Source organism: Paraburkholderia phenoliruptrix, assembly GCF_902859825.1.
Classification (GTDB): domain Bacteria; phylum Pseudomonadota; class Gammaproteobacteria; order Burkholderiales; family Burkholderiaceae; genus Paraburkholderia; species Paraburkholderia phenoliruptrix.
In genome coordinates this window covers 1-57,671 of the sequence record NZ_CADIKB010000023.1, presented here as the reverse complement: position 1 = coordinate 57,671, position 57,671 = coordinate 1, and the positions used below count along the sequence as shown (strand labels likewise).

General features: G+C 65.1%; 50 protein-coding genes and 1 pseudogene (1 of these 51 running past the window's edge). 34 read left to right on the top strand and 17 right to left on the bottom strand.

What is annotated here, in order from left to right:
- From HV711_RS21175 to HV711_RS21160, 4 genes are all read right to left on the bottom strand, one after another.
- A protein-coding gene (locus HV711_RS21175) for a C45 family autoproteolytic acyltransferase/hydrolase (RefSeq protein ID WP_035479755.1) crosses the window boundary here: on the bottom strand, positions 1–464 show its start. Its footprint begins 874 nt before the window's first position; 464 of the gene's 1,338 nt are visible here — the first part of the coding sequence; the start codon lies at positions 462–464; its stop codon lies beyond the left edge, outside the window.
- 167 nt (positions 465–631) lie between these two features.
- Positions 632–2,365 (bottom strand): ClcB-like voltage-gated chloride channel protein, encoded by a 1,734-nt coding sequence (locus HV711_RS21170; RefSeq protein ID WP_013588167.1) that lies wholly within the window; start codon positions 2,363–2,365, stop codon positions 632–634.
- Positions 2,366–2,489: 124 nt separating this feature from the next.
- The gene (locus HV711_RS21165; protein ID WP_013588168.1) at positions 2,490–3,227 is read right to left on the bottom strand and encodes a glutathione S-transferase; all 738 of its coding nucleotides are present in this window, start codon (positions 3,225–3,227) and stop codon (positions 2,490–2,492) included.
- Between the two features lie 218 nt (positions 3,228–3,445).
- The gene (locus HV711_RS21160) at positions 3,446–4,543 is read right to left on the bottom strand and encodes a YeiH family protein (protein ID WP_035479756.1); all 1,098 of its coding nucleotides are present in this window, start codon (positions 4,541–4,543) and stop codon (positions 3,446–3,448) included.
- 116 nt (positions 4,544–4,659) lie between these two features.
- On the opposite strand from HV711_RS21160, the gene HV711_RS21155 reads away from it, so the two are divergent.
- The 8 genes from HV711_RS21155 to HV711_RS21120 all read left to right on the top strand — a co-directional run bounded on the left by HV711_RS21155 (position 4,660) and on the right by HV711_RS21120 (position 12,826).
- Complete coding sequence (locus tag HV711_RS21155) at positions 4,660–5,655, top strand: LysR family transcriptional regulator (protein ID WP_035479757.1); 996 nt, start codon at positions 4,660–4,662, stop codon at positions 5,653–5,655.
- 186 nt (positions 5,656–5,841) lie between these two features.
- Positions 5,842–6,615 (top strand): sugar phosphate isomerase/epimerase family protein, encoded by a 774-nt coding sequence (locus tag HV711_RS21150; protein WP_013588171.1) that lies wholly within the window; start codon positions 5,842–5,844, stop codon positions 6,613–6,615.
- A 103-nt stretch (positions 6,616–6,718) separates the two neighbouring features.
- A complete protein-coding gene (locus tag HV711_RS21145; protein ID WP_035479759.1) occupies positions 6,719–7,705 on the top strand; it encodes a sugar kinase in 987 nt (328 codons plus the stop codon).
- 161 nt (positions 7,706–7,866) lie between these two features.
- Positions 7,867–9,156, top strand: a complete 1,290-nt coding sequence (locus tag HV711_RS21140) for an MFS transporter (protein ID WP_035479760.1) — start codon at positions 7,867–7,869, stop codon at positions 9,154–9,156.
- A gap of 4 nt (positions 9,157–9,160) precedes the next feature.
- The gene (locus HV711_RS21135; protein WP_035479762.1) at positions 9,161–10,126 is read left to right on the top strand and encodes a 2-hydroxyacid dehydrogenase; all 966 of its coding nucleotides are present in this window, start codon (positions 9,161–9,163) and stop codon (positions 10,124–10,126) included.
- Positions 10,127–10,199: 73 nt separating this feature from the next.
- Positions 10,200–11,345 (top strand): LacI family DNA-binding transcriptional regulator, encoded by a 1,146-nt coding sequence (locus tag HV711_RS21130; protein WP_035479763.1) that lies wholly within the window; start codon positions 10,200–10,202, stop codon positions 11,343–11,345.
- A gap of 164 nt (positions 11,346–11,509) precedes the next feature.
- The gene (locus tag HV711_RS21125) at positions 11,510–12,358 is read left to right on the top strand and encodes a YhfC family intramembrane metalloprotease (RefSeq protein ID WP_035479765.1); all 849 of its coding nucleotides are present in this window, start codon (positions 11,510–11,512) and stop codon (positions 12,356–12,358) included.
- A gap of 102 nt (positions 12,359–12,460) precedes the next feature.
- Positions 12,461–12,826 (top strand): DUF3022 domain-containing protein, encoded by a 366-nt coding sequence (locus HV711_RS21120; protein ID WP_025598674.1) that lies wholly within the window; start codon positions 12,461–12,463, stop codon positions 12,824–12,826.
- Between the two features lie 7 nt (positions 12,827–12,833).
- On the opposite strand, the gene HV711_RS21115 is transcribed toward HV711_RS21120, so the two are convergent.
- Both HV711_RS21115 and HV711_RS21110 read right to left on the bottom strand, forming a co-directional pair.
- Entirely contained in the window at positions 12,834–13,271 is a 438-nt protein-coding gene (locus HV711_RS21115) for a PGDYG domain-containing protein (RefSeq protein WP_035479766.1), read from the bottom strand.
- 247 nt (positions 13,272–13,518) lie between these two features.
- Positions 13,519–14,046 (bottom strand): Spy/CpxP family protein refolding chaperone, encoded by a 528-nt coding sequence (locus HV711_RS21110; protein WP_035479770.1) that lies wholly within the window; start codon positions 14,044–14,046, stop codon positions 13,519–13,521.
- A gap of 220 nt (positions 14,047–14,266) precedes the next feature.
- On the opposite strand from HV711_RS21110, the gene HV711_RS21105 reads away from it, so the two are divergent.
- The 3 genes from HV711_RS21105 (at position 14,267) to HV711_RS21095 (ending at position 17,040) form a co-directional block, all read left to right on the top strand.
- Positions 14,267–15,151, top strand: a complete 885-nt coding sequence (locus HV711_RS21105) for a LysR family transcriptional regulator (RefSeq protein ID WP_035479772.1) — start codon at positions 14,267–14,269, stop codon at positions 15,149–15,151.
- 67 nt (positions 15,152–15,218) lie between these two features.
- Entirely contained in the window at positions 15,219–15,677 is a 459-nt protein-coding gene (locus tag HV711_RS21100; RefSeq protein WP_013588181.1) for an Lrp/AsnC family transcriptional regulator, read from the top strand.
- Positions 15,678–15,933: 256 nt separating this feature from the next.
- Positions 15,934–17,040, top strand: coding sequence for a saccharopine dehydrogenase family protein (locus HV711_RS21095; RefSeq protein ID WP_028362397.1), 1,107 nt, complete (start codon positions 15,934–15,936; stop codon positions 17,038–17,040).
- Positions 17,041–17,113: 73 nt separating this feature from the next.
- Here the strand turns inward: HV711_RS21095 and HV711_RS21090 are convergent, their stop codons facing one another.
- Together HV711_RS21090 and HV711_RS21085 are read right to left on the bottom strand one after the other, a co-directional pair.
- The gene (locus HV711_RS21090; RefSeq protein ID WP_013588183.1) at positions 17,114–17,734 is read right to left on the bottom strand and encodes a P-loop nucleotide/nucleoside kinase family protein; all 621 of its coding nucleotides are present in this window, start codon (positions 17,732–17,734) and stop codon (positions 17,114–17,116) included.
- Positions 17,731–17,898 (bottom strand): hypothetical protein, encoded by a 168-nt coding sequence (locus HV711_RS21085; RefSeq protein WP_157097345.1) that lies wholly within the window; start codon positions 17,896–17,898, stop codon positions 17,731–17,733. The genes HV711_RS21090 and HV711_RS21085 overlap by 4 nt, the downstream gene beginning before the upstream one ends.
- A 176-nt stretch (positions 17,899–18,074) precedes the next feature.
- Between HV711_RS21085 and corA the strand changes: the two genes are divergently transcribed.
- The 13 genes from corA (at position 18,075) to HV711_RS21020 (ending at position 37,578) form a co-directional block, all read left to right on the top strand.
- A complete protein-coding gene (gene corA / locus HV711_RS21080) occupies positions 18,075–19,052 on the top strand; it encodes a magnesium/cobalt transporter CorA (protein WP_013588184.1) in 978 nt (325 codons plus the stop codon).
- Between the two features lie 309 nt (positions 19,053–19,361).
- Positions 19,362–20,324: a sugar ABC transporter substrate-binding protein gene (locus tag HV711_RS21075; protein WP_013588185.1), complete on the top strand. Its 963-nt coding sequence runs from the start codon at positions 19,362–19,364 to the stop codon at positions 20,322–20,324.
- A 341-nt stretch (positions 20,325–20,665) separates the two neighbouring features.
- Positions 20,666–22,261, top strand: a complete 1,596-nt coding sequence (locus HV711_RS21070) for a sugar ABC transporter ATP-binding protein (protein WP_015002472.1) — start codon at positions 20,666–20,668, stop codon at positions 22,259–22,261.
- Positions 22,258–23,325 (top strand): ABC transporter permease, encoded by a 1,068-nt coding sequence (locus HV711_RS21065; protein ID WP_035479775.1) that lies wholly within the window; start codon positions 22,258–22,260, stop codon positions 23,323–23,325. Before HV711_RS21070 ends, HV711_RS21065 begins: the two co-directional genes overlap by 4 nt.
- 150 nt (positions 23,326–23,475) lie before the next feature.
- On the top strand, positions 23,476–24,516 hold the full coding sequence (locus HV711_RS21060) for a LacI family DNA-binding transcriptional regulator (protein ID WP_013588188.1): 1,041 nt from the start codon (positions 23,476–23,478) through the stop codon (positions 24,514–24,516).
- A 114-nt stretch (positions 24,517–24,630) separates the two neighbouring features.
- Positions 24,631–25,554, top strand: coding sequence for a ribokinase (gene rbsK, locus HV711_RS21055; protein WP_035479778.1), 924 nt, complete (start codon positions 24,631–24,633; stop codon positions 25,552–25,554).
- Positions 25,555–25,870: 316 nt separating this feature from the next.
- Entirely contained in the window at positions 25,871–27,721 is a 1,851-nt protein-coding gene (locus tag HV711_RS21050) for a methyl-accepting chemotaxis protein (protein WP_035479779.1), read from the top strand.
- Positions 27,722–28,199: 478 nt separating this feature from the next.
- Positions 28,200–28,961: a 2-keto-4-pentenoate hydratase gene (locus tag HV711_RS21045; protein WP_035479782.1), complete on the top strand. Its 762-nt coding sequence runs from the start codon at positions 28,200–28,202 to the stop codon at positions 28,959–28,961.
- A 771-nt stretch (positions 28,962–29,732) separates the two neighbouring features.
- The gene (locus tag HV711_RS21040; RefSeq protein ID WP_013339422.1) at positions 29,733–31,655 is read left to right on the top strand and encodes a PrkA family serine protein kinase; all 1,923 of its coding nucleotides are present in this window, start codon (positions 29,733–29,735) and stop codon (positions 31,653–31,655) included.
- A gap of 222 nt (positions 31,656–31,877) precedes the next feature.
- Positions 31,878–33,149: a YeaH/YhbH family protein gene (locus tag HV711_RS21035; RefSeq protein WP_013588192.1), complete on the top strand. Its 1,272-nt coding sequence runs from the start codon at positions 31,878–31,880 to the stop codon at positions 33,147–33,149.
- Entirely contained in the window at positions 33,146–34,861 is a 1,716-nt protein-coding gene (locus tag HV711_RS21030) for a SpoVR family protein (RefSeq protein WP_013588193.1), read from the top strand. The genes HV711_RS21035 and HV711_RS21030 overlap by 4 nt, the downstream gene beginning before the upstream one ends.
- Before the next feature lie 208 nt (positions 34,862–35,069).
- The gene (locus tag HV711_RS21025; RefSeq protein WP_028362391.1) at positions 35,070–36,122 is read left to right on the top strand and encodes a GSU2403 family nucleotidyltransferase fold protein; all 1,053 of its coding nucleotides are present in this window, start codon (positions 35,070–35,072) and stop codon (positions 36,120–36,122) included.
- Between the two features lie 151 nt (positions 36,123–36,273).
- Positions 36,274–37,578: an MFS family transporter gene (locus HV711_RS21020; RefSeq protein WP_015002480.1), complete on the top strand. Its 1,305-nt coding sequence runs from the start codon at positions 36,274–36,276 to the stop codon at positions 37,576–37,578.
- Between the two features lie 106 nt (positions 37,579–37,684).
- Here the strand turns inward: HV711_RS21020 and HV711_RS21015 are convergent, their stop codons facing one another.
- From HV711_RS21015 to HV711_RS20990, 6 genes are all read right to left on the bottom strand, one after another.
- Positions 37,685–37,906, bottom strand: a complete 222-nt coding sequence (locus HV711_RS21015; RefSeq protein ID WP_035479785.1) for a hypothetical protein — start codon at positions 37,904–37,906, stop codon at positions 37,685–37,687.
- Positions 37,907–38,055: 149 nt separating this feature from the next.
- On the bottom strand, positions 38,056–39,213 hold the full coding sequence (locus HV711_RS21010) for a glycosyltransferase family 2 protein (protein WP_035479786.1): 1,158 nt from the start codon (positions 39,211–39,213) through the stop codon (positions 38,056–38,058).
- A 212-nt stretch (positions 39,214–39,425) separates the two neighbouring features.
- Positions 39,426–39,605 (bottom strand): hypothetical protein, encoded by a 180-nt coding sequence (locus HV711_RS21005; protein WP_013588198.1) that lies wholly within the window; start codon positions 39,603–39,605, stop codon positions 39,426–39,428.
- A gap of 115 nt (positions 39,606–39,720) precedes the next feature.
- Positions 39,721–40,641, bottom strand: a complete 921-nt coding sequence (locus HV711_RS21000; protein WP_015002482.1) for a LysR family transcriptional regulator — start codon at positions 40,639–40,641, stop codon at positions 39,721–39,723.
- A 164-nt stretch (positions 40,642–40,805) separates the two neighbouring features.
- Entirely contained in the window at positions 40,806–42,197 is a 1,392-nt protein-coding gene (locus tag HV711_RS20995) for a DHA2 family efflux MFS transporter permease subunit (RefSeq protein ID WP_035479789.1), read from the bottom strand.
- A 244-nt stretch (positions 42,198–42,441) separates the two neighbouring features.
- Entirely contained in the window at positions 42,442–42,879 is a 438-nt protein-coding gene (locus HV711_RS20990; protein ID WP_013588201.1) for a carboxymuconolactone decarboxylase family protein, read from the bottom strand.
- A gap of 230 nt (positions 42,880–43,109) precedes the next feature.
- On the opposite strand from HV711_RS20990, the gene HV711_RS20985 reads away from it, so the two are divergent.
- Positions 43,110–44,183, top strand: coding sequence for an NAD(P)/FAD-dependent oxidoreductase (locus HV711_RS20985; RefSeq protein ID WP_035479792.1), 1,074 nt, complete (start codon positions 43,110–43,112; stop codon positions 44,181–44,183).
- Between the two features lie 76 nt (positions 44,184–44,259).
- On the opposite strand, the gene HV711_RS20980 is transcribed toward HV711_RS20985, so the two are convergent.
- Positions 44,260–44,496, bottom strand: a complete 237-nt coding sequence (locus tag HV711_RS20980; protein WP_013588203.1) for a hypothetical protein — start codon at positions 44,494–44,496, stop codon at positions 44,260–44,262.
- Between the two features lie 268 nt (positions 44,497–44,764).
- On the opposite strand from HV711_RS20980, the pseudogene HV711_RS34090 reads away from it, so the two are divergent.
- A pseudogene (locus tag HV711_RS34090) lies at positions 44,765–45,608 on the top strand (hypothetical protein).
- A 237-nt stretch (positions 45,609–45,845) separates the two neighbouring features.
- Positions 45,846–46,340: a DUF421 domain-containing protein gene (locus tag HV711_RS20965; protein ID WP_028362384.1), complete on the top strand. Its 495-nt coding sequence runs from the start codon at positions 45,846–45,848 to the stop codon at positions 46,338–46,340.
- A 43-nt stretch (positions 46,341–46,383) separates the two neighbouring features.
- Here the strand turns inward: HV711_RS20965 and HV711_RS20960 are convergent, their stop codons facing one another.
- Positions 46,384–47,781: an MFS transporter gene (locus HV711_RS20960; protein WP_035479796.1), complete on the bottom strand. Its 1,398-nt coding sequence runs from the start codon at positions 47,779–47,781 to the stop codon at positions 46,384–46,386.
- A 265-nt stretch (positions 47,782–48,046) separates the two neighbouring features.
- Here HV711_RS20960 and HV711_RS20955 point away from each other — a divergent pair, with 265 nt between their 5' ends.
- Positions 48,047–48,199: a hypothetical protein gene (locus HV711_RS20955; protein WP_013588207.1), complete on the top strand. Its 153-nt coding sequence runs from the start codon at positions 48,047–48,049 to the stop codon at positions 48,197–48,199.
- Positions 48,200–48,413: 214 nt separating this feature from the next.
- Here the strand turns inward: HV711_RS20955 and HV711_RS20950 are convergent, their stop codons facing one another.
- Positions 48,414–48,557 (bottom strand): hypothetical protein, encoded by a 144-nt coding sequence (locus tag HV711_RS20950; protein WP_013588208.1) that lies wholly within the window; start codon positions 48,555–48,557, stop codon positions 48,414–48,416.
- 468 nt (positions 48,558–49,025) lie between these two features.
- On the opposite strand from HV711_RS20950, the gene mprF reads away from it, so the two are divergent.
- The 6 genes from mprF to HV711_RS20920 form a co-directional block, all read left to right on the top strand.
- On the top strand, positions 49,026–51,578 hold the full coding sequence (gene mprF, locus HV711_RS20945) for a bifunctional lysylphosphatidylglycerol flippase/synthetase MprF (RefSeq protein ID WP_244142714.1): 2,553 nt from the start codon (positions 49,026–49,028) through the stop codon (positions 51,576–51,578).
- Positions 51,575–52,876 carry a virulence factor family protein gene (locus tag HV711_RS20940; RefSeq protein WP_035479802.1) on the top strand — a complete coding sequence of 434 codons (1,302 nt, stop codon included), beginning with the start codon at positions 51,575–51,577 and terminating at the stop codon, positions 52,874–52,876. Before mprF ends, HV711_RS20940 begins: the two co-directional genes overlap by 4 nt.
- 480 nt (positions 52,877–53,356) lie before the next feature.
- Positions 53,357–54,958, top strand: coding sequence for an amino acid adenylation domain-containing protein (locus tag HV711_RS20935; RefSeq protein WP_035479805.1), 1,602 nt, complete (start codon positions 53,357–53,359; stop codon positions 54,956–54,958).
- 70 nt (positions 54,959–55,028) lie between these two features.
- On the top strand, positions 55,029–55,289 hold the full coding sequence (locus HV711_RS20930; RefSeq protein WP_013588212.1) for an acyl carrier protein: 261 nt from the start codon (positions 55,029–55,031) through the stop codon (positions 55,287–55,289).
- Positions 55,290–55,320: 31 nt separating this feature from the next.
- A complete protein-coding gene (locus HV711_RS20925; RefSeq protein ID WP_051224036.1) occupies positions 55,321–57,225 on the top strand; it encodes an alpha/beta hydrolase family protein in 1,905 nt (634 codons plus the stop codon).
- Positions 57,226–57,446: 221 nt separating this feature from the next.
- The coding region (locus HV711_RS20920) for a pyridoxal-phosphate dependent enzyme (RefSeq protein WP_254604840.1) at positions 57,447–57,671 on the top strand (225 nt) is incomplete at its 3' end.

The following is a 57,671-nucleotide window of genomic DNA, read 5'->3' as shown; positions in this document are numbered from 1 at the left end:
GAGTTGTGCGCCATCACGATGCGGCCGTCGCGCGTCGCGTTGCCGGTCGCAATGAACGCGCTGCAATGGTGGCCGCGCCGGCCCCGCCAGGGTTTCAGCCCGAGGGCGGGCTTTTGCTGCGCCGCGTGCGCCGGCCACCAGCTTTGCAGCAGATCCATGTAGCCGTTCCACGCCAGCACTTCCGCGAATGGCAGCTTGGCGCCGTCGGCGATGCCCTGGATTTCGTCGGCGAATTCGGTGTCGAGCTTGTTGCCGAACTGCGAGACGGCCGCCTCGACGAACGTGTCGAAATCCTCGCCGGTGTCCCATCTGGCCAGGTAGCGGGCGGTGCGGATCGCGTTGCGGATTTCCGCCGCGAGCAGTTGGCCGTGCTGTTCGCCGCGGTCGTACGGCTCGCCTTCGATATGCACGAAGATCCAGCCCGCCTGGTCGCGGCGCACGGCATCGAGGGACGGTTCGCTCATTTTCGCTCCGATGGGATAGCGGGCGAGCGGCACTCCGGCGCACCCGTCCTGGCGTAACCTCGCGCTGCCGATGCCGATACACGGCCGCGGCGCTTTTCCCATTGTAGAAAGTTTGCGCTGCTTTGCCCGGGCGCGACGCCGATGCAGCGTGCGCCGCGGCGGCGCCCTCAGCGCGTCGGGTTCATGCGGAAATACGCATCGAGCAGCGACGTTTTATAGACGACGCCCGCGAGCCGCGGATGCGCGGCGCTTTCCACGACCGGCAGGCGCTCGCCCTGGAACGCCATGAAGTGTTGCAGCGCGACGCCGAGCGGCATGTCCGGCGTGAGCACGTCGAAATGCGGCTGCAGGTAGTCGGCGGCGGTTCGCGTCGAGGTGTCGCGCTTGTCGAGCAGATCGGAGGTGATGTCCTTCAGTGCGACCACGCCAAGAAACGCGCCCGATTCGTTGGCCACATAGAGATACTTCACCGGATATTCGAGGAACACACGCGTCATGTCGTGCACGGTCGCGTTGGGCGGCACCACCGTTTGCGCCGGGCGGATCAGCTCGCGCATCTGCGTCGCGCGCAGGCGCGTGCGTTCCTGCTCTTCCTGATTGCGCCGTAGCGTGATTTCATACATCGACGTCTTGCCGATCGCGCGCGACACGAAGTACGCGACCACGCACGACAGCATCAGCGGCAGCACCACCTGGTAGCTGAGCGTCATTTCGAAGATCATCAGAATCGCCATGAGCGGCGCCTGCGTGGCGCCCGCGAGAAACGCGCCCATGCCGACCATCGCATAGGCAAAGGGCGCCGAGGTGCCGTGCGGCCACAGCGCGTGCATGCCCTGGCCGAACAGCGAACCGACCACCGCGCCGACAAACAGCGTGGGCGTGAAGACGCCGCCCACCGCGCCCGAACCCGCGGTGGCCGCGGTGGCCACGAGCTTGAACACCAGCACGACGACGAGCGCGGTCCACGTCCACGGCGAATGCAGGATCGAATTGACGACGCTGTAGCCGTTACCCCAGACCTCGGGCGTCCACACGGACAGAATGCCGACCACGAGCCCGCCCAGCGCGAGCCGTGCGGGCAGCGGCAACGACAACTGGCGAAAGAGAGCCTTGGAGCCGTCGAGCAGCCGCAGAAACTGCGGCGCAGCCGCGCCGCACAGCAGACCGAGCGCGACGAAGAGCAGCACCTCGATGCCTGCCACCGGCGGAAACACCGGCATCTCGTACGGCGGCTTGTAGCCGGCGAACTCACGCATCGTGATGTTGGCGACCACGGCCGCGACCACCACCGGCCCGAAACTTTCCATGGCGATGGAGCCGAGCACGATCTCCGTGACGAAGAACGCGCCCGCGATCGGCGCGTTGTACGCCGAGGTAATGCCGGCCGCCGCGCCGCACGCGACAAGCAGGCGCAGGCGCGGCGGATCGAAGTGCACCCAGCGTCCGATCAGCGAGGCCGCCAGCGCAGCAAGCTGCACCATCGGACCTTCGCGGCCGATCGAGCCGCCGCTCGCAATCGTGAAGAGCGACGAGACGCTGCGCCACAGGCTCAGCCTGACGGGTACCACGCCGTCGCCGATCGCTACCGCCTCCATATAGTCGACATGATTGCATTTGTCCGCGTGACGCCGCGCGACCAGCAGCAGAAAGCCGGCGATCAGGCCGCCGGCCGCCGGCAGCCAGATGCGTACCGTCCACGGCAGGCTGCGCGCCATTTCCACGAAGCTGCCCGACTTGCCCGCCACGGCCAGTTGCAGCACCTCGATGCCCATGCGAAAGGCGATGGTCGCAAAGGCGCCGCCGACGCCGACCACCACCGACCAGACGAGCATCGTATGGGCGTCGGAAAGACGGAAAAGATCTTGAGCGCGGGTGCGCAGCTTCAGCAGGAATGAAAGCACGTCGGCGGTACTGGGCAGAAAAAGGGTTGCAAAGCGGGTTGCAAAGCGGGCACGACAACAGCAGCGCGCCCGCTGAACCAGGCGGGCGCGCGGCGGGGCGGGAACGGGGAATGACGGCGCCGGGTCAAGCCGCCGCCTTGTCGAGTTCGGGATAGTGCCGGAAGATGCACGCCTCGTTATGTTCTATGCGGCGCTCCGACTGCAGATAAGCGGCGATCTTCGGCCGCTTCATCACCGCGGCATGCAGGGCGGCGAGCCGCGGATAGTGGTCGGCGAAGCGCGCGAGCGCACGCGGAAAGGCGTAAAGCAGTCCGTCGATCAGCTGGAACATCGAGAGGTCCACGTAGGTGAGCGAGTCGCCGACCATGAAGCCGTCGCCGGCCGGATTCTGTTTCAGCACGCGCTCGAAATAGTTCATGAACTTTGGAATCCGGTTGTCGATGAAGTCATGGGCGCGCGCTCTCGCGGCGTCTTTCTGATCCTCGTAGTAGAGGCTGGATGCCAGCGGGTGATGCGTGTCGTGCGCCTCGGTCACCATGTCGGCAATGGTGAGCTGCAGCCCATTTGCCACGTAGCGCAGGCTTTCCACAGAGGGCGCAAGGTTCAGACGCGGGCCGAGATAAAACAGGATGTTCGCCGTTTGCGAGATCACCAGGTCGCCGTCTTTCAGAAACGGCGGCGCAAACGGCGGGTAGGGTTCGTCGCGGCTTTTCATGACCGCCATCATCGCGCCGGTGCCGAGACCTTCGGACGGCTCGCCGCGCGCCACTTCGACATAGTCCGCGCCGGCTTCTTCGAGTGCCAGCCTCACAAATTCGCCACGGCCTTGCAGACCGTCCCAATAGTAAAGTTCCAGGCTCATCGATCTGTCCTCATTCGGGTTGCAGGAACGTCGTGCCGAACGCATTGCTGTGCCCACCGCCGCTGTGTACCGCATGTCGATGCACGGCGTGTTTCTCGCGCCTCGTAGGGCGTGCTGCGTGCTTCGCACGCCAGCCAGTATGCCGCGCGGCGGCGCCGGATGCTTTCCAAACGTACGAAACCCCGCACGCGGCGGGGTGGGTTCGAGCGCAAAACGGTTTAGCCGAAGAGGCGCTGGACTGCCCATGTGATGCCCAGTCCGCCCGCGATCAGCCATGCATACAGGATCAAGCCGGTGGTCAATGCGCGCGGACCGGCCTGGCGAATCTGCGAGACCCGCGTTTCGATGCCGAGCGCGGTCATGGCCATGGTCAACGCAAAGGTGTCGAGCGTATTGAGCGTCGTGGTGGCGGCCTGCGGCAGCACGTGCAGCGAGTTGATCACGACGAAGGCGAGAAAGCCGAGCGCGAACCAGGGAATCGCGAGCTTGCCGGCATGTTGCGGATGGCCCGACGCGCCTGCTTGCAAGCCGGCGGTCGAAGCGTCGCGGCGCGCCGCGCGGTTGACCCACAAGCCGACCACGAGCAGCACCGGCACGAGCAGCATGACGCGAGTCATCTTGACGATGGTGGCGATATGCGTCGCCTCCGGGCTCACATTGCTCGCGGCGCCGACCACCTGCGCCACCTCGTGGATCGTGCCGCCGAAGAAGAGCCCAGCGCCGACCGTATCGAGATGCAGCCAGCCCGCGTTGAAGAGCACCGGGTACAGGAACATGGAAAGCGTGCCGAACAGCACGACGCTGCCCACCGCCATCGCGCTTTTGTGCGGTTTGGATTGCAGCGTGGACTCGAACGCCAGCACGGCCGCGGCGCCGCAGATGGCGCTGCCCGCCGCAGTGAGAAGTGCCGTGTCGCGGTCGAGCTTCATGATTTTCATGCCCGCCCACGTGCCGATCACGAGCGTGCTCACGACGATCAGCACCGACTCCGCAAGCCCGGGCAAGCCGACCTGGGCGATTTCCTGGAGGCTTACGCGCAAGCCGAAGAACGCGACCGCGATGCGCAGCAACTTGCGCGCGGAAAAATTGACGCCGGCCGCCCAGCTTGCCGGCATGCCGTCGCGCAGGGCGTTGCCATAAATCGCACCGGCCACGATACCGACGATCAACGGGCTCAAGCCGAGGCCGGCAATGGCCGGCATTTCAGCGATTCGCGTGACGGCGGCGGCGAAGAGGGCGACGAACAGAATGCCGTTGAGCTGGCCGCGGGCGGACGATGCTTCGGCAGTGGTCGTAGTAAGGCGGGCGGTGGTCATGGTGGCAGCCTTCGCGACGGACGGGATTCGATGGGTCTAATCCTAAATTAGATATATGAATATGAAAAATCGTGATTTAGAATGGAAACTATCCGTTTTACCGATAGTTAGAAGAGATGACCCCGGATCAACTTATAACATTTGCAGCCGTCGCCGAGCATCTGAACATCAGTCGCGCCGCGCTGGCGCTGCATCTGTCGCAGCCCGCGGTGTCCGGACAGCTGCGCCAGTTGCAGGACGAGTTCGGGGAGCCGCTTTACCAGCGCGACGGCCGCGGCGTGCGGCTGACGCCGGCGGGGGAGCAGTTGGTGCAGTACGCGGCGCGGCTGCGCGACACGTGGCGGCAGGCGCACGCGTACCGGGACGCGCTGCGCGGCCTCGAACACGGCACGCTGCGGATCGGCGCGACCACCACGCCCGCCAGCTACCTGCTGCCGTATCTGCTCGCGGATTTCCACAGGCGGTATCCTGAAGTCGCGCTGCATACCGTCGACGGAAATACCACCGACATCGTCGGTGCGCTCGGTTCCGTGGACATCGCGCTGATCGAGGGGCCGGTGGGCACGGACCTGCCGCCCGATACGGCCGTGCACGCCTGGCGGGAGGATGAAATCGTGGCGATCATGCCGCGCTCGCATCGGCTCGCGGGCGCCGGGGAAGTGGGCGCTGCGGGAGGCGGGGAAGGAGGCGAAGGACGTGAGGGAGGCGGACGAGGCGAGGGAGGCGGACCAGGCGAGGGACGCCACGGCGGCCAAGGCGGCCAAGCCTCCAGCCTCGACCTTGCCGCGCTCGGCGCCGAGCCGCTGATCGTGCGTGAGGCCGGTTCGGGCGTGCGGCAGATCGTCGAGCGCGCATTCGCCCGCGCGGGCGTGCCGATGCGGGTGGCGCTGGAAATTGCCGGCGTCGAGGGCGTGAAGGAAGCCGTGCGGGCAGGCATGGGCATCGGCTTCGTCTCGGCGATGTCGATGCGCCATGAGAACGGTGCGTTGCGCGTGTTTTCTCTGGCTCCGCAGCCGCTGACGCGTCGGCTCTCGATCGTCGTCCCGCACGGAGGCACGCCGTCGCGCGCGGTGCAGCAGTTTCTGACGATGTGTCTCGCAGAGCGGGCCTAAAGCTTGGACGCCCCGGCGCCAGCCCACGTGCAACTTCACCGCCCTCCGCCTGGGGATTTCCACTATGGCGTCCCGCCCGGACGCAGGCGCACTATTCGGACATCGCAAGCGCTTCGGCGCTTTTTTGAAATCCGTTTTTGGAACCGGTTCCAAACAGCGAATAGACGAAGAAACGGTAGTCCAGACATGACAAATGCAGTGGAAGTCGCCATCGTCGCGAGCGCCTTCGGCGCGGACGCCGTGCGCACGGCCGGTCATCGAAAGTGGGCAGAGGCTAGCCGGCGCGCCGGGGCTGCCGGTTTCGAAGTGCGTCGCGAATTGTTCGGCTACGAGGCGGACGCCGCGCCGACGCGCCTCGCCGGCCTCGGTAAGGACATTGCGCAGCTCGGCTTATGGTCGGTGTACTCGACCCCGGCGTCGCTCTATACGGCAGACGGGCAGCTCGACGCCGCCGCGCTGCGCCGCGCGCTCGACGAAGCCGCCGCGCTCGGTGCGCGCTTCGTGAAGCTTCAACTAGGCGGTTTTGCGGACCACGCGAACGGCGATGCGATCGCCGGGCAGTTGAAAGGTGCGAATGTGCGGCTCGTCGTCGAAAACGGGCAACTGACGCAGGGCGGCTCGCTGCATCAGTTCGTCGGCCTCTTCGATGCATTGACGCGCGACGGTCACGCGGACCTGCTCGGCATGACTTTCGATGTCGGCAACTGGGCGTGGTGCGGTGTACGGGCGCTCGACGCAGCCGTGGCGCTCGCGCCTTACGTCGAGTACGTGCATTGCAAGATCGCTGCGGGCGAGGGCGCACGGCGTTTCGCCACCGCGCCCGCCGCCGACGACGCGCGTTTCGCCGCCGTGCTCGAGCGGCTGCCGCGCGGCGTGCCCCGCGGCATCGAGTTTCCGCTCGACGCGGCCGCCATCCACGACGATGCCACGCGGCGCGTCGCCTGGCTCGCGGCGGCGTGAGCAGCGAGCCGGGGGCGGAGCGGAGCCGCAAGACTGGCGCAATAACAACCGCATCAACCGCATCAACGACACCCCCGGCCCCACGCCCAGGCAGGAGCAACCCATGACTCACCAAGGCACAGCATTGGACATCATCACCTACGGCGAAGCCATGGCCATGTTCGTGGCCGCCGAAACGGGCCCGCTCGCGGGCGTCGGCCAGTTCAGGAAACGCATTGCGGGCGCCGACCTGAACGTCGCGATCGGCCTCGCGCGGCTCGGCTTCAAGGTCGGCTGGATGAGCCGCGTCGGCAACGACTCGTTCGGCCAGTACGTGCGCGACACGTTGACGAGGGAAGGCATCGACCAGCGCTGCGTGAGTACCGACGAGCGCTATCCGACCGGCTTCCAGTTGAAGTCGAAGACCGACGACGGCAGCGATCCCGCCGTCGAATATTTCCGCCGCGGCTCGGCGGCGAGCCACCTGTCGGTCGCCGATTACTCCGCGGACTATGTGCTGCCCGCGCGTCATCTGCACCTGACCGGCGTCGCGCCGGCCATTTCCGCCAGCTCGCGGGAACTCGCGTTCCATCTGGCACGTGAGATGCGCGCAGCTGGAAAGACGATTTCGTTCGACCCGAATCTGCGCCCGACGCTGTGGCCCTCGCGCGCCGCGATGGTCGAGGGTCTCAACGCGCTCGCCGCGCTCGCCGACTGGGTGCTGCCCGGCATCGGCGAGGGCGAGATTCTGACCGGCTACACGCGGCCCGAGGACATCGCCGGCTTCTATCTGGAGCGCGGCGCGCGCGGCGTGATCGTCAAGCTCGGCGCGGCGGGCGCGTATTTCCGCACCGCCGACGGCGCCGCCGCCATGATCCCCGGCCAGCCGGTCGCGAACGTCGTGGATACGGTCGGCGCGGGCGATGGTTTCGCCGTCGGCGTGATCAGCGCGCTGCTCGAAGGCAAGCCGCTGGCGGAGGCGGTCGCACGCGGCAACCGCATCGGCGCGCTGGCGATTCAGGTGATCGGCGATTCGGAAGGCTTGCCGAGCCGCGCCGAACTCGACGCGCTGGAGCGCGCCGGTCCGGCAAGCGTCGCGCAGGCGGCCTAAGGCGTCGTCAAGCGGCGCCGCCTTGCGGCGGCGCGCATTCATCACAGCAAGAGCGCTCACCAGCGAAGCAAAGCGAGGCACAAGCCACGCAGAAGCCACGCAAAAGCGCCGCACAAGCCCCATTCATCATTGTTCCGGGAAGCACGTAAAGGAGACACCCCATGACCTCATCTCTCGCGATCCGCCGCTGGTGGACGATCATGCCGATCGTCTTCATCACCTACAGCCTCGCTTATCTCGACCGCGCGAACTACGGTTTCGCGGCGGCCGCCGGCATCAACCAGGACCTCGGCATCAGCAAGGGACTGTCGTCGCTGATCGGCGCGCTGTTTTTCCTCGGCTATTTCTTCTTCCAGATTCCCGGCGCGATCTACGCCGAACGCCGCAGCGTCAAGAAGCTCGTGTTCTGGAGCCTCGTTCTGTGGGGCGGCTGCGCGGCGCTGACCGGCATGGTCAACAACATTCCTTCGTTGATGGTGATCCGCTTCGTGCTCGGCGTGGTCGAGGCCGCGGTGATGCCGGCGATGCTCATCTTCATCAGCAACTGGTTCACGAAGAGCGAGCGCTCGCGGGCCAACACTTTCCTGATTCTCGGCAATCCGGTGACGGTGCTGTGGATGTCGGTCGTGTCCGGTTATCTCGTGCATTCGTTCGGCTGGCGCAACATGTTTATCGCCGAAGGCGTGCCCGCGATTCTGTGGGCCGTGTGCTGGTGGTTCATCGTCAAGGACAAGCCGCAGCAGGTCACCTGGCTCACGCAGCAGCAGAAAGACGACCTCGCCGAAACGCTGCGCGCCGAGCAGGCCGCGATCAAACCGGTGCGCAATTACGGCGAGGCGTTCCGCTCGTCGGCGGTGATCAAGCTGTGTGCGCAGTACTTCTGCTGGAGCATCGGCGTGTACGGTTTCGTGCTGTGGCTGCCGTCCATCCTGAAGAACGGCTCGACGCTCGGCATGGTCGCAACCGGCTGGCTGTCGGCGCTGCCGTATCTTGCCGCGACCATCGCAATGCTTGCGGCCTCGTGGGCATCGGATAAACTCAACCGCCGTAAAGTGTTCGTGTGGCCGTTCCTGCTGATCGGCGCCATCGCGTTCGCAGCGTCGTACGCGCTCGGTGGCATGCATTTCTGGCTCTCGTATGCCTTGCTCGTGATCGCGGGCGCCGCCATGTACGCACCGTACGGCCCATTCTTCGCGATCGTGCCGGAGCTGCTGCCGAAGAACGTCGCGGGCGGCGCGATGGCGTTGATCAACAGCATGGGCGCGCTCGGTTCGTTCGTCGGCTCGTATGTGGTCGGCTATCTGAACGGCGCGACCGGAAGCCCCTCGGCATCGTATGCGTTCATGAGCGTGGCGCTGCTCGCCGCGGTCATCCTGACGCTGATCGTCAAACCGCAGCAGCAGACGGCGCATGCGGGGCACACGCTCGCCACCCCGTTGCAAGGAAAATAAGCTGATGAAGAAGATCGTCGCGTGGAAGTCGCTGCCTGAGGACGTGCTCGCGTATCTGCAACAGCATGCCGACGTCGTGCAGGCGGATCCCGCCCGCCCTGACGCGTTCGTCGCCGCCTTGCGCGAGGCGGACGGCGGCATCGGCGCGAGCGTCAGGATCACCCCGGCCATGCTCGAGGGCGCGACGCGGCTCAAGGCGCTCTCGACGATCTCCGTCGGCTTCGATCAATTCGACGTGGCCGATCTCACGCGGCGCGGCATCGTGCTCGCGCACACGCCCGACGTGTTGACGGAATCCACTGCGGACACGGTGTTTTCGCTGATCCTCGCGTCCGCGCGCCGGGTCGTCGAACTCGCCGAATGGGTGAAGGCGGGGCACTGGCAGCGCAGCATCGGGCCTGCGCAATTCGGCGTGGACGTGCAGGGCAAGACGCTCGGTATCGTGGGTCTCGGGCGCATTGGCGGGGCGGTCGCGCGGCGCGCCGCGCTCGGCTTCAACATGCGGGTGCTGTACACGAACCGCAGCGCGAATCCCGAGGCGGAAGCGGCTTATGGCGCGCGCCGCGTCGAGTTGCCGGAACTGCTCGCCAGCGCCGACTTCGTCTGTCTGCAAGTGCCGCTCACGGCGCAGACGCGGCATCTGATCGGCGCGCGCGAACTCGCGTCGATGAAAAAAAGCGCCATCCTGATCAATGCGTCGCGCGGCGCGATTGTCGACGAAGCGGCGCTCATCGAGGCGCTTGGCAACGGCACGATCCACGGCGCGGGTCTCGACGTGTTCGAACAGGAGCCGCTCGCCGCCGACTCGCCGCTGCTGAAAATGGCGAACGTGGTCGCTTTGCCGCACATCGGCTCGGCGACGCACGAGACGCGTCACGCGATGGCGCGCAACGCGGCGGAAAATCTCGTCGCGGCGCTCGCCGGCACGCTCACGACGAACATCGTCAATCGCGACGTGCTGCAACGGTGAGGAGCGTCGCGATGAAGCATGTGCCGCACGGGTGCTGTGACAGGCATGGCAGGGCGAACCATGGGTGCGCATCATGAGCGCTACGCCGACATCCCGAAGTGCGCCGCGCCGCGCGACGATCACCGACGTCGCGCGCGAAGCCGGCACCGGCAAGACCAGCATCTCGCGCTATTTGAACGGCGAGATGAGCGTGTTGTCGGCGGAGCTGCGCGCGCGCATCGAGGCGGCGATCGAGCGGCTCGACTATCAGCCCAATCAGATGGCGCGCGGCTTGAAGCGCGGGCGCAACCGGCTGATCGGCATGCTGCTCGCCGATCTGACGAATCCTTATACCGTCGAGGTGCTGCAGGGCGTCGAGGCCGCCTGCCACGCGCTTGGCCTGATGCCGCTTATCTGCCACGCGGCGAACGAAGTGGAAATGGAGCGGCGCTATCTGCAACTGCTCACCACATATCGTGTGGAAGGCGTGATCGTCAATGCGCTCGGCGTACGCGAGGAAACGCTGCGGCCGGTGGGCGGCGGCGGGATTCCGGCGGTGCTGGTCGACCGTTCCGTCGATGGGCTCGTCGCGGATATCGTCGGGCTCGACAACCGCGCGGCGGCGGAGCTGGGCACGCGGCATCTGCTTGAGCGCGGGTTTCGCGACATCTGGTTCGTCGTGCAGCCGTTCGAGCAGGTGAGTTCGCGCCGGCTGCGCGAGGCGGCGTTTCGCGAGACGATGCGAGCGCAGGCGCAGGCGGGCTCGGGCGCCGACGGCGACGGTGGCGTCGCTCGAGGCCATACCCTCGTGCTCAATCTCGCCGATGCCGCGCAAACCGAAGAGAGCCTCGCGGAGCTGGACCGCGCGATCGAGGCGGCCAACGTGACGGCGGCGACCAAGGCGAAGGAGGCGGCCGATGCCGCCGGTCACCCCGCAGGCGCGCTCGGCAATGCGTCGCGCGTTGCCGTGTTCGCCGCCAACGCACCGGTCGCGCTGCGCCTTGCGCTGCATCTGAAGGCGCGTTACGGCGCCGGCTGGCAGACGCGCGTGGCGCTGCTTTCTATCGACGATCCCGATTGGGCCGAACTGACCGGCATCACGACGATTCGTCAGCCCACTTACGACATCGGCTATCGCGCGGTCGAGTTTTTGCATGAGCGCATCGAGGGCGTGCAGACTTCGGCACGCGATTGTCTGCTGCCCGGCGAGCTGATCGTGCGCGCGTCGACAGCGAGCTGAGCGGATAAGCCAAGCACGCGGCGGCCGACACGGCCGCCGCGCGTGGCCCACGGTCGGGCTCCGCTTTTGTAGTCGCGCAAGCTTCACGTCCCATTTTCCCGCGATCTGCGATCATTCGGCCTGCGACGCGCAGCCGGTGCGCGCCGGTTATCGCAAGGAAACTCATGGTCGTTGCACCGCTTACCCTGTCGAGCCTCGCGCTTGCGACCCTGCTCGTCGCCGCTTTGCCTTTTCTCCTTTACCGCCGCCTGCGCCGGCCGCTCGCACTCGAGCCGCGCGCCGCGATTGCCGGTATCGCCGTTTTCGCGCTCTTCGCCATGGTTTTCGAGCGCGCGCTGAACGATTATGTGCTGCATCGGAATGCGGCGACGGCGACCTTGCTGTCGCATCCGTTCGCTTTCGTCGTGTACGGCGCGCTGATTGCGGGCATCTGCGAGGAAGTGGGCCGGTTCATCGGCATGCGGCTTCTGATGAAGCGCGCTGCGGCACGCGCGGCAGGCAAGCCCGCCTCCGTACCCGCAGCCGCGCGCACGGACGACGGCACGGCGCTCGCGTACGGTCTCGGGCATGGCGGCGCGGAAGCGTGGCTCGTCGGCGTGCTGGTGCAGATTCAGTGGATCCTGTTCGCCGTGTTCGAAAACCGCGGCCAGCTCGACAGCTATCTGAGCAATCTGCCGAGCGAATCCGTGATGCGCATCCATTTGATACTCGCGAGCCTGACGCCGCAGACAGCCGGCATTTTCGCGCTCGAACGGGTGGCCGCGCTGGTGTTTCAGATCGGCTTGTCGGTGCTCATGTGGCGCGGCTTGCGGGCCGGCTGGCGCGCGATCCTGCCGCTCGCGATCGCACTGCACGCGCTCGTCGACGTGCCCGCCGCGCTGTTCCAGGCGCAGCTCGTGCCGCTCGCGGCCGTCGATGCGCTCTATGCGCTCGGCGCCGTCGTCGTGGTGGGGCTGCTCGTCAAGGCGTTGCGGCGTCCTCAGTTGGATCGCGTGACGGAAACACCTCGTTAGCGAAAATCGCCGGGGTGGCGGGGCTTGTGGCAGGTGCGTTCATGGCCGCTGTTTTACAATCGGCGGCCTGCCACCGCATGCCTATAACGTTCGGCACATCCCATGGAAGCTTACCAATACGACTGCGCGAGTCCCGAGTTCGAAGAGCTGGCGCGCGTCATCAGCGATCTTTTTCCCGAGCAGACGCAGTTCATCCAGCGCGCGGCCGAAGACGGCACGCCCACGCTCGCGATCCACTGGGTAGCGATGCGTTTCGGCGCCACCGCACGGCGCATCGTGATGACGGTGGAGATCGCACCGGCCGCGCTCGCGCGCTACCGGGCGTTGCCCGCGCGGCTGCGTGGCCGCAGCTTCGCGGTGCTGCGCGCGTATGTCGAGGCCAGCATCGGCTCGCTGGAAGAGCAGTATGCGAACGGCGAGGCGGTGCCGCGCGAAGTCACCGTCGATCTCGGCGACGAGTTCGCGTGACGGCACCTCAATCGGCGAAGCGGTAAACCTTGGCGAAGCGGGCGGCCTGCACGACGCCGTAATCGCCGGGCGCGTACTGCATGATCCAGTCGCCCGCGGCGCCGCGCAGCACGTCGCCGCCGCTCGCCGAGCGGGCCAGTGAAAACGCTTCTTGCATCTGTTTCGCGAGCACGACGGCAGGGCGGTTGCGATACGCGCCGGGCTCGCCGTGCGCGAGTGTTGCGTCGGCGGGAACATATTTGGCGTCGAAGCGTTCGCGCGACACGACCCAGCGGTCGCCGGTCGAGCCGGTGATCAGCGCGTCGCCCCGCAGATAGCGGTTCGGGCCTTCCAGGCTCATCAGTTCGCCTTGCGTGGCGGCGAATTCGACGGTGACCGTTTCGTCTTTGACGACGCGCCGGGCGGCGGCGTCCTGGCTCAGGTCGAGGTTTTTCAGGTCGTTCATGAAGCGGGCAGAGGGTGTGTTGACGGCGGCGTCGTGATGTGGCGTCACCGAGCGCGGACCAGCATCATGCCAGATTGCACCTTGGGAAGCGGCTGTTTCGCGGCGCGATGCATCGCGATGTCCACGCATGCGAGGCACAGCGAAGGGCAGCGAAATACAATGCGGCACGGCACAGCGAAGTGCGGCACGGCGCCCGAACGCCGCGCGCCGCCGCAAGCATCATGCAATGCGGCGCGCACGCGGTGTCTTACGGCTTTACGGTCGCATCGCTGGCCGGCGCCGGCGCCGGCGCCGCCTTGCCGCCCTTGCCGCCGCGATGATGACGATGCCCGCCCTCGGCGCCGCCGTCGCGCCGGAACGTGGTATCCGCGAGTTTCTTCTGTTCGGGCGAGAAGCTGTTGTAGAGCGGATCGAACGCGTCCACCAGTTTCTTCATGCCGTCGGCATGCGCCTGCGCGATGGTCGCATACTGCTTCATGTCGTCCAGTGCGGACACATTGGTCGCGGCGCGGCGTTCCTTGAACAGCTCACCCATTGTCTGGCCGTTGCCGCGCATCACGTCGGCAAAGGCCTTCCATTGCGATTCCTGCTCCGGCGTGATCTTCAACTGCGAATGCAGATAGGCGATGCGGTCTTCGACGTTGCGCTCGTGTCCGCTCTTCGCGGCGGGCGCGGACGCCGCCGTGCCCGAGGGCGCCGCGGCGGGTGCCGAAGCTTGTGCGAATGCGCCGCTCATCGCGACTGAACAGGCCAGCAAGGCTAGTGCTTTTTTCATCGAAACTCCTGATGTCTATTCGAATTAAGACGGATTGGAATAGGGCGTGCGGCGAGCGGTCGTCTCTTTCGCGCCGGGTGGTGCGCCAGATGACGCGCGGCGGCGCCATCATGGGCGGATCGCTCGATCCAGCCGTCGGCGCTATTAGTATCACGATATCCCTACAATGCGGCTCGGGTGCGACAAACGCTTACAACAGAAACGAACAGGAAAAAAGCGGGTGGATAAATTCGTCAGCATGGAGATTTTCGTGGCCGTGGTCGAGGCGGGCAGTCTCACGGCGGCGGCGGAGCGTTTCGATATTTCGTCCGCGATGGTCGGCAAGCACATCCGCTCGCTCGAGAGCCGGCTCGGCACGCGTCTTCTCAGGCGCACCACGCGCCGGCAGAGCCTGACGGAGATCGGCCGGCAATATTACGAGCAGTGCCGGCGCATTCTCGCCGACGTGAAGGACGCCGAGTCGCTCGCCGAGGCCATGGCGGCGGCGCCGCGCGGCGTGTTGAAGGTCACGGTGCCGCTTACTTACGGCGTCGAGGTTTTCTCGCCCGCCATGACCGACTACCTGAGCGCATGGCCCGAGGTCACGCTGGAGCTCGATCTGTCGAACCGGGTGACCGATCTCGTCGAAGAGGGTTTCGACGCCGCCGTGCGCATCGGCCATTTGCCGGACTCGAGTTTTGTGGCGCGTCCTTTGAAGCCGTACCGCATGCGGGCCTGCGCGTCGCCGGCGTATCTTGCGCGCGCGGGGATTCCGCGCACGCCCGCCGACCTTGCGCATCACGAGTGTCTCGGCTTTCTGCATTGGGGCCGCGAAGGCATCTGGCGCCTCGGTAACGAAAGCGCCGCGGAAAACCCGTTGCGCGCGGGACGCTTTCGCGCGAACAACGGTCAGGCGCTGAAGGTCGCCGCATTGCGCGGTTTTGGGCTCGTGTTGCAGCCCGAGGCGCTGCTCGCCCGCGAGATCGCGAGCGGAGAACTCGTTTCCGTGCTCGAAGAGCATTTGCCGGAAGGGGCGCCCGTGCATCTCGTCTATCCGCGCGACCGGCGCGCCACGCCCAAGCTGACCAGTTTCATCGACTTCGTGATCGAGCGCTTCGGCGCCTGACGACCCGCCGCCGCGCACCGAAGACGCGCGATAATCCACACCACTGCGACCATTCTTTCTTCCTTCGATGAGACCTCCGCGCCTCGACCAACTCGACGATCTCGACCGCAACCTCGTGGCGCTGCTGCAGGCCAATGCGCGCGAAAGCGTCGCCAATCTCGCGCGCCAGCTCGATGTCGCGCGCACCACCGTGATCGCGCGCATCGCGCGGCTCGAACGCAGCAATGTGATCGCGGGCTACAGCGTGCGGCTCGGCCAGGACGTGCTCGATTCGAGCATCTATGCGTACGTGGGCATCATCATCGCGCCCAAACATGGACCCGCGGTGCAAAAGCGCCTCGGCAAGATGCCCGAGGTCCAGCTGCTGTGCGCAGTGAGCGGCGAGTTCGATTACGTCGCCTGGCTGCGCGCGGATTCGCCCGACCGTCTGAACGATCTGCTCGACCAGATCGGCGGGATGGAGGGCGTCGAGCGGACCACGACCTCGATCATTCTCGCGCGCAAGATCGACCGCGGCATGGTGTGATTTGCGCGGCCTGTCAGCATGATTTTGAGGCGGTTTCGACGTTTCGTCGGCGTGGCTCGTCGAAACGTCGAAGTTGCTGGTCATTACGCAGCATTTTGCGCGTATGAACTGATTTTGCTTCTGCCTACACTGTCGATCGAGGGTTCAGCCCGCCGCGCGCCGCCGTCCTGGCGGCGCACTTGAAGCTGGAGACAGCGCACGAATCAAACCGGAGGAGGCGCTCCCGCGCTCACTCAGGTCGACAAAGGAGAAGAACATGAAAGTTGCCATCGTTGGTGCCGGTCTCATCGGTCACACCATTGCCCATATGCTGCGCGAGACGGGCGATTACGACGTCGTCGCATTCGACCGCGACCAGCACGCGCTCGACAAGCTCGCCGCGCAGGGCATCGCGACGCGCCGCGTGGACTCCGCCGACGCCGCGGCGCTGCGTGCCGCGATTCAGGGTTTCGATGCGCTCGTCAATGCACTGCCGTATTACCTGGCGGTGAGCGTGGCGGCCGCGGCGAAGGGCGCCGGCGTGCATTACTTCGACCTCACCGAGGACGTGCGCGCGACGCATGCGATCCGCGCGATCGCCGACGGCGCCGAGCACGCGTTCATGCCGCAGTGCGGTCTGGCGCCGGGCTTCATCGGCATTGCCGCGCACGAACTCGCAAACCGCTTCACGGAAATTCGCGACGTCAAGATGCGCGTCGGCGCGCTGCCGCAATTCCCCACCAACGCGCTGAAGTACAACCTGACCTGGAGCGTGGACGGGCTCATCAACGAATATTGCCAGCCTTGCGAAGCGATTCGCGACAGCCGCACGCAGTGGGTGCAGCCGCTCGAAGGCCTCGAACATTTTTCGCTCGACGGCACCGAGTACGAAGCCTTCAACACCTCCGGCGGCCTCGGCACGCTGTGCGAAACGCTGTCGGGCCGCGTCGAATCGCTCGATTACAAGTCGGTCCGCTATCCGGGCCACCGCAATCTGATGCAATTCCTGCTCGAAGATCTGCGTCTTTCCAGCGACCGCGATACGCTCAAGAGCATCATGCGCCGCTCGGTGCCGGCCACCGCGCAGGACGTGGTGCTCGTGTTCATCACCGTGAGCGGCATGCGCGACGGGCAACTGGTGCAGGAAGTGTTCACCCGCAAGATTTTCGCGAAGACGGTCTGCGGCGTGCCGATGAGCGCGATCCAGATCACCACGGCAGGCGCGATGTGCGCGGTGCTGGATCTGTTCCGCGAAAAGAAGCTGCCGCAACGCGGCTTCGTGCGTCAGGAGCAGGTGTCGTTGCGCGAGTTTCTCGGCAACCGCTTCGGCCAGCTTTACGAAGGGCAGACGCTGGCGTCGCTGCAAACGGCGGCGACCGTTTGAGGAAGCCTCGCCGCGCAAATGGACAACGCCCCGCATGCGGGGCGTTTTTCATGCGGCTTCTTTCCTCGCGCAATCAGACAGGCAACGGCGGCGTCATGCCCGAAGCCGCTTGCCGCTCGCCGACGATACGCGCGAGCAGCGCGTCGTGATCCGCCGCGGCCGGTGCGGTGTTGTCGAACATCAGCAGGTCGTTGCACATGTCGCCGCTCGGCACGAAGCGCCGCTGACGGTATTCGTCCCAATGCGCAAGCTTGTAGGCGTCGTTCGGATTGCCGCGTGCGACGATCCGCCGGTGCGCCGTTTCTTCCGACACATACACCCATACCACACGCACGCTGACGTCTTCCCCAACGCCGAGCCACGCGCGATCGAACAGCCGCCGTTCGCGGACTTCGCGCGACAGCGGCCCGACCACCAGCGCGCTGACGCCGAGTTCGAGATTGTCGCGCGCGGTATCGATCAGGCCGCGATACTCCGGCTCGCGTAGATGCTCGAGGAAAAGCGGGCTGTCGCGATCGTTCGGGTCGCCCGTCAGCATGCCCATTGCCGCGGCGCTGTAGCCGCCGTACAGCGTGTCCTTGTCGAGCAGACAGAACGGTGAGGCGGTTGCCTTCATCAGCGGACCGATCAGTTTTTTTGCCAGGGTGGTCTTGCCGGTGCCCGCATGACCGCAAATAAAAACGAGGCGGCTCACGAGCGATTGTCCTTCGCGCGAACCGTCGCGCAATGCGACTCACGCGCGCGCTTGCCGGTGCTCCGGGTGAAATGCCACATGGCGGTCTCCTTGCTGTTGTCCTTTGCACCGATCATGAAGAAGAAGCGGGTGACGCGCAAGAGCGTGCGGCGGGCAGCACTCAACGCCTGCCTCCCGAACGCGCACGCTCGTCACGGCGCGGCCTTTAACAATTCGATACATGAGAGCCGCCTGCAGCCCTTAACATGACGGTTGCATATTCCATTCATGCAGAGGGGCCGAGCCAGCCGCGCATGCGCCGGCAGGCGGGCCGCTCCGTTGCGCTTTCAGGGTAACCAACATGCTGATCAATTGCGCCGCCTATCAGGACGGCCGGAAGCTCGCAGACATCGACATCGATAGCATCAGCGACTACGTCGCGCGGCCCGAATGTTTCGTGTGGGTCGCGCTGAAAGATCCCGCCCCCGGCGAACTCGCGGTCATGAAGCACGAGTTCGGTCTGCACGACCTCGCGATCGAGGACGCGCAAAACGGTCATCAGCGCCCGAAGATCGAGGAGTACGGCGAATCGCTGTTCGCGGTCATGCACACGGTCGAGATGGACGAAGACGGCGAACTGCTGATCGGCGAGGTGGACGTCTTCGTCGGCGCGAACTATGTGCTCTCGGTGCGGCGCGGCACGCGCGCGGGCTTTACGAACGTGCGGGCGCGCTGCGAGCGCGAGCCGCAATTGCTGAAGGCCGGCTCGGCCTTCGTGCTGTATGCGCTCGCCGACGACATCGTCGACCGTTATTTCCCGATCATCGAGGCGGTGAACACCGAGATCGAAGCGATCGAAGACCGCATTTTCGAGCGCAACAACTCGGCGGCGTCGCGCGCGATCATTCAGGACCTGTATTCGCTCAAGCGCCGCCTCGTGATTCTGCAGCATCACATCGCGCCGCTGCAGGAAGCGCTCAGCAAGCTCACGGGCGGCCGCATTCCGAGCGTCTGCGAAGGCATGCAGGCTTACTTTCGGGATGTTTACGACCACCTCGAGCGGATCGTGCGGATCATCGACGGCCGACGCGAAATGGTGGTGACGGCGGTCCAGGTCAACCTGGGCATGATTTCGCTCGCGGAAAACGAAGTGACCAAACGGCTTGGTTCGTTCGCCGCGCTGTTCGCCGTGCCGACCATGATCGCGGGCATCTACGGCATGAATTTCCAGAACATTCCGGAACTGCATTTCCAGTACGGCTATCCACTGTGCCTCGCCATCATGCTGAGCGTCGACCTCGTTCTCTACTGGCGGTTTCGCAAGGCCGGCTGGCTCTGAGCGCGAGGCCGCGTTCGGCCGCCCGTCCCGCTTGCACGCGACGCAATAACAGTCCAGCATAGGCGGCCCGCCGACGGCAGACATTGCAGTCGGCGGCAAAACCGTCACGCGTGAACGAGGCGAGGACCCATTGCCACCATGTTCTGCCGCAGCGCCCGCCGGCGTGCCGCATTTTTTGCGCGCCGGTGCACTGCAACACTGCAAATCGTTGACAGTCTGGTCAAGATGCGCTGAGAATGAGTCCCGCAAACGTTTGCGCGTAATTAAAAATACGGCTCGACCTGAGCCCGACAAACCCAGGAGATATGCATGAGCAATCGCATTCGCCGCCGCATCGTGGCGGCCGCAATCCTCGCCACCGCTAGCGCCGCCGTGCCGTTTTCCGCCGCCTATGCTCAGACGGCGCCTGCCCACAAGCCGAAAGTCGCGCTCGTGATGAAGTCGCTCGCCAATGAGTTCTTCCTCACCATGGAAAACGGCGCGAAGGACTACCAGAAGCACAACGCCGCGAAGTTCGACCTGATCACGAACGGCATCAAGGACGAAACGGACACGGCCAACCAGATCCGCATAGTCGAACAGATGATCGTGTCGAAGGTCGACGCAATCGTGCTGGCGCCGGCCGACTCGAAGGCGCTCGTGCCGGTCGTCAAGAAGGCGGTGGACGCAGGCATCATTGTCGTGAATATCGACAACCGGCTCGACCCGGAAGTGCTCAAGTCGAAGGATCTGAACGTGCCGTTCGTCGGGCCGGATAACCGCAAGGGCGCGCAAAAGGTCGGCGACTACCTCGCGAAGAAGCTGAAGGCGGGCGACGAGGTCGGCATTATCGAGGGCGTCTCGACCACGACGAACGCGCAGCAGCGCACGGCGGGCTTCAAGGATGCGATGCAGGCAGTCGGCGCGAAGGTGGTGTCGGTGCAGTCGGGCGAATGGGAAATCGACAAGGGCAACGCGGTGGCGTCCGCCATGCTCAACGAATACCCGAACCTGAAGGCGCTGCTCGCGGGCAACGACAACATGGCGATCGGCGCGGTTTCCGCGGTGCGCGCGGCCGGCAAGCAGGGCAAGGTCTACGTGGTCGGCTACGACAACATCAACGCGATCAAGCCGATGCTCAAGGACGGCCGCGTGCTTGCCACCGCCGACCAGTATGCCGCCAAGCAGGCCGTGTTCGGTATCGATACCGCGCTGAAAGCCCTGAGCGAGCACAAGAAGCAGTCGGAGCTGTCGGGCGTGGTTGAAACGCCGTGCGATCTGGTGACCAAATAAGCGTGACCCAATAAGGGTGACCAGACAGGAGTGGTGAAACAGGCGCGTCGCTGCAGGCATCGCCTTGAACATCACTCGCAAAGGGCGCGCGGATTCGCGCCGCGTCAAACCGCGAATCCGCGCCTAGTATTCAATGAGCGCTCAATAGCCGCTCAAGAATCCCGGCGGGCCGCCGTTATTCCAGAGGTAAGCGTCATGACGGCGGCCGCGCGATGAGGAGAGCGCAGCCATAGCGCCTGCGCATTCCGCGCATTTGGGCCGGCATTGACCGCGCGGCGCCGGCGCCGCCTTGTTCGAGTGAATCGTGCGAGGCGCGCCTTCTGCCGCGAAACAGGATCGCGATGGATTCAATCGACCACGACGCCTTGCCTGCCGTGCTGTCCGTCAGCGGCATCGGCAAGACCTATGCCGAACCGGTGCTCGCCGACGTGTCCTTGTCGCTGCGCGCCGGCGAAGTATTGGCGCTCACCGGCGAAAACGGCGCCGGCAAGAGCACGCTGTCCAAGATTATCGGCGGACTCGTCGAGCCGACCGCGGGCACCATGCGGCTCGCGGGCGAGCCGTATGCGCCGGCGAGCCGCACCGAAGCGGAGGCGCTCGGCGTGCGCATGGTCATGCAGGAGCTGAACCTGCTGCCAACGCTCTCGGTGGCCGAGAATCTGTTTCTGAACCGCTTGCCGCGCGCGGGCGCTTTCAGCTTCGGCTGGATCGACCGCCGCAAGCTGCGTGAAGACGCGCGTCACGCGATGGCGCAAGTCGGGCTCGACGCGATTGACCCCGACACGCTCGTAGGCGAGCTCGGCATCGGCCATCAGCAGATGGTGGAGATCGCGCGCAATCTGATCGACGACTGCCGCGTGCTGATCCTCGACGAGCCCACCGCCATGCTGACCGCGCGGGAAGTGGACCTGCTGTTCGAGCAGATCGACCGCCTGAAGGCGCGCGGCGTCGCGCTCGTCTACATCTCGCACCGGCTCGAGGAGCTCGCACGGGTGGCCGAGCGGATCGCCGTGCTGCGCGACGGCCGCCTCGTGCATGTGGACGCCATGGCCAATCTGACGAGCGACGAAATCGTCACGTGGATGGTCGGCCGCGAACTGGGCGAGCAGATCGATCTGGGCGTGCGCAAGATCGGCGCGCCGCTTCTGAAAGTGGAGCGGCTCTCGCGCGGCAAGGCCGTGCGCGACGTATCGTTCGAAGTGCGCGCGGGCGAGATTTTCGGCGTCAGCGGCTTGATCGGCGCGGGCCGCACGGAACTGATGCGGCTCATTTACGGCGCCGACCAGAAAGACAGCGGCACGGTGGCGCTCGCGGCGACGCCGGGCGCGCCGCCCGCGCCGGTGCGCATCGATTCGCCGGCGGACGCGGTGCGTGCGGGCATTGCGCTCATCACCGAGGACCGCAAAGGCGAGGGCCTGCTGCTGCCGCAGCCGATTGCGGCCAACGTGTCGCTTGGCAATATCGGCAGCGTGGCGCGTCACGGCATAGTGGACGCCAGGCGCGAAAACGCGCTCGCGAAGAAGCAGATCGACGCGATGCGCATCCGCAGTTCGGGGCCGGGGCAGATCGTCGGCGAACTGTCGGGCGGCAACCAGCAGAAGGTCGTGATCGGCCGCTGGCTCGCGCGCGATTGCCAGGTGCTGTTATTCGACGAACCCACGCGCGGCATCGACGTCGGCGCGAAGTTCGATATTTATGGCTTGATGGGCGCGCTGGCTCGGGAAGGGCGCGCGCTCGTCGTGGTGTCGAGCGACCTGCGCGAGCTCATGCTGATCTGCGACCGGATCGGCGTGATGTCCGCGGGAAGTCTCACGGGCGTGTTCGAACGCGACACGTGGACGCAGGACGCGCTGCTCGCCGCCGCTTTCGCCGGCTACCGTAGCCGCGAAGCGCTGCTGCACGACCTCGACACCCATGAAGCAGGGAGCTTGTCATGACCGATCAATCGTTGCGCAACACGCCGGGCGCGAAACACGGCGCACAAGAAGGCGCCGCCGGCGTCAATACGAACGCCGCGCCGCCGGCCGATCCGTCGGCACCGCTCGCGAGCGGCAAGCCGGCCGGCACGCGGCTCGGCTTTTCGAACTACCTGGGCCTCGCCGGGGCGCTGCTCGGCATGATCGTGCTGTTCTCGCTGTTGAGTTCGCATTTTCTGACGTACGACACGTTCAGCACCATCGCCAACCAGATTCCGGATCTGGTGGTGATGTCGGTCGGCATGACGTTCGTGCTGATCATCGCCGGGATCGACCTGTCGGTCGGCTCGGTGCTCGCGCTGGGCGCCTCCGTGGTGAGCGTGGCCGCGCTCAAGTGGGGCTGGGGGCCGTTGCCCTCCGCGCTGCTCGGCGTCGCAGCGGCGGCGCTCACCGGCACGATCACCGGCGCGGTCACGGTCGGCTGGCGGATTCCGTCGTTCATCGTCTCGCTCGGCGTGCTGGAGGCGGCCCGCGGCCTCGCCTATCAGATGACGAATTCGCGCACCGCGTATATCGGCGACGCGTTCGACTTCCTCTCGAACCCGATCGCAGTCGGCATCTCGCCGGCCTTCCTGATCGCGGTGGCGGTCATGGTGATCGCGCAACTGGTGTTGACGCGCACGGTGTTCGGCCGCTATCTGGTCGGCATCGGCACCAACGAGGAAGCGGTGCGGCTCGCGGGCGTCAATCCGCGGCCCTACAAGGTAATCGTGTTCGCGCTGATGGGCGCGCTCGCGGGCCTCGCGTCGCTGTTCCAGATTTCGCGTCTGGAGGCGGCCGACCCGAATGCGGGCGTCGGCGTGGAGCTGCAGGTGATCGCGGCCGTCGTGATTGGCGGCACGAGTCTGATGGGCGGGCGCGGCTCCGTCATCAGCACGTTTTTTGGCGTGCTGATCATTTCGGTGCTGGCGGCCGGCCTCGCGCAGATCGGCGCGAACGAGCCGACCAAGCGGATGATCACCGGCGCCGTGATCGTGGTGGCGGTGGTGCTGGATACCTACCGCAGCCGCCGCAAGCGCGCCTGATATCGTCAGGGTAACGTGCGCCGTGCGTTCGCGGGCGGCTTTGCGGCAAAGTGTAAGGAATGGATGGGCAGGGCGTGTCTTCGATGAGGATGTCCCGAGGTCGGCAACCGGCGTGACCGGCGGGAAAAACAGGCAGGAGAGCAACAGGTTATGGCGACGATCAAGGATGTAGCAGCCGTGGCGGGCGTGTCCTTCACGACGGTATCGCACGTTGTGAACAACTCGCGTCCGGTTTCGGCCGACGTGCGCGCGAAGGTCGAGCACGCCATTCGCCAGCTTCACTATGTGCCGTCGGCAGTGGCCCGTTCGCTGAAGGCGCGCGCCACCGCGACCATCGGGCTCGTGGTGCCGAACAGCACCAACCCGTACTTCGCGGAACTGGCGCGCGGCATCGAGGACGGTTGCGCCCGCAACGGCTACTGCGTGTTTTTCTGCAATTCCGACGACGACCCCGCGAAGCAGCGCAACTACCTGCGCGTGCTGCAGGAAAAGCGGATCGACGGGCTGATCGTCGCTTCCGCCGGCGACGACGCGGTGCTCGCGCAGACGCTCGCGGACGCGCGCGAGCCGCTCGTGATCGTCGACCGCAATATCGAGGGCGTGAATGCGGACCTCGTGCAGATCGACCACGAAAAGGGCGCGTACCTGGCCACGCGGCATCTGCTGGAGTTGGGGCACGTGCGGATCGGCTGCATCAGCGGACCGGTCGATACGGCGGTCAGCGCAATGCGCGTGCACGGCTTTATCCGCGCGATGAGCGAACGCGGCATCGAGATTCCGCCGGACGCGATCGTCGAAAGCGATTTTTCCGGGACCGGCGGCCACCGCGCGGCCGGGCAGCTCTTCGATACGGTCAAACCGTCGGCGATTTTCGCCTGCAACGACATGATGGGCATCGGCGCCTTGCGCGCGGCGGCGGAGCGCAATATCAGCGTGCCGCGCGATTGCTCGATCATCGGTTTCGACGACATCGAACTGGGACGCTTTACCTATCCGGCGCTGTCGACGGTCGGGCAGTCGGTGCGCGCGCTCGGCGACATGGCGGCGCAGACGCTGATCGAGCGCATTGCCGGCAAGACGGCGGCGAGCACGCGAGCCGGTGGGCGCAGGCGTGTGGTGTCGCCGCGGCTGATCGTGCGCGAATCGACGTCGACGTGGGCGGGCGCGGGAAAGCGCCATCTGGCGGCGTGAACGCGCGGCCGCGGCCTGCGGACGGCTTGCTTGGCCTGTGCGCGCCATAGGCCCGCAGTACCGGCGCGCAGTACCCGCAAGCAGAACTGAAAAACAGGACAGCAGGAGAATTGAGTGGCAAGTAACGAAACGCGCCCTCGCGTGGCGGTGGTCGGCAGTCTGAATATGGATCTGGTGGCGCGCGCGCCGCGTCTGCCGCATCCCGGCGAAACGCTGGCCGGCCGCACCTTCGCGCAGGTCGCGGGCGGCAAGGGCGGCAACCAGGCGGTGGCGGCGGCGAGGCTCGGCGCGCACGTGTCGATGCTCGGCTGCGTCGGCGCCGACGCGAACGGCGCGCAGTTGCGCGCGGGGCTCGAGGCCGAAGGCATCGACTGTGCAGCGCTCGAAACCGGCCGCGAGCCGAGCGGCGTGGCGCTGATCGTCGTCGACGATGCCAGCCAGAACGCGATTGTGATCGTGGCCGGCAGCAACGGCGAGGTGACGCCCGAAACCATTGCGCGCCACGAAGCGGTGCTCGCGGCCGCCGATGTCGTGATCTGCCAGCTTGAAACGCCGCCCGCCGCGGTGCACGCGGCGCTCGCCGCGGCCCGGCGTCTTCGCAAGACGGTCATTCTGAACCCGGCGCCCGCCACTGGCCCGCTTCCCGCCGAGTGGCTGCCGCTCATCGACTATCTGATTCCGAACGAGCTCGAAGCCGCGACGCTGACCGGCCTGCCGGTGGGCTCGCCTGAAGAAGCGGCGACGGCGGCCGCCGTGCTGCGCGCGGCCGGCGCGCGCAACGTGCTGGTGACGCTCGGTCCGCGCGGGGTGCAGGCGGCGCTCGAAGGCGCGGCGCCCGTGCTGTACGACGCGCCGAAAGTCGAAGCCGTCGATACCACGGCGGCCGGCGACACATTCATCGGCGGTTTCGCCGCCCAGCTCGCCGAAGGCGCGGGCGTCGATGCAGCCATCCGCTTTGCCCAGCGGGCCGCCGCGCTCTCGGTGACCCGCGCGGGCGCGCAGCCGTCCATTCCCACGCGCGCCGAACTGGACGGCTAACGCCGTCGTCCCCGACCTCTTCCGTCCTGCATGACCTGGCGCGGCGTACCACGCCGCGCTGGCTCATTTCTTTGGCTCCCGCCGCGGCTCCCGTCCGCATGGCGCGACGCGTCTCTGCGCAAGCCGATCTTCAGAATTGTAAGTATTTCCAGTCTGCGGTCTGAGGTTTCGTCAGACCATATAAAACATTCAAGTCCCCCGGCGGACTGCCGTAAACGCGGCTATCAGAGCGCCGAAGCAATGGACTTACAACGGTGCCGGAAGCACTCATCAGACCTTTCTGCTGCGACGCAGCCTCTCAAAGCACAGGACATGTATGTTTAAAAAGGGCATTTCCATCAAGGCCCACATCGGCCTCACGATGGCGTTTCTTGCCGCGCTGCTCGTGGCCATCGGTGTTCTCGGTCTTTCCGGCATGGGCCGTTCGAACGAGGCGTACGAGGAGACCTTCACCAACGAGATGCCGAGCGCCGTCGACATCGGCAACGCCGAACTGTATGCGGCCCGCGAGCGTCTCGCGCTCGATCGCGCGGCGTTCATGATCGGCACACCGGAATCCGCACCCACGCTCGAACGCGCGCGAACGATGCGCGCGACGTCCGACATGTGGTGGAAGAAGTACATGGACCTGCCGCGCGAGCCCGAGGAGGACCGCCTCGCGCGCGAAGTGATCGGCAAGCGCGACGCGCTGCACCAGCACGCCGACGCGTTCGCGGCCGTGATCGCGGCGGGCGACCAGAGCAAGCTGATCGATGGCGCGAAGGGCCTGCAGGCCGCCTACAACGAACTCGCGAATGCCGACGACGTGTTGCGGAAATATCAATTCGATCAGGCTCAGGCCGGCTTCGACCGCGCGCAGTCGGGCTTTCACCTGTTCCGCATGGTCAGCATCGGCGCGCTCGTCGCCGGCGTCCTCGCGGCGCTGCTGTCGTACGTGGCGCTCAGCCGGGCCATCGCACGGCCCCTCGCCGAGGCGCTCGGCCATTTCGACGCGATCGCCGCCGGTGATCTGCGCCGTCAGGTCGTCGTGACCTCGCGCGACGAAATGGGCCAGATGCTGGAAGGCATTGCGAAGATGCAGCGCAGTCTCACCGAAACGGTGCGCGCGGTGCGCGGCGGCAGCGAGTCGATTGCGACCGCGACGCGCGAAATTGCGGCCGGCAACATCGACTTGTCCTCGCGGACGGAGGAACAGGCGTCGGCGCTTCAGGAAACGGCGTCGAGCATGGAAGAATTGACGGGCACCGTGAAGCAGAACGCGGACAACGCGCGTCAGGCCAGCGCGCTCGCGGCCAACGCGTCGGAAATCGCCAACAAGGGCAGCGCGGTGGTCGGCCAGGTGGTCGGCACAATGGGCGAGATCAATCAGAGCTCGGCGAGGATCGCCGACATCATCGCGATCATCGAAGGTATCGCCTTCCAGACCAATATCCTGGCGCTCAACGCAGCCGTGGAGGCCGCACGGGCCGGCGAGGAAGGACGCGGCTTCGCGGTCGTCGCGGGCGAGGTGCGCAGCCTCGCGCAGCGCTCATCGGCGGCGGCCAAGGAGATCAAGGAGCTGATCGACACCTCGGTGGACCGCGTGCAGTCGGGCTCCGCGCTCGTCGACGAAGCCGGGCGCACGATGGGCGAAATCATCAGCGCGGTGCAGCGCGTGACGGACATCATGGGCGAGATCGCAGCGGCGTCGGAAGAACAGAGCGGCGGCATCGACCAGGTGGCACGCGCCGTCACGCAAATGGACGAAGTCACGCAGCAAAACGCCGCGCTCGTCGAGGAAGCGGCGGCGGCTGCGTCGTCGCTGGAAGACCAGGCGGACAAGCTGCGCAGCGCGGTCGCGGTGTTCCAGCTCGGCGACGACCGCAGCAAGGTGGCGGGCGGCGCGTTGCCGACGCCTCGCGTGCAGGCGCCGGCGCGCGTGGCGGCTGCGGCACCTCGCTCCGGTTTTCGCGGTGACTCGCGAGTCGGTTCGCGTGCTGGATCGAATGCCGCAGCGAGTGCCGCCCCGCGAGTGACGGCAGCGACGGCTCAGCCGGTGGCGCCGGTTCATGCGCCGGTTCATGCGCCGGCCGCTCCCGCAGCCGGCGTGGCTGCGGCGGCGCGCGCGCCGGCAAAACCCGCGGTTGTTGCGAGTGCGGGCAACGATCAGGACTGGGAAACGTTCTGACGGAGATTCGCTGCGTGTGTTGCGGGCGCTTTCTGCGAGCTTCTGTCGCAGTTCCGCGCCAGTGGCGGCCGGCGGCAAAAACGCGGTAGCAACGAGCGTTCCTGTCGTCCCGACGCGGGAATGAAGCGTTTAACATCCCGGCCGTCTAATATGGAAGGACCGCGCCTGCTTATGCAGCGCGGTCTTTTTTATGGCGTGCGCATCAAGTCACATTGGCAAAGCAGCGGGTCCCCCGGCGAGCCTCGCGATCCGGTACATTGACGGGCGCGGCGACGGTAAATTCGTAGCCGGATCGCGGCATGTACCCACATAGTGGCAACACGGTGCGGCATCTGACGTCGGCGCCGGGCCGGCCTCGCGCATCGCGTTGCGCACGACCCGGCGGTGGCGAGCGACGGCCAGCCGCCCGGCCGCTTCCTTCAACGCTGCACACTCACGCTTTCATTCACGTTCAATGCGCCAGCCACAAAGGACCGACATGACGCCACACGACCTCGCGCACCGCCTCGTCGAAGCACGCCGGCAGCATCGCCCGATCGACGGGCTGCCCTCCGAACTGATGCCGCCCGACGCCGCCACTGCGTATGCGATCCAGCAGGCCGTCATCACGGGTCTCGCGGATACCACCGGCGCATGGAAGATCGGCGCGAAGGCGCCCGGCGGCCCGACTTCGGGCGCGCCGATTCCGGCTTCGCTCGTGCTGCCTTCGCCGGCGCGTGTCGCACATGGCGATTTCTTCCGCGTGCTGGTGGAACTGGAGGTCGCGTTTCGTTTCGCCGAGGCCATCGAGCCGCGCAGCCGCGCCTATACGCGCGACGAGGTGCTCGGGCTGGTCGGCGTCGTGCTGCCGGCCATCGAGATTGTCGACAGCCGATTCGCCGAATGGCCGAACGTCGCGCCGCTCGCCCAGCTTGCCGACGCGCAAAACAACGGTGCGCTCATTACCGGTCATCCGGTGGCGTATGCGGGGCTCGCGCGCGGCTTCGACTTCGTGTCGCCGGAACTGGAACTGAGCTTCGACGGCCAGTCGCTCGTGCCCGACGCCACCGGCAATCCGGCTGGCGATCCGCGCGAGCTTCTTGTGTGGTTCGTCAACCATTGCGCCGCCATGGGCATCACGATCGAACCGGAATGGACGCTCACCACCGGCTCCTACGTGGGTGCGCACAAGGTGGGCAAGCCGGGCATTGTGCGCGGTCATATCGATGGACTGGGAGAGGTCGAGATCGAACTGACCTGACGGCGCGACACTGTGTCATGTGACACAGTGCGGAGCTTTTCTCGCGCGGTGCTTGTAACGGCGCATTACAAAGGAAGCATCGAACGGCTGCCCACGGGCGGCCGTTTTACATTTCGCGCATGGAAGGCCAGTCCTTAGCCGTATACCCTATTGAACGGATTGCGCGCCGCGCCGTTATCCAGTTAACCGACGCGTTGATGCAAAGCATGTGAAGCGTCGTGCAATGGCAAGGCAGGCGAGAAGATGCGATGGAACGAAACGTCGCGTGCAGGGACGAACGACATGAACATGCAGCACGAAAGTGTGCCGGCGCACCCTGCGTGCAACTTTGCCGATCGACGTGTAACAGATGCGGGGACATGTCGGCCAAACCCATGTCAAAGCGTTAACGGGAAAGGGGGCGAAGGCACGAAAGAGCGCGGACGTAGCGCCTCAATGCGCGATAGGCAGGCGAAACCCGGTGTCGAGGTACGCGACGTGCGTGTGCGCACAGCGCGTGAATGTAGGTGTGGGATGACAGTCGGGTAAGAGATCGTGAAGCAGAGGCGTGAAGCGGCAAAGTAAGCCAGCGAGGGCACCTTCGACGCGCAAGATTGTAGGTCGTCGAAACGGGCTTTCCAAGTGATGAATGTCGGGAGGCGGCTACGGCGCGATTTTCGCAACGTAGTTCGTGAAAAAAAATTTAAAAGGGTTTAGGATGAATTCGAGCGATGTCGTTTCCGAATAGCGCGCCGCGCACGACATCGGTCTAGACTTCGGCGAGGAGGTAGCATGGATATCTACAGCAGTTTCGCGACCCGCTTCGAGAAAACGCGAGAAGATGAACTCTCGCTCGAGGAGTACCTCGCGCTCTGCAAAGACAATCCCGCCGCGTACGCCACGGCTGGCGAACGCATGTTGACGGCAATCGGAGAACCCGAACAGATCGACACTCGCAACGATCCGCGCCTGTCGCGCATCTTCGCGAACAAGGTCATCAAGGTATACCCCGCATTCCGTGAGTTCTACGGAATGGAGGAGGTGATCGAGCAGGTGGTCGCCTACTTCCGGCACTCGGCCCAGGGGCTCGAAGAAAAGAAGCAGATTCTGTATCTGTTGGGCCCGGTCGGCGGCGGTAAATCGTCGATCGCGGAGCGTTTGAAGCAGCTCATGGAGCGCGTGCCTTTCTACGCGATCAAGGGCTCGCCCGTGAACGAATCGCCGCTCGGTCTGTTCGACTACGACGAGGACGGTCCGATCCTCGAAGAGCAATACGGCATACCACGCCGCTACCTCAAAAGCATTCTGAGCCCGTGGGCGGTCAAGCGCCTGCACGAGTACAACGGCGACATCCGCAAATTCCGCGTGGTGCGGCGCTATCCGTCCATTTTGCGGCAGATCGGCATCGCCAAGACCGAGCCGGGCGACGAGAACAATCAGGACATCTCTTCGCTCGTCGGCAAGGTCGACATTCGCAAGCTTGAGCAATATGCGCAGGACGATGCGGACGCCTACAGTTATTCCGGCGGCCTGTGTCTTGCGAATCAGGGCCTGCTCGAATTCGTCGAAATGTTCAAGGCGCCGATCAAGGTGCTGCACCCGCTCCTGACCGCCACGCAGGAAGGCAACTTCAAGGGCACGGAAGGTTTCGGCGCGATTCCGTTCGACGGGGTGATTCTCGCGCACTCGAACGAGTCGGAGTGGAAGGCGTTCCGCAACAACCGCAACAACGAAGCATTGCTCGACCGGATTTTCGTCGTGAAGGTGCCGTACTGCCTGCGTTATTCCGAAGAGATCAAGATCTACGAGAAGCTCCTGCGCAACTCGTCGCTCGCCAATGCGGTATGCGCGCCTGGTACGCTGAAAATGATGGCGCAAATGTCGGTGCTCACGCGCTTGCAGGAGCCTGAGAATTCGAGTCTCTTCTCGAAGATGCAGGTCTACGACGGCGAGAATCTGAAGGACACCGATCCGAAGGCCAAGTCGTATCAGGAGTATCGCGACTTTGCGGGTGTGGACGAGGGAATGACGGGCGTGTCGACGCGTTTCGCGTTCAAGATTCTGTCGCGCGTATTCAACTTCGATTCCACCGAAGTCGCGGCAAATCCGGTGCATCTGATGTACGTGCTCGAACAGCAGATCGAGCGCGAGCAGTTCCCGCCGGAAACCGAGCAGAAGTATCTGTCGTTCATTAAGGACGTGCTGGCGTCGCGTTACGCGGAATTCATCGGCAAGGAGATCCAGACCGCTTACCTCGAGTCGTACTCCGAATATGGGCAGAACATTTTCGATCGCTATGTGACGTATGCGGACTTCTGGATTCAGGACCAGGAATTCCGCGACCACGACACCGGCGAGAGCTTCGACCGCGCGGCGCTCAATGCCGAGCTGGAGAAGATCGAGAAGCCCGCGGGCATCAGCAACCCGAAGGACTTCCGCAACGAGATCGTGAACTTCGTGCTGCGCGCGCGTGCTGCGAATGCAGGGAAGAATCCTGCATGGATCAGCTACGAAAAGCTGCGCGTCGTGATCGAAAAGAAGATGTTCTCCAACACGGAGGAACTGTTGCCGGTCATTTCGTTCAACGCCAAAGGTTCGGCGGAAGAACAGCGCAAGCATGAAGACTTCGTCAATCGCATGGTGGCGAAGGGCTATACGCCGAAGCAGGTGCGCTTGCTATGTGACTGGTATCTGCGCGTGCGCAAGTCGTCATGATCCGCACTGCGTGCCGCTCGCGCGGCCCAGCCGCGCGAGCACCCTGCGAGCCGCAAGCTGCATGGACATAGCATCGGACTAGCAGCGTGCGTCTCGTGCACCCGAAATGCGCGCGGTGGCCTCGCGTAGGAGCAAGCCCAAAGCGCTTGCTGTTACCGGACGCACCGCGTGGGACCGGAGTCGGCGCACCAGCGCTCACTGCGTCCACCTTGGAGACCGGGCGTGCTTCATCAAATCATCGACCGCAGGTTGGCAGGTAAGAACAAAAGCATTGCAAATCGCGAGCGTTTTTTGCGCCGCGTCAAGAACTACATTCGTCGCGCCGTTTCTGAGGCGGTGCGCGACCGCAGCATCAAAGACATTCAGAACACCCAGAGCATCACCATTCCGCGCAAGGATATTGCGGAGCCGTCGTTCCGGCATGGGCCGGGCGGCCGGCGCGAAATGGTGCATCCTGGCAACTCCGACTACATCCGCGGCGACAAAATCCAGCGTCCGCAAGGCGGTGGCGGCGGGGGCGGCGGCAGTCAGGCGAGCAACGAAGGCGAGGGTCAGGACGACTTCGTGTTCGAACTGAGCCGCGAAGAGTTCATGCAGTACTTCTTCGACGACCTCGAACTGCCGCGGCTTGTCAAAACCCATCTGCTGGCCGTGCCGACGTGGAAAAGCATTCGCGCCGGCTGGGCGGCGGAGGGCACGCCGAACAATATCGACGTGGTGCGCTCGCTGCGCAGCGCGCTCGGCCGCCGCATCGCGCTGGGGGCGCCGCTCGTCAACCAGCTCCATGAAATGGAGCGGCAGCTCGAGGCGCTGAAAGCGGACCCCGACGACCGCCGCGACGAAATCAAACTGCTCGAAGACGAAATTCACCATCTGCGCGGGCGCATCTGGCGCATTCCGTTTATCGATCCGTTCGATCTGCGCTACGTGAATCGCGTGAAGCAGCCCACGCCGTCGAGTCAGGCCGTCATGTTCTGTCTGATGGATGTGTCGGGCTCCATGGACGAGCAGCGCAAGGATCTCGCCAAACGCTTTTTCATCCTCCTGTACCTGTTTCTCAAGCGCAACTACGAGAAGATCGAGGTGGTGTTCATTCGCCATCACACGCGCGCGGAGGAAGTGGACGAAGACACGTTCTTCCATTCGACGGAGAGCGGCGGCACGGTCGTCTCGAGCGCGCTCGAACTGATGCAGAAGGTGATGGACGAGCGCTATTCGCCCACTGAATGGAACATTTACGGCGCCCAGGCGTCCGACGGCGACAACTGGACCGACGACTCGCCGAAGTGCCGCAAGATACTCGCGGATGACATCCTCGATAAGGTGCGCTATTTTGCGTATATTCAGGTCACGCCCGAAGAGCAGAACTTATGGCTCGAATATGCGCAACTGGCCTTGAGCCAGCCGCATATGGCAATGAAGAAGGTCGAAACCGCGGCTGACATCTATCCGGTGTTTCGCGAGTTGTTCGAGAAGCAGGTGGCGTCGTCATGACGACAAAGCATTTGCACAACGAAGCGCGCGGCTACCAGCCGGAGCGCGAGAAAGGCGTGCCGCAGCGTGAGTCGGGGCATGCCGAGGCCGCGGCGGACGAATTAGGCGCCGCGCAAGCCGGAGCAGTCGACAACGCAGAAGCACGGGGACACACCGGAACGCCCACCGAGGGGCAAAGGGAAGTCCGTATGAACGTAGCCGATAGACGGCCTCTGCCGTGCCCGTCCGACTGGACGTTCGAGTTGATCGAGGAGTACGACTCGCATATTGCCCGTGTTGCGGAGCAATATGAGCTCGACGTGTATCCCATCCAGCTCGAACTCATCAGCGCTGAACAGATGATGGACGCCTACGCGTCTGTCGGCATGCCGGTCAATTACCGGCACTGGTCGTTCGGCAAGCACTTTCTTGCGACCGAAAAAAGCTACCGTCGTGGGCAGATGGGGCTCGCGTACGAGATCGTGATCAATTCGAACCCCTGCATCGCGTATCTGATGGAAGAAAACACGATGACGATGCAGGCGCTCGTCATCGCGCACGCCGCGTACGGACACAACTCGTTTTTCAAGGGCAACTATCTGTTCCGGCTGTGGACGGATGCGCACGCGATCATCGACTACCTCGTCTACGCGAAGAACTACATCGCCGAGTGCGAGGAGCGCTTCGGGCTCGATCGCGTGGAAGAACTGCTCGATTCGTGCCATGCGCTGATGAACTACGGCGTGGACCGCTACAAGCGTCCGCAAAAGCTCTCGCTCGAAAAGGAATTCGCCGCGCGCCGCGAACGCGAGGCGTATCTGCAGTCGCAGGTGAATGAGTTGTGGCGCACGCTGCCCACGCGGCACACGCCGCTGCCCGAGGAAATCGAAGAGCGCTATCCGCCCGAGCCGCAGGAAAACTTGCTGTATTTCGCGGAAAAAAACGCGCCTTTGCTCGAGCCGTGGGAGCGCGAGGTGATCCGCATTGTGCGAAAAGTGGGGCAGTATTTCTACCCGCAGCGCCAGACCCAGGTGATGAACGAAGGCTGGGCCACGTTCTGGCACTACACGCTGCTCAACACCATGTACAACCAGGGCAAGCTGGAAGACGGCTTCATGATGGAGTTCCTCCATTCGCACAGCAACGTGGTGTACCAGCCGCCCGTCACGAAGCCGTATTACAGCGGCATCAATCCGTACGCGCTCGGTTTTTCGATGATGAGCGACATTCGCCGCATCTGCGAAAACCCCACCGACGAAGACCGCAAGTGGTTCCCGGAGCTGGCGGGCAGCCCGTGGCTTCCGGCCATGCACTACGCAATGCGCAATTTCAAGGACGAGAGTTTCGTCGCGCAGTATCTGTCGCCGCACCTGATCCGCGAAATGCGGCTCTTTTCGGTGCTCGACGACGACATGCGCGACGCGCTCGAAGTCTCCGCGATTCACGACGACAGCGGCTATCAGTATGTGCGTCAGGCGTTGTCGCGGCAGTACGACATGCATCATCGCGAGCCGAACATTCAGGTGTGGGCGGTGAACACGCGCGGCGACCGGAGCCTGACGCTGCGGCACTTCATGAGCGATAACCGCCATCTGTCGTCCGACAGCGACGAGGTGCTCAAGCACATGGCGCGCTTGTGGCAGTTCGACGTGTATCTGGAAAGCGTCGACGAAAACGGCACGGTCAGAAAACGCTACGAATGCCGCTATGTGCCGCCGGCCGTGAGGGCGTGACGGCGTGCCGCCGTAAGAACCGGCCGGCGCCTTGCAGGGCCATCCTCGAAGCATGATCGGGCCCCCGGAAGCGCACGCTTGCGGGGGCTTTTTCATGGCAGGACACGGCAGCCAAGCAGAAGATGTTTTCAGTAATTTTAGCAAAACTGCTGAAAAACGTGGCGTCGGGCCGTTTTTCAGTAAAATATAAAAAATTACTGAAAAAGCCATGTCACCCTTTCCTCTATACGAGCAACACGAGCAGGCCTACTGCTCGCAGTTCGCCAACGTCGAGCAGGCCGCCAGCACCCAGGACAGGGTGCTCATGGGCGCGCCCGGCACGATCATCGAGCACAAGCGCGGCGGCGCTGTCTACTACGCGCGCCAGTACATGGGCCCGGAAGGGCGCCGGCAGGAAGAGAGCCTCGGCGGCCCGCAGGGCGACCCGGAGGTCGATGCGCGCGTGGAGCAGGTGCGCCGGCGCATCGAACTAGGCAAGGATCTGATCGGCCGCATCCGCGATCTGAGCAAGCTCGGCTTCCAGCTCGCGGACAACAAGACCTATGCGACGGTCGGCGTGCTCTATAACTATGGCCTCTTCGAGGCGGGCGCCGTGCTTGTCGGATCGCATGCGTATGCGGTCATCCTGAACTCGCTCGGCATCCGGGCCGTGTCGTACGAGACGGAAGATATCGACATCGCGCGCCGCCATCAGCTCGCGCTGGCCAATCCGCCGCAAGGCGGGCTGCTCGCGATGCTCAAGGAAACCGGCATCAACTTCGTGCCGGTGCCTGCCCTGAAACGCGGCGAACCGTCCACCTCCTACACGGAGGCCGGCAAGTCGCGTTTTCATGTCGATCTGCTGGTTCCTTCGCGCGACGACACATTTCCCACGGTGCCGGTGGCCGAGCTCAACGCCCATGCAACCGGCTTGCCTTACCTCGCGTATCTGCTCGGCAAGGCGCAAACAGGCACGCTCATCTCGCGGCACGGCGCGGTGCCCGTGCGCGTGCCCGAGCCCGCGCGTTTCGCGATCCACAAGCTGCTCGTCTCGCGGCTTCGCACCAATACGCTCGTGAAATCGCAAAAGGACGTGCGTCAGGCGTCGGTGTTGCTGGCCATGCTGGGCGAGCATCGCACGGGGGACATCGAAGACGCCTGCGCGGAACTGCCACGCTCCGCGCGCGCGCTTGTGCGCCGCACGCTGCCCGAGGTCGAGGCGCTGATGCGCGATGCGCATGAAGCCGGTCTCGCGGAACTCGAAAGCGGGCTCCCGGGTTGAACGCGCAGCCGGCCGCAGCGCCGGACACCATCGCTCACAAACTGTCCCAACTTCTGCTTGCGATTCTGTAAAATTCGCGCACGCTGAAAATCGCGTGATGAAGGCGGCGCCACGACCGCCACCTCCGTTCAAGAGACAAGGAAGACACAATATGACCGACCTCACAGACCACAGCGTGGCCTCCGCCCACGACACACGGCGCCGCATTTTTGCGATCGTCGGTGCGTCTTCGGGCAATCTCGTCGAGTGGTTCGATTTTTATGTCTACTCGTTTTGCGCGCTGTACTTCGCGCCCGCGTTTTTCCCGAGCGGCAACACCACCACGCAGTTGCTGAACACCGCCGGCGTGTTTGCGGCGGGCTTCCTGATGCGGCCCATCGGCGGCTGGTTCTTCGGCCGTCTCGCCGACAAACATGGCCGCCGCACCGCGATGATGGTGTCGGTGTTCATGATGTGCGGCGGCTCCCTCGTGATCGCCGTGCTGCCGACCTACGCGCAGATCGGCGCGCTCGCGCCCGCGCTGCTGCTGGTCGCGCGGCTGTTCCAGGGCCTGTCGGTCGGCGGCGAATACGGCACGAGCGCAACCTATATGAGTGAAGTCGCGCTGAAAGGGCGGCGCGGCTTCTTCGCGTCGTTCCAGTACGTGACGCTGATCGGCGGCCAGCTGTGCGCGCTGCTCGTGCTGGTGATCCTGCAGCAGACGCTTTCCAACGCCGAGCTGAAGGCCTGGGGCTGGCGCGTGCCGTTTGTGATCGGCGCGATCGCCGCGCTGGTCGCGCTCTATCTGCGCAAATCGCTCGATGAAACCACCACCGCCGCGACGCGTCAGCGCAAGGAAGCGGGCACGCTGCGCGGCCTGTGGCAGCACCGCGTGGCGTTTCTGACCGTGCTCGGCTTCACGGCCGGCGGCTCGCTGATCTTCTACACGTTCACCACCTACATGCAGAAATATCTGGTGAACACGGCGGGCATGAACGCAAAGACCGCGAGCAACGTGATGACCGGGGCGCTCTTCGTCTACATGCTGATTCAACCGCTGTTCGGCGCGCTGTCGGACCGCATCGGCCGCCGCAATTCGATGCTGTGCTTCGGCCTTCTTGCAACCATCGGCACGGTGCCGCTGCTGCATGCGCTCAAGGACGTGACGAGCCCGTTCGCGGCGTTCGGCCTTGTCGTGGTGGCGCTGGCGATCGTCAGCTTCTATACGTCGATCAGCGGTCTCATCAAGGCCGAAATGTTCCCGCCGGAAGTGCGCGCGCTCGGCGTCGGCCTCTCGTATGCGGTCGCCAATGCGATTTTCGGCGGCTCGGCGGAATATGTGGCGCTGTGGCTCAAGTCGATCGGCAACGAGTCCATGTTCTACTGGTACGTGACGTTCCTCTGCGCGGTGGCGGGCCTTGTCGCACTGCGCATGCGTGACCCGTCGAAAGAGGGATATCTGCGCCACGAACCGTGAGCGCGGGGCGCGCGTGATCACGCTTGATCACGCGTTCATCGCGCGCCGCGTGTGCGGCCTGGCTATGCGTCGCATCTAACACCAGGCGCTGCATAGCCCGTCGGCCTCAGGCCACCACGATCCCGGTGCCGAGCACGTGCAGCAGATCGCGCAGCGCTTCTGCTTGTGCCATTTTCGCGTTGCTGCGCAGGTGAATCTGCACGGCTCGCCCGGCAATCCCGTCGATGGGTTGGGCGAGCCACAACTCCACCGCGAGCCCCAATCCCTCGGGCTGATTCTCGGCGACCGGCTCGATGACGCGCGGCTTGAAACAGGCACTCTCGGACATGGCGACTCACCTCGGCGCTGATGACGTGTCCGGTTCATCGTAATCAGCGGCGCGGGCGAGTCCAAGCAACAAATACGCCTTTGCTAAGCAGAGGATGCTTAGCAGAAAACGCGCTGACGGCCGGTGCCGGCGGCACAGCGCCTTACCCGTTAAAGGGAGTCGGTCGTATCGGCGGCCCATTCTGCGACGAGATCCTTCACTATCGCGCCGGCTTCGCCACTCAGCGGGGCCGTTGCAGTCACACTGGCTGCTACTGTCGTGACGGCCGTGGCCGCCGTCACCGCCGTCACCGCCGTCGCGCTTGCCTCAGGCGACGCGACCGCCATCCCGGCGGCGCGTTCGCGCGCGCTCGCGGCAGCGCGCGAGAGCATCAGCAGATGGTAATAAAGCCGCGCGCTCAGCCCATAGCGATACGCGAACAGATGACCGAGCGCGATCTTAAGACCCAGCCGCGCCTGACGGTTTCTGGCATGCACGGACACGACAATCGGCGCGAGGCGCCGCAGCGCAACCCTGCGCGACGGCTCCAATTGCGGCGGAAGCTTGAGTTTCTTGACGAACGCATAGGCGGCAAGGGTCGCAGCCGCTGCCGTTCCGCGCGTGCTGTGCGAGATCGAACTTGCTGTCTTGCGATACACCGAAACGTAGTCATGCAGATAAAACACCTCGCGCGCCGCGAGGCAGAGTTCCGTGCCGAACACGAAATCGCAGCACGCGCCGTATTGCTCCCCATACCCGATACGCTTGACGAGCCGCGCGTCCGCCATCCAGCCGTTGTTCGGAAACATCTGGATCAAGCCGGTCCTGCCCGGCAGCGGCTGCAGGCCTTCGGCGTCCTTCGTGCGCCTGAACGCCGCGTTGAGCCGCGCACTCGCGTCGAGGTCGATCGCGCCGCTGTGGTCGGCTTCGTACTGGGCGCCGAACGCAGCGTCGAGCCGCGGATGCAGTGTCCACAGCGACAGCAGTTTTTCCACGGCATCGGTGGTGAGGAGGTCGTCGTCGTGAATCAGCAGAATCTTGTCGCCGCGCGCGCGTCCGAACAGACTCGCCACATTGCGCGCCTGGCCGAGCGGCGGCTCGTTCCTCACGTAGCGGATGCGGCGTTCGTTCAACGCCTCTTGATATCTCGACGCCAGAAGCTGCTCGGTGCGCGCGTCGCTCGAATCGTCGCCGATCACGATTTCCACATTGCCGTAGGTCTGTGCGAGACAGGAGTCGATGCACTCGGTGATCAATTCCGGCCGATTGCAGGTCGGCACGCAGATCGACACCTGGGCGGATTCGGCGGAGGGCACGGGGATGGACATGGGCGTCGCCTTTGTTATCTGTTGAAGGGGCGGCAGCCGGTTGCTTGTTCGCATACATCGCTGCAAGCAGAAAAGTAGTGCATCGCGCCGAAAAAATATTCGGTAAAAAAACGGAAAAAATGTCTGCTGTATGAAAGCTGCTGAAAGGGAAAAATTTATGCGGCTTTGCCGGCCAAAACGCAGCAAAGCCGCTTCCAGACACGCGCTTAATTTCAACCGACTGACGGCTCGCCTTCGCCCGGCTTCTGGCCAGGACGGTCGGCCGGCGACTGGTTGCGCCCTTCGTCGCCGCGTGGCGGCAGCTTGCTCTTTTCGTTGTCGCTATGGACTGCGGGATGCGGATGAGCAATGTCGTCCGGCTTTTCGTTGCTCGGCTGCTTGGGCTCGGCCATGGCTTTCTCCTCGTTTGAACACGTTGCTGATGGAGCAAAGCCCGGGCCTGGCGCCTTTATTCGGCCTTTATTTGGCCCTTCATTCGGCCTTTCATTCGGCCTTTTGCCCGTCCTTTCACCCGGCCTGGGCGGAGCCCGTCAGCGAAACGATGAAATCGAGAAAGGCACGCACCTTGGCCGGCGGATGATGCCGCGACGGGTAGAGCGCATACAGCGGGTAGACCTCGTCGCCCCAATCGGGAAAAAGCTCGACCATTTTGCCGCTCCCGAGCAGCGACTCCGCGCCGAGCGCGAGAATCTGCGCGACGCCTTGGCCCGCGGTGCACACGCTGTGCAGCGTGCCCACGTCGTTCACGGTCAGGCGGCCTTGCGGTGTGATGACCATTTTTTTGCGGCCGCGATGAAACTCCCAGCTGAACGGGTAACCGGTGAGCGGATCGCGAAATTTGATGCACGCATGCTGGCCGCTTTCCAGTTCGGCGGGGTTCGCCGGGTGCCCGTGTTTCTTCAGATACGCGGGCGCCGCGACGGTAAGAACGCGCGTGTCCAGCAGCTTGCGCGCGATCAGTGACGACACCGGCGGCTCGCCAAAACGGATCGCGACGTCGAAACCGTCGCTGACCATATCGCCCAGCTGGTCGCGCGTGATCAGTTCGAGCTGCAGATCGGGATGCCTGTCGACAAAGCCGCCCAGCCGCGGCCCGAGCACGAGGCGCGAGAAGAACGGGTCCAGGTTCACACGCAGGCGTCCGCGCACGGCGGTCGCGCCTTGCGCGGCAGATGCCGCGGCTTCCTCGAGCCCGCTCAGAAGCGGCACGATCTGCTCATAGAAGCGCCGGCCTTCGTCGGTGAGCGTGACCGAGCGTGTCGTGCGGTCGAACAGCCGGATGCCGAGCCGCGCCTCGAGCCGCGCCACCGAACGGCTCACGCCCGACTGCGACATGTCGAGCGCTACGCCTGCGGCCGCGAAACTTCCACAGTCGACGATGGCTGTCAGCACGCCCATGCCGTTCAGCATGCGCTCGTCAAATGGCATCGGAGAATCCTTTCTTATGGGTAAACACCGTACATGCTAACGCGAAACGCCGCGCGGCGAGCCCGGCCACGAAGGCTCGTGAGGCGATCATGCGTGGTGCATAGCGAGGCGGCGCAGCAGGGCGTAGCGCCGCCGTTCAAGCGCGTTTTACCGGCGATGCGGGTTCAACGACCGGCGCCCTGGCTCGCGGGCGCTGGCACCGCCGGCGCGCTATCGAGGCGTCGGAACACCCAGGCCGACATCAGCGTGATCGCGCCGACACACACGAAGCTCAGCCGGAAGCCGAGCGCGGCCGAGCCCCATTGCGCGGCGAACAGGTTGACGAGTCCGCCGCCGATCGACACCCCGAGGCCGATCGCCAGCATCTGCACCATTGAAAAGAGGCTGTTGCCGCTGCCGGCGTCCTCATGGGAGAGCCCCTTGAGCGTGACGCTGTTCATGGCCGCGAACTGCATGGAATTCGCCGCGCCGAACACCGCGAGAATCGCGATCTCGACGATGAGCGGCGTGCCGCGCGAGATCGACGCAAACGCCACGATCGACGAGCCGACGACGAGCGTATTCACGAGCAGGAACAGGTCATAGCCGTAGCGCCGCACGAGCGGCGCGATCCAGCGTTTCGCGACGCTGCCGGCGAGCGCCGCGGGCAGCATCATCAGACCCGAATGCAGCGGCGTGTAGCCAAGCTGCAGTTGCAACAGCAACGGCACGAGAAACGGCACCGCGCTTGAGCCAATGCGGCACACCAGGTTGCCGATCAGGCCCACGCTGAAATTCGGCTCGCCGAACAGCGACAGTTTGAAGAGCGGGTCGCGCCGCCGCTTAGCGTGCGGAATGTAGGCGAGCGCGCTCACCGCCGCGAGCGCGAAAAGCGCCGCCGACCACGCCGCCTCGTGCGTCGGCACGGGCGCGTCGACGGCCAGCGAAAATGCGATCATCGAGAGCGACAGCAACCCGCAGCCGACGAAGTCGAACGGCGGCGCCTGCGTCTTGCCGTGCGCCGGCAGGAAGCGCTGCACCGCGTAAAGACCGGCCACGCCGATCGGCACATTGATCAGAAAGATCCAGTGCCACGTGATCGCCTGAACGAACCAGCCGCCGAGCGTCGGCCCCGCGATCGGACCGAGCTGACCGGCGACCGAAATGAACGCGAGTGCGGACACGTAGTGCTCGCCCGATACGCTGCGCAGCACGGCGAGGCGTCCGATCGGCAGCAGCATCGAGCCGCCCACGCCTTGCAGCACGCGCGCGAGCACGAGTTGCCCGAGCGTAGGCGCGCTTGCGCAGCAGATCGAGCCGATCACGAAAATGAGGATGGCGGCGAAATACACGCGCCGCGTGCCGAAGCGATCGGCAAGCCAGCCGGAGGCAGGCGTGAGCATGGCCATCGTCAGCGTGTAGGCGACGACGATCGGCTGCATCGCAAGCGGCGCGACGTGCAGGCTGTGCGCGATGGACGGCAGCGCGGTGTTGACGATCGTCGTGTCGAGCGACTGCATGAAAAAACCGGCGGCGACTATCCACAGCAGCGCGGTGTGCGACGAATCCCTGGACATGTGATGGCAAGCGGCCGGCGCGCGCCGGTTGAGCGAAGGTTGTCAGCGAACGCTTCAATGATACGGCATTGGGCGATGCGGCAAGCTCGGTGGGAACAATCAGTCGCGAGAATCGCGGAGGGAAAGACGCGCAGCAATAACGGGGAGCAGAACGACGCGCCAGGCCGGAAAAAGCACAGCCGCCGCGAACGCATTCGCGAGGCGGCTTTGCGAGGGCTGCTGACTTATGGAATCGCCGACGCGCTCATTCGGGCATCTTGCGGAAGGAAATTGCAAAGCGGTTCCACGCGTTGATGGCCGACACCAGCAGCGTGAGGTCGACCAGTTCCTCGTCGCTGAAGTGCGGGCGCACGGCTTCCCACACGGCGTCGGGCACATGGTCGTGCGAGATGAGGGTCAACGCTTCCGTCCATTCGAGCGCGGCGCGTTCGCGGTCCGTGAAGAAGGGCGTTTCGCGCCAGGTGACGACCGTCGCGAGACGCCGTTCGGTTTCGCCGCCTTTGCGCGCGTCGGTGGTATGCATGTCGACGCAGAACGCACAGCCGTTGATCTGCGATGCGCGCAGGCGCACCAGCTCGGCGAGCGACTTTTCAATCGACGATTTGCCGATGCGTTCCTCGAGGCCGAGCATCGCCTTGATGGCAGCGGGACCGGCTTTGTAGAAATCGAGACGTTGTTGCATGATTCACTCCTTGCGTTGGTTAGGGCGCATCCGGCAATGCGATGAGTGAATACTAGTCGCCGCACTGGCTTTGAAAAATGGCCATTTATGGCGTTTTTCGGGTAACCACTTTGTGGGCGGGGCGAGCGGACTCGCGACGCGTCAAGCGTCCTTGCTCGCTGTAATGGCATCGTTGCCGCGCCCGCGTCGATTCGGTATGGTGGGTCATCACCTTATCGAAGAGTTTTCGCATGACGTCCGCAGCCGAGCCTGTTTTGCCACCCGGTTCACCGGTCATTCGCACCGACGTGCTGATCGTCGGTGCCGGCCCCGTGGGCCTCTTTGCCGCTTTCGAGGCCGGCGTGATCGGCTTGTCGTGTCATATCGTCGATGCGCTCGGCAAGATCGGCGGCCAGTGTACCGAGCTGTATCCCGACAAGCCGATCTACGACATTCCCGCCATTCCGTCATGTACGGCACGCGAACTCGTGGACCGTCTGCTCGCGCAATGCAAGCCGTTTGATGTGCCCATTCATCTCGAAGAGCGGGTCGAATCGGTCGAGCAGGGCAGCGACGGGCGATGGACCGTGCGCACCGATCGAGGCCTCGTGTTCGACGTCGCGGCCATCCTGCTCGCCGCCGGCAACGGTGCATTCGTGCCGCAAAAGCTGGCGCTCGCCGACGCGGTGCCGCTCGAATCGCGCTCCGTGCATTACAGCGTGCAGCGTCTCGCGGATTTCGCCGACAAGACCGTCGTCGTGGCGGGCGGCGGTGATTCCGCGCTCGACTGGGCGCTCGCGTTGCGCAAGGTCGCGCGGCGCGTCACGCTCGTGCATCGGCGCAACGGCTTCAGCGCCGCGGACTCGAGCGTGGAGCTGATGCGGCGTGCGGTGCAGGCGGGCGAGATGGACTTCGTAGTCGGCGCGATTTCGGCGTTGCAGGCGAACAGCGACGCGTCAGGCAGCGCGCTGAAATCTATCACATTGCGACATATTGAAGGCGAGACCGAACTGCAGGCCGATCAGCTCGTCGTGTTGTATGGGCTGATCGCGGATCTGGGTCCGATAGCGCAGTGGGGCTTGAGCATTCACGGCGGCCGTGTCGATGTCGATACCTCCAACTACGAGAGCTCGCGGCCCGGCATCTTCGCGGTCGGCGACATCGCCAATTATCCGAACAAGCAGAAACTCATTCTGTCAGGCTTTCATGAGGCGTCGCTCGCGCTTCGCAAGGCCTACTCCTATGCGTATCCCGAGCGCAAACGCGTGCATGTGCATTCCAGCTATGACGCGAAGCTCGCCGAGAAAGTGAGCGCGGCCGGCTGAAACCGCGGGACGCTTCGGGAAAATCCGGCAAGACCCGGCGGCGATCGCGCCGGGTCTTTTTTTCCATCACGGAGCGCTATTTTCCTGCCGGTTGGCTGGCGGCTGCTGCCGCGCTGGCCGCTTTCTGTTTTTTCTTCGCCTCATGGTGGCCGATCGCACAGCCGGCTGCGGCGCCGGCCACGCCGTGGCCGCCCGCAACATGTCCGCCGACGCCGCCGACAACCGCGCCTTTGGCGCAGCCCTCGGCATGCGCCGCGGTGTGGATGAACGCGAATGAGGCGACGAGCGCGATCGCGAGAGTGGCATGTTTCAAGGCAAGCTCCTTATGCAGGGTCGAGGGTGTCTCGGGAAGAGCAATCCCGGGACCCGACCCGCGTTCAGTCGCTTGAAAGGTTCGTTTCTTGCCCATCGTTGAGCGCTGCTTGACCCCTGTGTCGGGCACTGCGCGAGGGAGCAGCGCCATCGCGCGTCGGCCCGAAGTCTCGAACACGTTACCGCAGCAGAGCGGCATGCGATGCATCAGGACCGCGCAAACAAAGCTGCAACAGCCACACTAGGCGCGCCTCGCCGCGTCGGCAGCTTTGAACGTGTTCTGCGCAAGCGTTGTTCTGTCGTCCGAAGCTTGCGCCGAGCCTGCACCGCTCGCTTATTTTCTGCACACCGAAAGGCCCGCGGCATCACCGACGATGCGGCTCGGCTGGGTGCTGACGGCAATCGTCGTGCTGGTCGTGCTGATCGTGAGCGGACTGCTTGTGGGGGCCGTGCTCCGCGAGCGCGCCGCTGCGCCGGCGGAAGCAATCGGGCCGGAGGCGGGCGGCCTGCGCTGGATCTACGTGGGCACCGGTGTCTCGTGCATCGCGCTGCTCGGCATGCTCGTCTACGCGATGATGACGCTCGAGTCCGTTGCTTCGCCGGCCTCGCACGCGCGGCTGGTCATTACCGTCACCGCTTACGACTGGTGGTGGAAAGTCGATTACACCGAAGACGCCGACCCCGCACGAAACTTCAGTACGGCGAATGAAATTCATATTCCTGTGGGCGAGCCGGTAAAGGTGCTCTTGAAAAGCGCCGATGTCGTGCACGCGTTCTGGGTGCCGCAGCTGGCCGGCAAGACCCAGACCATTCCCGGCCAGACAAACGAGCAGTGCATTCAGGCCGATCGTCCCGCGCGCTGTCATCGGATGGATGGCGCGGGCGAGCGGCAAAAGTATCCGCGTCTCGCTCGTGCTGCTCGTCGTGGAGGGCGGCGAGAGTCCGCGCACGCAGGGCGGCCCCGAGCCGCACAAGATGCCGTCTTTCGCCAACCGGCTCACCACCAACGAAATGGCCCAGGTGCTCACGTTCGTCCGCAATACATGGGGCAACGCGGCTGCGCCCGTGACATCGCGCGACGTGTCGAAGGTGCGTGCGGCTTTAGGCAAGTAACGCGCGACGGCTTTGCCGGTTTGTTACCGGCACATCGTTTGCTTCTTCATGGCATCGGCGGATGGCGACAGAAAGTCGCGAGGCCCTCAGCGAGGCGGCGCACGGAGCACACGCCGCCCGTGCGATGGCGGCGAGGGGCAGCAAGGGCCGGCGCAACACCGCTAGCCGCCCCATGAGCGCCGTCCTCGCCGCAGAAAAAACCATGAGGGCAACGCGCCGCAAAAGGAGGACATAACAATGATGGACGCGATCTATCTGCTGTTCGGGCAAGGACGAGATCTCGACCCGCTGCAGATGAGCGCGCGCGCGCTGGTCATTTTTCTCGTCGCGCTTGTGTTGATCAGGGTTTCCGGCCGGCGCTCGTTCGGGCAACGCTCGCCGTTCGATTCGGTGGTGGTGATTCTCCTCGGCGCCACGTTGAGCCGCGCGATCGTGGGCGCGTCGCCGTTCGTCGCGACCGTGCTGGCATCGCTCGTCATTGTCGTGTGTCACCGCCTGCTCGCGTGGGTCTGCATGCGCTGGCACGCGGTGGAGCGGCTCGTGGGCGGCGTCGAGCGCGAGGTGTACAGCAACGGCGCCTTCAACGAAAACGAACTGCGCGCCGCGCTGATGACCTCGAACGACGTGCGTGAAAGCGTGCGGCAGAAGCTCGGCTCGCGTTCGCTCGACAAGGTGGCGGCGGCGATTCTCGAGCGTAACGGCGAGGTGAGCGTGATCCGCAAGGAGCCGTGACTATTGCGCAGCCTCACAGGCGCAGGGCAGGCGACGGTCGGCGTCAGCCGCGGCCCCCGCGCGAGATTTCCTCGCCGGCGCCGTGCGGCAGCCGCAGCGTGACCGGGATCGACGCGAACGAGCACAGCCCGACGACAAGAAACGCCGGCCAGAAATCCGACCACATGATGGCTTCATGGCCGTTCAGCAAACGCGACACTTGCAGGACGATGCCGCCCACGGTGACGCCGAGACCGAGCGACATCTGCTGTACGACACTGCCGAGGCTCGTCGCGCGGCCCACGTCGCGGCTCTCGATTTCCGCATAGGTCAACGAATTCAGACTCGTGAATTGCAGCGCGGGGAAAAAGCCGCCGAGCAGCACGACCACCCAGATAATCCACGTCGGCGTGCCGGGGAAAAAGAGCCCGCATGCGGCGATCGAAATGCCCGACAAGGCCGCGTTGACGACGAGCACCGAGCGAAAGCCATAGCGATGCAGCGCGCGCGACGCAACCGCGCGCATGAACATGCCGCCGAATGCCGACGCGCAGGTAATCAGCCCGGATTGGAACGCGCTCATGCCGTGCCCTTCCTGCAGCATCAGCGGCAACAGGAACGGCAGAGCACCGAGGCCGATGCGAAACAGCGAGCCGCCGAGCACGCTCGCCTGAAAGGTCGGCACCTTGAAAAATCGCAGATCGAGCAGCGGCAGCCGCGCGCGCTGCGCATACGCGACATAAAGCAGGAGCAGGACGGCGCCGATGCCGCACATGCCGAACGCGTCGCGATTGGCAATCAGTTCGCCGCCGACGAGCGACAAGCCGAGCAGAAACAGCACCGCGCCCGCCGCCGATAGAAAAAAACCGATCCAGTCCAGCGGCCCGGGATCCGGTTCGCGCGTGTTCGCGATGTGCCGGTTCGTCAGATAGATGCCGAGGATGCCGATCGGCACGTTGATGAAGAAGATCAGGCGCCAGTGCAGGTAGGTCGTGATAAAGCCGCCGAGCAGCGGCCCGGCCGCCGGGCCGAGCATGGCGGGCACGCTCAGATAGTTCATCGCGCGGATGAAATCGGCCTTGTGCACGACCCGGAAGATGATGATCCGGCCGACCGGCACCATCATCGCGCCGCCGACGCCTTGCACGAAGCGGGCGAGCGTAAAGGTGGCGAGGGAATTGGACGCCGCGCACAACAGCGAGCCGGCCACGAAGATGCCGATCGCCGTGCGAAAGACGGTGCGCGCGCCGAAGCGGTCGGCTAGCCAGCCGCACACGGGAATAAAGACGCCGAGCCCGAGCACGTAGCTCGTGACCGCGATTTTCAGCGTCACGGGATCGCGCCCGAAGTCGCGCGCCATGGCCGGCAACGCGGTGACGATGACGTTGGCATCGACGCTTTCCATGAACATCGCGCATGCGACGATCAAAGGCGCAATCAGGGCTTTCTCGGCGACGGTCATGGAACGGGGCGGAGGTGGTCTGTCGCCGGTAAGAGAAGAAGGCACGCAAGAAGCGAGGCGGCAGGCAAGGGGGCATTATTGCACCTGTACGGTGCGGTTTGTTAATACTGCGCTCGTGCATGCGACCCTTTGAGCGCAGCCTCGCAGGGAAGCGGCCGCGCCGGTGTGTTTCTCACGCCACAGGTTTGTTTTTTGTTGCGTTGCGCAATGAGAAGACTATAATCGGGTTATTCCCTAGGTATAAACCCTATACAGGAGCCCGACCATGAACACCGCAACGAACGCCGCATCCGCCCGCAACACTGTCGCCGCCAAGGGCAACTGGCTTGCCAAGCTGCGCGCGCTGGCCCTCCACGCGCTGAACCTGCATCTGCAAAACTGCGCTGTGATTGCAGAAGCGCACCGCCGTCCGCAGTAAGCACGGCGCACGGTCCCGTTGCGGGCCGGCGCGCACGCAGCCAGCCGTTTCCTGCGCAAGGCAGGTGTAGGAACAGGCGAGTCGAATCTGACAGCAGTCAGTATGAAGCAACAAGCGGCGCATTCAGCGCCGCTTGTGTTTTGTAATCCCGTCTGTGGCGCGAGGCTCCGGGTGCAACTCGTCGTGCCGGGCTGCCCACGCTCATCGCCCAAGCTCATTCGCCCGAGCGACGGGCCGCCCGGGCGAGCGTTTGCCGCATTTTCGCGGCTCGCGCCGAAAGCGCGCTCATTACCAGCGCCGTCGACACGAGGCCGACCAGATACAAACCGGCCATCATCCAGTCCTGTTCCGCCATCATCGTTTCTCCCGTCAAGGGCCTCCTTCTTGCGATCAACAGATCGCATCTCCCGAGGCTATTGCTTGCGATTACGGCAGCGGCGGCGAGAAGCTTGAGTAAGATCCGTTGGCACCTCGCGAAATCGCCGGCTCCTCCCGGCACGCATGAGCTCATGCCGAAATGTTCGTTCGCCGCGCATGATTAGCGTTTAAACTTCACCCCCCTGAGCTTCGAGGCCGGCCGGCAGGCGACGGGTTGTGCCGGGTTGTGCCGTAAGGGCGCCGCTTATATGGGCCGTCGGCCCAGGTTAAACCCCGCCGCAATGCCCCGCACTGTCAACCTTTTGATCGGCATGCCGTTATCCAGTTGTAATCACCGAAGGCGGCCTGGCGGCAGACGGCCCGCCGCCGCGACAGCTGACAGCTCCACGCAAGGCCCGCATTGACCATGTTCCATCGATATAAGAACAAATTCGACCGGCTAGGCGCGATGTTCGTCCGGGCATCGAAGGCGCCCGGCATCAGGGGATTGCTTTCGCCCGTGCTCGCGCTCGGCATCGGCGGGCTGCTGCTGGTCGTGCTTCAGCATCTCTCGCAGGCGGTCGATTACCGCTCGGTGATGCACGAGCTGCGCCGCCTGACGGCCCGCGAATGGACGGCCGCGCTCGGCGCCACCGCGCTGAGTTATCTGGCGCTTGTCGGACGCGATGCCGTGGGCCTGCGCTACCTGGGCGCAAGCGTGCCGCGGGCGGCGCTGTGGATCGGCGCAACCGCCGGTTCGGCGCTCGGCAACGCCACCGGATTCGGCGCGTTGACGGGCGGCGCGGTGCGCGCCCGCGTCTACGGCGCGGCGAGCATCACGCCCGCGCAAATCGGTCGCATGACAGTCTTCACGAGCGTCTCGCTCGCGCTCGCACTCGTCCTGATGACGGCGCTCGGCATGGTGTGCGTGGCCGGCCTGCTTGCGCCCATGCTGCATCTGTCGTCCACCACCGTGCGCTGCGTGGGCGCGCTGCTGCTCGCCGCGCTGGTTGTGCTGGCGGCCGCCTGCCGCGTCGAGACGCGCGCGGTCCGCACGCGCTGGCCGTGGCTTTCCTTCGACATTCCCGCGCGCCGCGACCTGCTCGAACAGGTCGGCCTCGCGGTCGTGGACGTGGTCGCCGCCGGCCTCGCGCTGTGGGCGTTGCTGCCGCATGCGGACGTGAGCTTCGTCACGTTCATCACCGTGTATGCCGCCGCCATGCTGCTCGGCATGATCGGCCACACGCCCGGCGGCGTCGGTGTGTTCGAAGCGGCCATGGTGTTCACGCTGAACGGCAGCGTCGCTACCCAGCAGATGGTGGCTGCGCTGCTCGCGTATCGCGCGATCTATTTCGGCGCGCCGCTTGTCGTCTCCGCTGCATTGCTGGCCGGGTTCGAAGGCCGCGCGCTGAAAGGCCGGCTGCCGTTGCGGCAGGCGGCGGGCGCATCGAAACTCGCGCCGCTCTTCCTGAGCCTCGTCACGTTCGTGGTCGGCAGCATGCTGGTGATTTCCAGCGCCACGCCCGCGTTCTGGCAGCGCCTCCATATTCTTCGCGACGTGCTGCCGCTGTGGGTGCTCGAAAGCTCGCAAATGCTGTGCAGCGTGCTCGGCGTGCTGCTGTTGTTCGTCGCGCGCGGCTTGCTGCGGCGTCTGGATGCCGCGTGGTGGATGACTTTGCTGCTGGCGGTGCTGAGCCTCGCGTTGTCGCTGACCAAGGGGCTGGCATTCGTCGAAGCGGGCGTGCTGTGCATGCTGATCGTGCTGTTGCTTGCGACGCGACGGCGCTTCAATCGCCATTCGTCGCTGTTTGCCGAACGGTTCACGGCCGGCTGGCTCGTCTCGGTGGCGATGGTGCTGATGCTCGCCACGTGGGTGATGCTGTTCGCGTTCCGCGATGTGCCTTATACGCGCGATCTCTGGTGGCAATTCGCCTTCGACGAACGCGCGCCGCGCGCGCTGCGCGCGACGCTGGCCGCCAGCCTCTTTGCGGCGACGTTCTCCTTCTGGCAGTTGCTGCGGCCCGCGCCGGGCCATTTCGTGAAGCCCGCGCCGGAAGATCTGCAGGACGCGGCGCGCATCGTGCGCGCGCAGGAGCGCAGCGACGCAGGGCTCGCCTTGATGGGCGACAAGAGCTTTCTGTTTTCCGAGTCGCGCGAGGCGTTCCTCATGTACGCGAAGTACGGCCGCACGTGGGCCGCGCTGCACGATCCGGTCGGTCCGCGCGAGGAGTGGGCGGGTCTCATCAGCAAGTTCGTTGCGCTCGCCCATGCGCACGGCGGCCGCGCCGCTTTCTATCAGGTGCGCGCGAACGCGTTGCCGCTGTATCTCGACGCGGGTCTGTCGCTCATGAAGCTCGGCGAGGAAGCGCACGTCGTGCTCGACGATTTCGACCTCAAGGGCTCGCATCGCGCGCATCTGCGCTATGCGCTCAAGCGCGGCGAGCGCGACGGCTTTACCGTCGAAGTGATCGATCAGGCGGACGTGCCGGCGTCGCTCGAAACGCTGCGCGGCATTTCCAACGGCTGGCTGAATAGCCGCGACGCGCGCGAAAAGAGCTTCTCCGTCGCGGCTTTCACCGACGAATACCTCGCCGCGCAGTCCGTCATGCTGGTGCGCCAGCACGGCGAGCCGGTCGCATTCGTCACTTTCATGACGACCGACCTGAACACCGAAGCCACAGTCGGCGTGATGCGTCACGTGGAAAGCGCGTCGCCGTACGCCATGGAATATCTGTTCACGCAACTGGCCCTGCATCTGAAGCAGGCGGGTTTCCGCTCGCTCAGTCTCGGCATTGCGCCGCTCTCGGGCATGCAGCCGACGCCGCTCGCGTCGCGCTGGCACCGGGTTGCCGGCATCGTGTGGCGCTTCGGCGGCCGCTTTTACAACTTCCGCGGACTGCGCGCTTTCAAGAGCAAGTTCCAGCCGCATTGGGAGCCGCGCTATCTTGCGGCGTCGGGTTCGGTGGGCGTCGTGTTCACGCTCGCGGACCTGTCATTGCTGGCAGGAGGCCGGCGTTCATGACTTTGCGTTCGTTTTTGGGGCTCGCCGTCGCGGCGAGCCTCGTGACTTGGAGCACGCTCGCCCACGCGGCAGCCACCGCTTCCTCCACCACCATTCCCGGCGGCCGTTACGGCAACGTCACAGTGACGCAGCCGGTGGGTCCGCTGCGCGGCTTCGTCGTGCTTTATTCGCAGGCGAGCGGCTGGAGTTCAGCCGATCAACACAGCGCGGACGAGCTCGCCAAGGCCGGTGCATTGACCGTCGGCGTGGATACCGCGCGGTATGCGGCGAATCTCGCGAGCAACGTCGGCGCCGCTCCCGGGCAGAAGAAAGAAGCCTGCCATCAACTCGTGGGCGACGCCGAAGCGCTGAGCCATCAGCTCGAGCGGCAGTCGCAGTCGAGCCATTACTTCGCGCCGATCGTCGCAGGCACGGGGCAGGGCGCGACGCTCGCGATGCAGGTGCTCGAACAGGCGCCGTCGAACACGATTGCCGGCGCTGTCGTCGTGGATGCGGAGCGCACGCTCGATCCGCGCTTTCAGCCATGCCCGCCCGATGCGACGATCATTCGCGACAAGATTCCGGGCTTCGTCGAAAAGGCGACGACGGGCAGCGCCGACCGCGCGCGTCTCGTCGCATTGATCACGCCGCATCTGCAGACCGTCTCGACGCACGACGACGACCTCTCCGATCTGCCGCTCATCGAGTTGCCCGCGGCGCATCCGAACGGCCTGATGGCGATTGTCATTTCCGGCGACGGCGGCTGGCGCGACCTCGACAAGACCATCGCGCAGGCGCTGCAGAAAGACGGCGTATCCGTGATCGGCTGGGACAGCCTGCGTTACTTCTGGAGCGAGAAGCCGCCCGCGCAAACCAGCCGCGACCTCGCGCGCGTGATGCAGACCTACAGCGCGCGCTGGCATGCCGAGCACATCGCGCTGATCGGCTATTCGTTCGGCGCGGACGTGATGCCGTTCGCGTATAACCGCTTGCCGGAGGCGTTGCGCGCGAAAGTGTCGCTGATTTCGTTGCTCGGCTTTGCGCCGGATGCCGATTTCCAGATCCGCGTCGGCGGCTGGCTCGGCATGCCCGCGAGCGACAAGGCGTTGAAGGTGCGCCCGGAGCTCGCGCGCGTGCCGCCTCACATCGTGCAATGCGTCTACGGCGAAAACGAAGAAGACACCTTGTGTCCGGCGCTGACGAAGACCGGCATCGAGGTCATCCGCACTTCCGGCGATCATCACTTCGGCGGCGATTACAACGCGCTCGAACGGCGCATTCTCAGCGCGTTCAAAAAACAGAGCGGCGTGCACGACTGATTCAAACGGCGCCTCGTGCGCCGTTTGCTTGACGGCTAGCAGGCTCGCGACTCGCTCACCGGCCGTGCAGCGTCGCGCAATCCGCACGTTGCCGGGTGGGTTCAATCCAGCGCTTCAAACCTGATCTACGCAGAACGACACCCGCGCCATTTGCCCGACACCGAACGCGGCGCCTGCGCGCGTCAACGGGCCTTGCGGGCCCGATCGCGCTTTGCGAGCGCTATCGCACATATAGCGGCGCTGCCGGCTTTTATGATCCTTTCAAATCCTTCAGATTCGACCGACCGTGTCACCTCCCGGTCAGTCGAGCTGCAAGGCGCCGTTCCGTCCATTCTGGTTGTGACATTCTGCTGCGATAACGCAGCACGCCGTCGCGCAGTGTCGCTGTGCGGCGGTGTGCTTTCGACATGACGGGCAGTGGCCATCGCACGGTGAGCGCCGTGCGCGGCGTGTCCGTGCATGCGCCACGCGAGGCCGTGAATGCTGGATTTCCTTTTCTTCGACACTGCCGCGCGCGAGCCCGAGCGGCGCGCGCTGTGGGTCGACGAACAACTGTACTGCTACGGAGATCTCGCTGCGCGTGCCGGGCGCATCGCGGCGGGGCTGAACTGCGTGATGCCTCGCGACGGCGCGCGCCGCTGTCTCTTGTTCGCGCACCGCAGCGTCGCCGCGTATGCCGGCTTGCTCGGCATCATGAGGGCCGGGCTCGCGTACGTGCCGCTCAATCCGACGGTGCCCGCGGCGCGCATTGCCGCGACCATCGAACAGTCGAAGGCGCCGGTGCTGCTGGTCGACCGGCGCTGCTCGGCCCGGCTCGACGAAGTGCTGTTGCTGCTGGACGAATGCCCGGCCGTCTTTTTTATCAGCGACGAGGACGCGCCGCACAGCACGTGCGACGCGCGCCAAGCGTGCTGCGCGGATCATTGGCCGCGGCTGCCCGACATGTCGAATGCGGCGCGGCCCGCCGCTTCGCGCACGCCGCACGATCACGCCTATGTGCTTTTCACATCCGGTTCGACCGGCGCGCCGAAAGGCGTGCCGATCTCGCATGCGAACGCCTCGGCGTACGTGGCCGGGCAACTGCAATTGCTCGGCCGCGAGCCCGACGCGCGCCACGCGCAGTTTTGCGAGCTGTCCTTCGATCCTTCGGTGCACGACATGTTCGTGTGCTGGGCCAACGGCGCCTGCCTGTATGTGCCGGCAACCGCGGAGCCGATCTATAACGCGGGCTTCATCCGCGAACATGCGATCACCCATTGGAGCAGCGTGCCCTCGGTGGCCGCTTTCATGCAGCAGTTGCGCAAGCTCCAGCCCGACGAATTTCCGGGTCTGCGCGTGACCTGCTTCGGGGGCGAGGCGCTGCCGCGTTTCGTCGTAGAGGCGTGGCAGCGGGCCGCGCCGAACAGCCGGATTTTCAACGTCTACGGTCCCACCGAAACGACGATCGCGTGCGCGGCGTTCGAAGTCACGCCGCAGTTTCTCGCGCAATCGTCGCAGGCCACGATGCCGCTCGGGCAAGCCGTGCCCGGCATGGAGATGCTTATCGTCGATGCCGTGCTTTCACCGGTCGCGCGCGGCGAGAGCGGCGAACTGTTGATCGGCGGGCCGCAAGTGGCGGCGGGCTACCTGCGCGCCGACGAGCCGAATAATCGCCGCTTCGTCGAACGATCCTATGCCGGATACCGTTCGTCGCGCTGGTATCGAAGCGGCGACGCCGCGCGCGAAGTCGCCGGCCACGGCGTCGTGTTTCAAGGGCGCCTCGACACGCAGATCAAGATTCGCGGCAACCGGGTCGAAATCGAAGAAGTCGAGCAGGTGATTCGGGCCTGCAGCCGCGCCGCGTTTTGCGCGGTGATTCCATGGCCCGTCGACGAAACCGGGCGAGCCGACGGACTGATCGCGTTCCTCACCGGCACGCCGGTCGACGCGGCGCATGTCGTCTCGGGCTGCCGCCAGCGGTTGCCGGCCTACGCGGTGCCGCAGCGCGTGATCGCGCTCGACGCGATGCCGCTCAACGCGAACGGCAAGGTCGATAGAAGGGCGCTGGCGGCGCATTGCGTGAGCCGCAATGCGCTCATCTGAGAAGCAGACAGTCTGCGCGACGGCGACGTTCGAGCGCCGCGCGAGCCTCCACACATCCGGGGAAAAATGAATGAAACAACATGTGCGCCGCATTCTTCATGAGACAGCCTGCCTCGACGTCGCAGTCGAGACGCTCGGCGATGACGACGATCTCTACGCCGCCGGTTTGTCGTCGCTCGGCACCGTGCGCGTGATGATGGCCGTGGAGGAGAGCTTCGCGATCCACATTCCGGGCCCGTTGATCACGCACGCCATGTTCGCGAGCATTGCGGCGCTCGCCGGCGTGATTGCCCAGCTCGTGCCGGAGGAGTCGCTTGCGGCGCGTCCCTGAGGCGGCGCGAGCGCGACCTGCCACGACGATCATGGCCACGATGACACCGGTGACGTTCGACGGCTGCTTCGGCTGGCTGCACCGGCCGAAAGACTCGCGCGCCGCCGCTTGCGTGGTGCTGTGCAATCCGTTCGGCTATGAGGCGCTGTCCGCCTATCGCGGCGCGCGCGAGCTCGCGGACGCGCTGGCCGCGAGCGGGGTCGCGGCACTGCGCTTCGACTATCCCGGCACGGGCGACTCGAGCGGCAACGAGGACGATCCGTTGCGCTGGCGCGCGTGGCTCGACAGCATCAAGGCGGCGGTGACCCTGCTGCGCGAGGAGAGCGGCGCGTCGCGCGTCACCTTGTGCGGCCTGCGTCTTGGCGCGACGCTCGCCGCGCTTGCCGCGCACGAACTGGGCGGCGTCGACGACCTGGTATTGTTGATGCCGGTTATCTCGGGCAAGGCTTACATCCGCGAACTGGAGCTTCAGCATCACACGTGGCTCGGCGCGCAACGCGCGCTCGGACTCGAACTGGAGGAAGAGCCGTACGGCACCGTCGGCGCCCATGGCTTCAGGCTCTATCGGGACACGCTCGCGCTGCTCGCGAACGTCGATCTGGAACGACCCGCCGAATCCGGCGATGCAGCGGGCGGCGAGCGACTTGCCCGCCGCGTGCTGCTGCACGACATCAACGACAGCGCGCGCTTGCGCAGACTCGCGGCCCGCTATGAAGCGCTCGGCGCACAGGTGCAGGTGCAGTTTTTCGGCGAGTACAGCAAGCTTTTGCTGAATCCGAGCTACAGCGAGCCGCCGCGCCGCGCGTTCGACGACGTGTTGCACTGGCTCGGCGCGACGGTGCGAACGGCGCCCACCGCGCCGCCGACCGCGCGGCTCGCGTCGGTCGCGCCGGTGGCCCAGGGCGCCCACGTGGAGGTTGCCGACCCCGCGGCATCCGCTAGCCTTATTTTCGCGGACGGGCGCGAGACGCCCGTGATGTTCGGCGGCTACGCAGGCGTGCTGTGCGAGCCGCAGCGCGCACTTCATACGGCGCCGGCGGTGCTCTTCGTCAACTCGGGCGGCGTGCACCGGATCGGCGACGGTCGCTTCACCGTGCTGATGGCGCGGCGGCTCGCCGCGCAGGGCCTCGCGTCGCTGCGCATGGACCTGAGCGGCCTTGGCGACAGCGTGCGCCGCGACGCGGCGCTGACACTCGACGCGGTCTATTCGACATACGCGATCGACGACGCCTGCGCGGGCATCGACTGGCTGACGGCCGCCGGTTATCCGAAGATCGTCATGGCGGGCGTGTGCAGCGGCGCCTATGTGAGCCTGCATGCCGCGCTCGCGCGTGCGGCCGTCGTTGGTTGCGTGTGCATCAATCTGCCGTTTTTTACATGGGGCGGCGCGCGCGTGCGGCCAGGCGCACAGTATGTCGCGTCGAGCGAAGTGTATCGGCGGGCCATGCGCAATCCGCGCAAGTGGGTGCGTCTGTTGAGCGGCCAGGCGAATGCGCGCGCGATCACGCTCGAACTTGCGCGCCGTCTTTCGGCACGCGTCGCCGCGCGCGCGGGCGCCGTGCTCGAAGCATTGCTCGGCGCGCGCACGCCAGGCGGCGCGATCCGTCGACTCATGTTCGAACTGGAGCGCAAGGCCGTGCAAACGGCGCTGCTGTACGGCCCGCTCGACGAGGGCCTCGACGAACTCGACATTCACTTCGGTCCTGACGGCACCCGGCTGCGCAAACGAAAGAATGTTTCAGTGAGGAAGGTCGGCAAGGTCGATCACGCGCTTTTTTCACGCGGCGCGCGCGACGCGATGATGGCGCAGTTCGAACTGTTCCTGCGCGAACGCGTAGTTGGGACGCGCGGCGAATCGACCGCGGCTGCGCGCGGTGCGCGGGCACTCCAACCGGGACCGGAACCGAGGCGGCAGCCCAGGCCGCAGCGCCCCTGACGCGCCATTGACAAATCGTCACAAGTCAACGATGATCGGACGCATGAACTGCCTCGACATCCGTATTGCGCTGATTATTAGCATCATTCATCGAATGGTGGGTTAGCGCGCGTCTGATTGCAGTCACACATAACCCGCCCCACGAGGCGGGTTTTTTATGTCCGCTTGCTCCGCCTCCTGGTCGACTTTGATGCCACGTCCTTGCCGCACAGGAGCCTGCCTTGCTGTTACGCGAACCCGCACCGCTTGCTGAAGCCGTCGACGCTGTCGCGCTTCGTCACGACTACCTGAAAAAAACCCTCACCGCGCGCGTCTACGACGTGGCCCGCGAGACCGAGCTCGAACGCGCGCCGCATCTGTCGGCGCGTCTGCGCAATCCCGTCTATCTGAAGCGCGAGGACAACCAGCCGGTGTTCTCGTTCAAGGTACGCGGCGCGTACAACAAG

Excerpts from the sequence above, each read along its gene's own strand:
- HV711_RS20950 (WP_013588208.1), bottom strand. The coding sequence starts at position 48,557 with ATGATGGCGGAACAGGACTGGATGATGGCCGGTTTGTATCTGGTCGGC.
- HV711_RS20935 (WP_035479805.1), top strand. The coding sequence starts at position 53,357 with ATGCTGGATTTCCTTTTCTTCGACACTGCCGCGCGCGAGCCCGAGCGG.
- HV711_RS20930 (WP_013588212.1), top strand. The coding sequence starts at position 55,029 with ATGAAACAACATGTGCGCCGCATTCTTCATGAGACAGCCTGCCTCGAC.
- HV711_RS20965 (WP_028362384.1), top strand. The coding sequence starts at position 45,846 with ATGATGGACGCGATCTATCTGCTGTTCGGGCAAGGACGAGATCTCGAC.
- HV711_RS21125 (WP_035479765.1), top strand. The coding sequence starts at position 11,510 with ATGGTCGTTGCACCGCTTACCCTGTCGAGCCTCGCGCTTGCGACCCTG.
- HV711_RS20990 (WP_013588201.1), bottom strand. The coding sequence starts at position 42,879 with ATGCAACAACGTCTCGATTTCTACAAAGCCGGTCCCGCTGCCATCAAG.
- HV711_RS21005 (WP_013588198.1), bottom strand. The coding sequence starts at position 39,605 with ATGGCCGAGCCCAAGCAGCCGAGCAACGAAAAGCCGGACGACATTGCT.
- HV711_RS21130 (WP_035479763.1), top strand. The coding sequence starts at position 10,200 with ATGAGCGCTACGCCGACATCCCGAAGTGCGCCGCGCCGCGCGACGATC.
- HV711_RS21000 (WP_015002482.1), bottom strand. The coding sequence starts at position 40,641 with ATGCCATTTGACGAGCGCATGCTGAACGGCATGGGCGTGCTGACAGCC.
- HV711_RS21015 (WP_035479785.1), bottom strand. The coding sequence starts at position 37,906 with ATGTCCGAGAGTGCCTGTTTCAAGCCGCGCGTCATCGAGCCGGTCGCC.
- HV711_RS21110 (WP_035479770.1), bottom strand. The coding sequence starts at position 14,046 with ATGAAAAAAGCACTAGCCTTGCTGGCCTGTTCAGTCGCGATGAGCGGC.
- HV711_RS21010 (WP_035479786.1), bottom strand. The coding sequence starts at position 39,213 with ATGTCCATCCCCGTGCCCTCCGCCGAATCCGCCCAGGTGTCGATCTGC.
- HV711_RS21020 (WP_015002480.1), top strand. The coding sequence starts at position 36,274 with ATGACCGACCTCACAGACCACAGCGTGGCCTCCGCCCACGACACACGG.
- HV711_RS21150 (WP_013588171.1), top strand. The coding sequence starts at position 5,842 with ATGACAAATGCAGTGGAAGTCGCCATCGTCGCGAGCGCCTTCGGCGCG.
- HV711_RS21065 (WP_035479775.1), top strand. The coding sequence starts at position 22,258 with ATGACCGATCAATCGTTGCGCAACACGCCGGGCGCGAAACACGGCGCA.
- HV711_RS21095 (WP_028362397.1), top strand. The coding sequence starts at position 15,934 with ATGAAAGTTGCCATCGTTGGTGCCGGTCTCATCGGTCACACCATTGCC.
- HV711_RS21145 (WP_035479759.1), top strand. The coding sequence starts at position 6,719 with ATGACTCACCAAGGCACAGCATTGGACATCATCACCTACGGCGAAGCC.
- HV711_RS21135 (WP_035479762.1), top strand. The coding sequence starts at position 9,161 with ATGAAGAAGATCGTCGCGTGGAAGTCGCTGCCTGAGGACGTGCTCGCG.
- HV711_RS21120 (WP_025598674.1), top strand. The coding sequence starts at position 12,461 with ATGGAAGCTTACCAATACGACTGCGCGAGTCCCGAGTTCGAAGAGCTG.
- HV711_RS21100 (WP_013588181.1), top strand. The coding sequence starts at position 15,219 with ATGAGACCTCCGCGCCTCGACCAACTCGACGATCTCGACCGCAACCTC.
- HV711_RS21040 (WP_013339422.1), top strand. The coding sequence starts at position 29,733 with ATGGATATCTACAGCAGTTTCGCGACCCGCTTCGAGAAAACGCGAGAA.
- mprF (WP_244142714.1), top strand. The coding sequence starts at position 49,026 with ATGTTCGTCCGGGCATCGAAGGCGCCCGGCATCAGGGGATTGCTTTCG.
- HV711_RS21115 (WP_035479766.1), bottom strand. The coding sequence starts at position 13,271 with ATGAACGACCTGAAAAACCTCGACCTGAGCCAGGACGCCGCCGCCCGG.
- HV711_RS20940 (WP_035479802.1), top strand. The coding sequence starts at position 51,575 with ATGACTTTGCGTTCGTTTTTGGGGCTCGCCGTCGCGGCGAGCCTCGTG.
- HV711_RS21025 (WP_028362391.1), top strand. The coding sequence starts at position 35,070 with ATGTCACCCTTTCCTCTATACGAGCAACACGAGCAGGCCTACTGCTCG.
- HV711_RS21155 (WP_035479757.1), top strand. The coding sequence starts at position 4,660 with ATGACCCCGGATCAACTTATAACATTTGCAGCCGTCGCCGAGCATCTG.
- HV711_RS21060 (WP_013588188.1), top strand. The coding sequence starts at position 23,476 with ATGGCGACGATCAAGGATGTAGCAGCCGTGGCGGGCGTGTCCTTCACG.
- HV711_RS21140 (WP_035479760.1), top strand. The coding sequence starts at position 7,867 with ATGACCTCATCTCTCGCGATCCGCCGCTGGTGGACGATCATGCCGATC.
- HV711_RS21165 (WP_013588168.1), bottom strand. The coding sequence starts at position 3,227 with ATGAGCCTGGAACTTTACTATTGGGACGGTCTGCAAGGCCGTGGCGAA.
- corA (WP_013588184.1), top strand. The coding sequence starts at position 18,075 with ATGCTGATCAATTGCGCCGCCTATCAGGACGGCCGGAAGCTCGCAGAC.
- HV711_RS21070 (WP_015002472.1), top strand. The coding sequence starts at position 20,666 with ATGGATTCAATCGACCACGACGCCTTGCCTGCCGTGCTGTCCGTCAGC.
- HV711_RS20985 (WP_035479792.1), top strand. The coding sequence starts at position 43,110 with ATGACGTCCGCAGCCGAGCCTGTTTTGCCACCCGGTTCACCGGTCATT.
- HV711_RS20995 (WP_035479789.1), bottom strand. The coding sequence starts at position 42,197 with ATGTCCAGGGATTCGTCGCACACCGCGCTGCTGTGGATAGTCGCCGCC.
- HV711_RS20925 (WP_051224036.1), top strand. The coding sequence starts at position 55,321 with ATGGCCACGATGACACCGGTGACGTTCGACGGCTGCTTCGGCTGGCTG.
- HV711_RS21075 (WP_013588185.1), top strand. The coding sequence starts at position 19,362 with ATGAGCAATCGCATTCGCCGCCGCATCGTGGCGGCCGCAATCCTCGCC.
- HV711_RS21160 (WP_035479756.1), bottom strand. The coding sequence starts at position 4,543 with ATGACCACCGCCCGCCTTACTACGACCACTGCCGAAGCATCGTCCGCC.
- HV711_RS21050 (WP_035479779.1), top strand. The coding sequence starts at position 25,871 with ATGTTTAAAAAGGGCATTTCCATCAAGGCCCACATCGGCCTCACGATG.
- HV711_RS21030 (WP_013588193.1), top strand. The coding sequence starts at position 33,146 with ATGACGACAAAGCATTTGCACAACGAAGCGCGCGGCTACCAGCCGGAG.
- HV711_RS20960 (WP_035479796.1), bottom strand. The coding sequence starts at position 47,781 with ATGACCGTCGCCGAGAAAGCCCTGATTGCGCCTTTGATCGTCGCATGC.
- HV711_RS20955 (WP_013588207.1), top strand. The coding sequence starts at position 48,047 with ATGAACACCGCAACGAACGCCGCATCCGCCCGCAACACTGTCGCCGCC.
- HV711_RS21045 (WP_035479782.1), top strand. The coding sequence starts at position 28,200 with ATGACGCCACACGACCTCGCGCACCGCCTCGTCGAAGCACGCCGGCAG.